The 55,917-nt window shown below is 73.5% G+C and carries 48 protein-coding genes (1 of these 48 only partly in view); 25 read left to right on the top strand and 23 right to left on the bottom strand.

Annotated features, from left to right (window positions below):
- The 3 genes in view from ACH4K1_RS09270 to ACH4K1_RS09260 are tightly spaced (at most 19 nt apart) and all read right to left on the bottom strand, a layout consistent with a single transcriptional unit that may run on beyond the window.
- Positions 1-71 carry the start of a sugar ABC transporter permease gene (locus tag ACH4K1_RS09270; protein ID WP_398088000.1) on the bottom strand. Its footprint begins 808 nt before the window's first position, so the window shows 71 of its 879 coding nt (coding positions 1-71); its start codon is at positions 69-71; its stop codon lies off the left edge, out of view.
- The gene (locus tag ACH4K1_RS09265; protein WP_398087998.1) at positions 68-1,087 is read right to left on the bottom strand and encodes a carbohydrate ABC transporter permease; all 1,020 of its coding nucleotides are present in this window, start codon (positions 1,085-1,087) and stop codon (positions 68-70) included. Before ACH4K1_RS09265 ends, ACH4K1_RS09270 begins: the two co-directional genes overlap by 4 nt.
- A 19-nt stretch (positions 1,088-1,106) precedes the next feature.
- Entirely contained in the window at positions 1,107-2,375 is a 1,269-nt protein-coding gene (locus ACH4K1_RS09260; protein WP_398087996.1) for an extracellular solute-binding protein, read from the bottom strand.
- Between the two features lie 345 nt (positions 2,376-2,720).
- Here ACH4K1_RS09260 and ACH4K1_RS09255 point away from each other — a divergent pair, with 345 nt between their 5' ends.
- Entirely contained in the window at positions 2,721-3,764 is a 1,044-nt protein-coding gene (locus tag ACH4K1_RS09255) for a LacI family DNA-binding transcriptional regulator (RefSeq protein WP_398087994.1), read from the top strand.
- 76 nt (positions 3,765-3,840) lie between these two features.
- Positions 3,841-4,806, top strand: coding sequence for a phosphatase PAP2 family protein (locus ACH4K1_RS09250; RefSeq protein ID WP_398087992.1), 966 nt, complete (start codon positions 3,841-3,843; stop codon positions 4,804-4,806).
- Between the two features lie 183 nt (positions 4,807-4,989).
- On the opposite strand, the gene ACH4K1_RS09245 is transcribed toward ACH4K1_RS09250, so the two are convergent.
- The 3 genes from ACH4K1_RS09245 to ACH4K1_RS09235 all read right to left on the bottom strand — a co-directional run bounded on the left by ACH4K1_RS09245 (position 4,990) and on the right by ACH4K1_RS09235 (position 10,812).
- A complete protein-coding gene (locus ACH4K1_RS09245) occupies positions 4,990-7,983 on the bottom strand; it encodes a bifunctional [glutamine synthetase] adenylyltransferase/[glutamine synthetase]-adenylyl-L-tyrosine phosphorylase (RefSeq protein ID WP_398087990.1) in 2,994 nt (997 codons plus the stop codon).
- A gap of 86 nt (positions 7,984-8,069) precedes the next feature.
- Positions 8,070-8,960: a putative protein N(5)-glutamine methyltransferase gene (locus tag ACH4K1_RS09240; RefSeq protein WP_398087989.1), complete on the bottom strand. Its 891-nt coding sequence runs from the start codon at positions 8,958-8,960 to the stop codon at positions 8,070-8,072.
- A 304-nt stretch (positions 8,961-9,264) separates the two neighbouring features.
- A complete protein-coding gene (locus ACH4K1_RS09235; protein WP_398087987.1) occupies positions 9,265-10,812 on the bottom strand; it encodes an MFS transporter in 1,548 nt (515 codons plus the stop codon).
- A 168-nt stretch (positions 10,813-10,980) separates the two neighbouring features.
- On the opposite strand from ACH4K1_RS09235, the gene ACH4K1_RS09230 reads away from it, so the two are divergent.
- Positions 10,981-11,580: a TetR family transcriptional regulator gene (locus tag ACH4K1_RS09230; protein ID WP_398087985.1), complete on the top strand. Its 600-nt coding sequence runs from the start codon at positions 10,981-10,983 to the stop codon at positions 11,578-11,580.
- Positions 11,581-11,736: 156 nt separating this feature from the next.
- On the opposite strand, the gene ACH4K1_RS09225 is transcribed toward ACH4K1_RS09230, so the two are convergent.
- Entirely contained in the window at positions 11,737-12,501 is a 765-nt protein-coding gene (locus ACH4K1_RS09225) for a GntR family transcriptional regulator (protein ID WP_398087983.1), read from the bottom strand.
- Positions 12,502-12,659: 158 nt separating this feature from the next.
- Between ACH4K1_RS09225 and ACH4K1_RS09220 the strand changes: the two genes are divergently transcribed.
- The 3 genes from ACH4K1_RS09220 (at position 12,660) to ACH4K1_RS09210 (ending at position 14,356) form a co-directional block, all read left to right on the top strand.
- Positions 12,660-12,998, top strand: a complete 339-nt coding sequence (locus tag ACH4K1_RS09220) for a hypothetical protein (protein WP_398088405.1) — start codon at positions 12,660-12,662, stop codon at positions 12,996-12,998.
- A gap of 117 nt (positions 12,999-13,115) precedes the next feature.
- Positions 13,116-13,412 (top strand): hypothetical protein, encoded by a 297-nt coding sequence (locus ACH4K1_RS09215; RefSeq protein ID WP_398087981.1) that lies wholly within the window; start codon positions 13,116-13,118, stop codon positions 13,410-13,412.
- A 179-nt stretch (positions 13,413-13,591) separates the two neighbouring features.
- Entirely contained in the window at positions 13,592-14,356 is a 765-nt protein-coding gene (locus ACH4K1_RS09210) for a hypothetical protein (RefSeq protein ID WP_398087980.1), read from the top strand.
- A 96-nt stretch (positions 14,357-14,452) separates the two neighbouring features.
- On the opposite strand, the gene ACH4K1_RS09205 is transcribed toward ACH4K1_RS09210, so the two are convergent.
- Together ACH4K1_RS09205 and glnA are read right to left on the bottom strand one after the other, a co-directional pair.
- Positions 14,453-15,811, bottom strand: a complete 1,359-nt coding sequence (locus ACH4K1_RS09205; RefSeq protein ID WP_398087978.1) for a PQQ-binding-like beta-propeller repeat protein — start codon at positions 15,809-15,811, stop codon at positions 14,453-14,455.
- Between the two features lie 309 nt (positions 15,812-16,120).
- The gene (gene glnA / locus ACH4K1_RS09200) at positions 16,121-17,482 is read right to left on the bottom strand and encodes a type I glutamate--ammonia ligase (RefSeq protein ID WP_030191465.1); all 1,362 of its coding nucleotides are present in this window, start codon (positions 17,480-17,482) and stop codon (positions 16,121-16,123) included.
- Positions 17,483-17,869: 387 nt separating this feature from the next.
- Here glnA and ACH4K1_RS09195 point away from each other — a divergent pair, with 387 nt between their 5' ends.
- The 4 genes from ACH4K1_RS09195 (at position 17,870) to ACH4K1_RS09180 (ending at position 22,581) form a co-directional block, all read left to right on the top strand.
- The gene (locus tag ACH4K1_RS09195; RefSeq protein WP_398087976.1) at positions 17,870-18,295 is read left to right on the top strand and encodes a CBS domain-containing protein; all 426 of its coding nucleotides are present in this window, start codon (positions 17,870-17,872) and stop codon (positions 18,293-18,295) included.
- Positions 18,296-18,527: 232 nt separating this feature from the next.
- Positions 18,528-19,046: a hypothetical protein gene (locus tag ACH4K1_RS09190; RefSeq protein ID WP_398087975.1), complete on the top strand. Its 519-nt coding sequence runs from the start codon at positions 18,528-18,530 to the stop codon at positions 19,044-19,046.
- Positions 19,047-19,112: 66 nt separating this feature from the next.
- Entirely contained in the window at positions 19,113-20,690 is a 1,578-nt protein-coding gene (locus tag ACH4K1_RS09185; protein WP_398087973.1) for a multicopper oxidase family protein, read from the top strand.
- A gap of 136 nt (positions 20,691-20,826) precedes the next feature.
- The gene (locus tag ACH4K1_RS09180; protein ID WP_398087971.1) at positions 20,827-22,581 is read left to right on the top strand and encodes an NAD+ synthase; all 1,755 of its coding nucleotides are present in this window, start codon (positions 20,827-20,829) and stop codon (positions 22,579-22,581) included.
- A 12-nt stretch (positions 22,582-22,593) separates the two neighbouring features.
- Here ACH4K1_RS09180 and ACH4K1_RS09175 read toward each other — a convergent pair whose 3' ends face one another.
- Together ACH4K1_RS09175 and ACH4K1_RS09170 are read right to left on the bottom strand one after the other, a co-directional pair.
- Positions 22,594-23,820 (bottom strand): MFS transporter, encoded by a 1,227-nt coding sequence (locus tag ACH4K1_RS09175; RefSeq protein ID WP_398087969.1) that lies wholly within the window; start codon positions 23,818-23,820, stop codon positions 22,594-22,596.
- Between the two features lie 170 nt (positions 23,821-23,990).
- Positions 23,991-25,016: an endonuclease/exonuclease/phosphatase family protein gene (locus tag ACH4K1_RS09170; RefSeq protein ID WP_398087968.1), complete on the bottom strand. Its 1,026-nt coding sequence runs from the start codon at positions 25,014-25,016 to the stop codon at positions 23,991-23,993.
- Between the two features lie 370 nt (positions 25,017-25,386).
- Between ACH4K1_RS09170 and panB the strand changes: the two genes are divergently transcribed.
- The 3 genes from panB to ACH4K1_RS09155 all read left to right on the top strand — a co-directional run bounded on the left by panB (position 25,387) and on the right by ACH4K1_RS09155 (position 28,285).
- Entirely contained in the window at positions 25,387-26,274 is an 888-nt protein-coding gene (gene panB, locus ACH4K1_RS09165; protein ID WP_398087966.1) for a 3-methyl-2-oxobutanoate hydroxymethyltransferase, read from the top strand.
- 143 nt (positions 26,275-26,417) lie between these two features.
- On the top strand, positions 26,418-27,431 hold the full coding sequence (locus ACH4K1_RS09160; protein ID WP_398087964.1) for an ATP-binding cassette domain-containing protein: 1,014 nt from the start codon (positions 26,418-26,420) through the stop codon (positions 27,429-27,431).
- Positions 27,428-28,285 (top strand): ABC transporter permease, encoded by an 858-nt coding sequence (locus ACH4K1_RS09155; protein WP_398087963.1) that lies wholly within the window; start codon positions 27,428-27,430, stop codon positions 28,283-28,285. Before ACH4K1_RS09160 ends, ACH4K1_RS09155 begins: the two co-directional genes overlap by 4 nt.
- 45 nt (positions 28,286-28,330) lie before the next feature.
- Here ACH4K1_RS09155 and ACH4K1_RS09150 read toward each other — a convergent pair whose 3' ends face one another.
- The gene (locus tag ACH4K1_RS09150) at positions 28,331-31,717 is read right to left on the bottom strand and encodes an AfsR/SARP family transcriptional regulator (protein ID WP_398087961.1); all 3,387 of its coding nucleotides are present in this window, start codon (positions 31,715-31,717) and stop codon (positions 28,331-28,333) included.
- Positions 31,718-31,882: 165 nt separating this feature from the next.
- Here ACH4K1_RS09150 and ACH4K1_RS09145 point away from each other — a divergent pair, with 165 nt between their 5' ends.
- Positions 31,883-32,689, top strand: a complete 807-nt coding sequence (locus ACH4K1_RS09145) for a site-2 protease family protein (RefSeq protein ID WP_398087960.1) — start codon at positions 31,883-31,885, stop codon at positions 32,687-32,689.
- Positions 32,690-32,796: 107 nt separating this feature from the next.
- Here the strand turns inward: ACH4K1_RS09145 and ACH4K1_RS09140 are convergent, their stop codons facing one another.
- Complete coding sequence (locus ACH4K1_RS09140) at positions 32,797-32,991, bottom strand: hypothetical protein (protein ID WP_398087958.1); 195 nt, start codon at positions 32,989-32,991, stop codon at positions 32,797-32,799.
- A 222-nt stretch (positions 32,992-33,213) separates the two neighbouring features.
- The gene (gene npdG / locus ACH4K1_RS09135) at positions 33,214-33,924 is read right to left on the bottom strand and encodes an NADPH-dependent F420 reductase (RefSeq protein WP_398087957.1); all 711 of its coding nucleotides are present in this window, start codon (positions 33,922-33,924) and stop codon (positions 33,214-33,216) included.
- Between the two features lie 274 nt (positions 33,925-34,198).
- On the opposite strand from npdG, the gene ACH4K1_RS09130 reads away from it, so the two are divergent.
- On the top strand, positions 34,199-35,458 hold the full coding sequence (locus tag ACH4K1_RS09130; RefSeq protein ID WP_398088404.1) for an MFS transporter: 1,260 nt from the start codon (positions 34,199-34,201) through the stop codon (positions 35,456-35,458).
- A 164-nt stretch (positions 35,459-35,622) separates the two neighbouring features.
- Here the strand turns inward: ACH4K1_RS09130 and ACH4K1_RS09125 are convergent, their stop codons facing one another.
- On the bottom strand, positions 35,623-35,859 hold the full coding sequence (locus ACH4K1_RS09125; RefSeq protein WP_398087956.1) for a hypothetical protein: 237 nt from the start codon (positions 35,857-35,859) through the stop codon (positions 35,623-35,625).
- A 58-nt stretch (positions 35,860-35,917) separates the two neighbouring features.
- On the opposite strand from ACH4K1_RS09125, the gene map reads away from it, so the two are divergent.
- A complete protein-coding gene (gene map / locus ACH4K1_RS09120) occupies positions 35,918-36,775 on the top strand; it encodes a type I methionyl aminopeptidase (protein ID WP_228992918.1) in 858 nt (285 codons plus the stop codon).
- 205 nt (positions 36,776-36,980) lie between these two features.
- Positions 36,981-37,646: a heme oxygenase (biliverdin-producing) gene (locus tag ACH4K1_RS09115; protein ID WP_398087953.1), complete on the top strand. Its 666-nt coding sequence runs from the start codon at positions 36,981-36,983 to the stop codon at positions 37,644-37,646.
- 72 nt (positions 37,647-37,718) lie between these two features.
- On the opposite strand, the gene ACH4K1_RS09110 is transcribed toward ACH4K1_RS09115, so the two are convergent.
- Positions 37,719-38,396, bottom strand: a complete 678-nt coding sequence (locus ACH4K1_RS09110) for a PhzF family phenazine biosynthesis protein (protein WP_398087952.1) — start codon at positions 38,394-38,396, stop codon at positions 37,719-37,721.
- Between the two features lie 182 nt (positions 38,397-38,578).
- Between ACH4K1_RS09110 and ACH4K1_RS09105 the strand changes: the two genes are divergently transcribed.
- Positions 38,579-39,601, top strand: coding sequence for a hypothetical protein (locus ACH4K1_RS09105; RefSeq protein WP_398087951.1), 1,023 nt, complete (start codon positions 38,579-38,581; stop codon positions 39,599-39,601).
- Between the two features lie 125 nt (positions 39,602-39,726).
- Here ACH4K1_RS09105 and ACH4K1_RS09100 read toward each other — a convergent pair whose 3' ends face one another.
- Positions 39,727-40,473, bottom strand: a complete 747-nt coding sequence (locus ACH4K1_RS09100) for a bifunctional DNA primase/polymerase (protein WP_398087950.1) — start codon at positions 40,471-40,473, stop codon at positions 39,727-39,729.
- A gap of 165 nt (positions 40,474-40,638) precedes the next feature.
- Positions 40,639-41,322 (bottom strand): TetR/AcrR family transcriptional regulator, encoded by a 684-nt coding sequence (locus ACH4K1_RS09095; protein WP_398087949.1) that lies wholly within the window; start codon positions 41,320-41,322, stop codon positions 40,639-40,641.
- Positions 41,323-41,487: 165 nt separating this feature from the next.
- On the opposite strand from ACH4K1_RS09095, the gene ddaH reads away from it, so the two are divergent.
- Positions 41,488-42,369 (top strand): dimethylargininase, encoded by an 882-nt coding sequence (gene ddaH, locus ACH4K1_RS09090; protein ID WP_398088402.1) that lies wholly within the window; start codon positions 41,488-41,490, stop codon positions 42,367-42,369.
- Positions 42,370-42,473: 104 nt separating this feature from the next.
- Here ddaH and ACH4K1_RS09085 read toward each other — a convergent pair whose 3' ends face one another.
- Positions 42,474-43,478: a small ribosomal subunit Rsm22 family protein gene (locus ACH4K1_RS09085; RefSeq protein ID WP_398087947.1), complete on the bottom strand. Its 1,005-nt coding sequence runs from the start codon at positions 43,476-43,478 to the stop codon at positions 42,474-42,476.
- Positions 43,479-43,708: 230 nt separating this feature from the next.
- Here ACH4K1_RS09085 and ACH4K1_RS09080 point away from each other — a divergent pair, with 230 nt between their 5' ends.
- Positions 43,709-45,031 carry a hypothetical protein gene (locus ACH4K1_RS09080; protein ID WP_398087945.1) on the top strand — a complete coding sequence of 441 codons (1,323 nt, stop codon included), beginning with the start codon at positions 43,709-43,711 and terminating at the stop codon, positions 45,029-45,031.
- A gap of 60 nt (positions 45,032-45,091) precedes the next feature.
- Here ACH4K1_RS09080 and ACH4K1_RS09075 read toward each other — a convergent pair whose 3' ends face one another.
- Entirely contained in the window at positions 45,092-46,522 is a 1,431-nt protein-coding gene (locus ACH4K1_RS09075) for a multidrug effflux MFS transporter (RefSeq protein ID WP_398088401.1), read from the bottom strand.
- Positions 46,523-46,611: 89 nt separating this feature from the next.
- Here ACH4K1_RS09075 and ACH4K1_RS09070 point away from each other — a divergent pair, with 89 nt between their 5' ends.
- Positions 46,612-47,649 carry a Gfo/Idh/MocA family protein gene (locus ACH4K1_RS09070; RefSeq protein ID WP_398087944.1) on the top strand — a complete coding sequence of 346 codons (1,038 nt, stop codon included), beginning with the start codon at positions 46,612-46,614 and terminating at the stop codon, positions 47,647-47,649.
- 10 nt (positions 47,650-47,659) lie between these two features.
- Here the strand turns inward: ACH4K1_RS09070 and ACH4K1_RS09065 are convergent, their stop codons facing one another.
- Positions 47,660-49,327, bottom strand: a complete 1,668-nt coding sequence (locus ACH4K1_RS09065; protein ID WP_398087942.1) for an alkaline phosphatase D family protein — start codon at positions 49,325-49,327, stop codon at positions 47,660-47,662.
- A 144-nt stretch (positions 49,328-49,471) separates the two neighbouring features.
- Here ACH4K1_RS09065 and ACH4K1_RS09060 point away from each other — a divergent pair, with 144 nt between their 5' ends.
- The 3 genes from ACH4K1_RS09060 to ACH4K1_RS09050 all read left to right on the top strand — a co-directional run bounded on the left by ACH4K1_RS09060 (position 49,472) and on the right by ACH4K1_RS09050 (position 51,997).
- Positions 49,472-50,290, top strand: coding sequence for an SDR family oxidoreductase (locus tag ACH4K1_RS09060; protein ID WP_398087941.1), 819 nt, complete (start codon positions 49,472-49,474; stop codon positions 50,288-50,290).
- A 196-nt stretch (positions 50,291-50,486) separates the two neighbouring features.
- Positions 50,487-50,966 (top strand): lamin tail domain-containing protein, encoded by a 480-nt coding sequence (locus ACH4K1_RS09055; RefSeq protein WP_398087939.1) that lies wholly within the window; start codon positions 50,487-50,489, stop codon positions 50,964-50,966.
- Between the two features lie 176 nt (positions 50,967-51,142).
- Entirely contained in the window at positions 51,143-51,997 is an 855-nt protein-coding gene (locus ACH4K1_RS09050) for a PhzF family phenazine biosynthesis protein (protein WP_398087938.1), read from the top strand.
- Between the two features lie 151 nt (positions 51,998-52,148).
- On the opposite strand, the gene ACH4K1_RS09045 is transcribed toward ACH4K1_RS09050, so the two are convergent.
- Positions 52,149-53,201: a hypothetical protein gene (locus tag ACH4K1_RS09045; RefSeq protein ID WP_398087936.1), complete on the bottom strand. Its 1,053-nt coding sequence runs from the start codon at positions 53,199-53,201 to the stop codon at positions 52,149-52,151.
- A 146-nt stretch (positions 53,202-53,347) separates the two neighbouring features.
- Positions 53,348-53,974 carry a TetR/AcrR family transcriptional regulator gene (locus tag ACH4K1_RS09040; protein ID WP_398087934.1) on the bottom strand — a complete coding sequence of 209 codons (627 nt, stop codon included), beginning with the start codon at positions 53,972-53,974 and terminating at the stop codon, positions 53,348-53,350.
- A gap of 107 nt (positions 53,975-54,081) precedes the next feature.
- On the opposite strand from ACH4K1_RS09040, the gene ACH4K1_RS09035 reads away from it, so the two are divergent.
- Positions 54,082-55,581, top strand: a complete 1,500-nt coding sequence (locus ACH4K1_RS09035) for an MFS transporter (protein WP_398087932.1) — start codon at positions 54,082-54,084, stop codon at positions 55,579-55,581.
- Positions 55,582-55,917 lie beyond the last annotated feature (336 nt).

Here is a 55,917-nt window from a genome sequence, read left to right as displayed (position 1 = left end):
GGGGAGCGCTCGCCGCGCAGCCGGACCTTGCGCACGGCGTGCCGGGCGGGGGTGTCGGTCGCGGTGGTCACCAGTTGTCTCCCTGGGAGCGCAGGACTCGCCGGTAGACGACGGCGAAGAGCATCAGGAGCACGAGGATCAGCACGCCCCACGTAGAGGACTGCGCGTAGTCGCGCGGGCTGATCTCGAAGGAGAACTTGTACGCCTGGGTCACCAGGATCTGGGTGGCCTCGCCGGGCCCGCCGCGGGTCAGCAGGAAGATCACCGGGAACATGTTGAAGGTCCAGATGGTGGAGAGCAGGACCACCGTGGTGGAGACCGGGCGCAGGCCGGGCAGCGTGATGTGGCGGAAGCGCTGCCAGGCGGTCGCGCCGTCCATCTCGGCCGCCTCGTACTGCTCGGAGGGGATGGACTGGAGTCCGCCGAGGAGGGCGACCATCATGAACGGGATGCCGAGCCAGACGTTGACGGCGATGACGGCGAACTTGGCCCAGCCGGGGTCGTTCAGCCACGGCACGGCGTCGATGCCGGCGCCGCCGAGGATCTTGTTGAGCAGGCCGCGCTCCTCGTTGTAGAGGAAGCGCCAGGCGAAGACGGAGACGAAGCCGGGGATGGCCCAGGGCAGGATGAGGGCCATGCGGTAGGCGGAGCGTCCGGCGATGCGGCGGTTGAGGATGTTCGCCAGCGCCATGCCGAGGACGAACGTCACGCTCACGCAGGAGACCGTCCACACCAGTGTCCAGCCGAGCGTGCCGAGGAACTGCGAGCCGGTCAGGGCGTCGATGTAGTTGTCGGCGCCGACGAACTCGTAGGTGGCGGGGATCTCGTTGACCCCGATGGAGCGGGCGACGTTGCGCTCGTCGGCGTCGGTCATCGAGAGGTAGACGCCGCGGACCAGCGGATAGCCGATGATCACGCCGATCACGACGACGACCGGGGCGACCATGGCCCAGGCGTACCAGTGGACCGACAGGGCCCGCCTCAGGCGGCCGGGGGGCGGTGGTGGGGTGCCAGTACCGCGGCTCCGGCCGCGGGCGGTGTTCTCGCCCGCGGCCTTCACCACCGACTGGCTGGTGTGGACAGCCATCAGTCGGCCAACCTTCCTGTTACTTCCAGTCCTTCAGGAGCTTGCGGTAGGAGTCGCCGGTGGCCTTGGCGGCCTTCTCCGGCGTGGTCTGTCCGGTGAGGACCTTGGTGTACTCGACGCGCAGCGGCTCGAAGAGGCTGCCGCCCTCGGGGATCCAGGGGCGCTCGACGGCGGTCTCGACGACCGGCTTGAAGAAGCCGACGATCTCGCTGTCGACCGCTTCCTTCTTGGCGTACGCGGAGGTGCGGGTCGGCAGCAGGTTCAGCTCGCCGGCGGCGGTGGCCTGGCTGTCCACGGAGGTCATGTACTCGACGAAGGCGTACGAGGCGTCGAGGTTCTTGGAGCCCGCGTAGACGGCGAGGTTGTGGCCGCCCTGCGGGGCGCCCTGGGCGGCGGAGCCGGCCGGGACCGGGGCGACGCCCAGGTTGTCCTTGTCCGTGAACTCCTTGCCGGTCAGGGTGTCGGCGACGGCCCAGGGGCCGTTGATCATCATCGCGACGTCGCCGTTCTTGAACGACTGCATCATGTTCTCCCAGCCGTCCGAGGCATCCGTCTTCGCGGTGCCGTCGTCGACCAGCTCCTTGACCGCCTTGAACGCCTTGACGCCCTCGGGCTTGTCCACGGTGACGGTCTTGGAGGCGGCGTCGACCATGTCGCCGCCCTCGCCGTACAGGAAGGAGAGGAAGTAGTACGGGTCGTCGCCGCGCAGGTAGAGGCCGGTCTTGCCGGTCTTGTCCTTGATCTTCTTGGCGACGGTCTTGAGGTCGGCCAGGTCGGCGGGCGCGTCGACGCCGGCCTCCTTGAACATCTTCTTGTTGTAGAAGACGCCCATGGAGTCGATGACCTGCGGGACGGCGTAGGTCTTGCCGTCGTACTTCGTCGAGGCGACGGCCTGCTTGAGGAAGTCGTCCTGGTTCTTCAGGGCGGCGGTGCCGTCCAGCGGGGCCAGGTAGCCGAGGTTGGCGAAGTCCGGCGTCCAGGCGACCTCGGAGCGGATCACGTCGGGCGCGCCGTCGCCGGCCTGGGCGGCGTTCTTGAACTTGTTCTGCGCCTCGCCGAAGGGCACGTTGACGTACTTGACGTCGACCTTCGGGTGCTGCTTCTCGAAGCCCTCGGCCAGCTTCTTGAAGACCTTGTCCTCGCTGCCGACGCTGGAGGTGTCCCACCAGGTCACCGTGCCGGAGAGCTCGCCCGAGCCCTTGCTTCCGGACTCGTCGTCGCTGCCGCAGGCGGTCGCCGCGAGCGCCAGGGCCGCGACCAGGGCGGTGGCCGTTATGCCACGTCGCATCTGAACTCCTTCAACTGCCGTACCGCTCCGTCGCGGCGCCGGGTCGACGTGAACGTAACAAGGATGAAAGACGACCGAAAGACTTTGCGGAAGATTTCTGCAAGCACTGGCGATCGTTACATTGGCGTGTCCTCAAGGTTGCCGTCAACCCTCTTGACGACCTCCGCCGAACCCTGGCAAGGGCAGGCGGGAGGGGGTGCGACCGCCGTGCGACCGCCCGGCCGCAGAGCGCGCCCCCCCGCCGCAACTCCTTGCAAGACGTTGCCGAAAAGCCCTCCGCACCCCTCCCCCGGGCCGCTCCGCGGACGGTGGGCAATCCGGGGCGGGCCCGGTACAGTCCCGTCCATGACCGCACGGCTTGCCGATATCGCAACTCAGGCGGGGGTCAGCGAAGCAACGGTCAGCCGGGTCCTGAACGGCAAGCCCGGAGTCGCGGCGACCACCCGCGAATCCGTCCTCGCGGCGCTCGACGTCCTCGGCTACGAACGCCCGGTGCGGCTGCGCAGGCGCAGCGCGGGGCTGGTGGGCCTGATCACGCCGGAGCTGGAGAACCCGATCTTCCCCGCGCTGGCCCAGGTCATCGGCCAGGCGCTGACCCGGCAGGGCTACACCCCGGTGCTGGCGACCCAGACGCCCGGCGGCTCCACCGAGGACGAGCTCACCGAGATGCTGGTGGACCGGGGCGTCTCCGGCATCATCTTCGTCTCCGGCCTGCACGCGGACACCTCCGCCGACATGCAGCGCTACGAGCAACTGCGCGGCCAGGGCGTCCCCTTCGTCCTGGTGAACGGCTTCTCCGCCCAGGTGCGGGCGCCGTTCATCTCCCCGGACGACCGGGCGGCGATGCGCCTGGCGGTGACGCACCTGGTGGCGCTCGGCCACACCCGCATCGGCCTGGCGGTCGGCCCGAAGCGCTTCGTCCCCGTGCTCCGCAAGATCGAGGGCTTCCACGCGACGGTGCGGGAGCAGCTCGGGCTCGCGCCGGACGAGGTGGAGGAGCTGATCCAGCACTCCCTGTACACGCTGGAAGGCGGCCAGGCCGCCGCCTCCGCCCTGCTGGAGCGCGGCTGCACCGCGGTGGTGTGCGCGAGCGACATGATGGCGCTCGGGGCGATCCGGGCGGCCCGCCGGCTGTCGAAGGACGTGCCGCGCGACCTCTCGGTGGTCGGCTACGACGACTCCCCGCTCATAGCGTTCACGGATCCGCCGCTGACGACGATCCGGCAGCCGGTGACGGCGATGGGCCAGGCCGCCGTCCGCACGCTCCTGGAGGAGATCGGCGGAACCCCGGCCCCGCACAGCGAGTTCGTCTTCATGCCCGAGCTGGTGGTCCGCGGTTCGACCGCCTCGGGCCCCGGAGGCGGCCCGGGGTCGCCTCCTCGTCCTTGAGGCGCAGGAAGTGCGGCGAGAACCCGACCGGAGGATGATCGAGGGCGGGGACACCTCTATGGAAGACTCTCTGCCTATGGGTGAAACACAGGTGACAGCGCAGGAAGACCGGTCGGCGGCCGGTTCTTCACCCATCCCGGCCGAGGCGGTCACCGATACCGCCCCCGAGCCCCCCGCCGCTCCCCCGGCTTCCGGAAAGTCCGGCTGGACGGACCGCTTCCGCTCGCTGCGGACGCCCGGCCGACCCCGGCTCTGGTTCGAGATCCTGCTCATCGCGGTCAGTTACTGGCTGTACTCGCTCGTGCGCAACGCGGTCCCGGAACAGAAGGCCCAGGCGCTGCGCAACGCGGACTGGATCTGGTCGGCGGAGAAGTCGCTCGGCCTCGCCTTCGAGGAAACGGTCAACCACGCGGTCGATTCCGTGACGTGGCTGGTCGTGTCGATGAACTACTACTACGCGACGCTGCACTTCGTCGTGACGATCGGCGTCCTCGTCTGGCTGTTCCGCCGCCATCCGGGCCGTTACGCGGCGACGCGGCTGGTCCTCTTCGCGACGACGGCCGTGGCGCTGCTCGGCTACTACCTCTACCCGCTGGCGCCGCCCCGGCTGATGAACGGCGCGAACTTCATCGACACCGTGCTCGTGCACGAGACGTGGGGTTCGATGGCCTCGGGCAACTTCAAGAACATGTCGAACCAGTACGCGGCGATGCCCTCGATGCACATCGGCTGGTCCCTCTGGTGCGGCCTGACGATCTTCGCCCTGGCCTCGGCGCCCTGGGCCCGCATCCTGGGCCTGCTCTACCCGACGCTCACCCTGGTCGTCATCGTGGCCACCGCCAACCACTTCTGGTTGGACGCGGTGGGCGGCATGGTCTGCCTCGCCTTCGGGTACGCGGTCTCCCGCGCCTGGTACGGGGCGCTGCCGCAGCACCTGCCGAGGTGGGTTCCGGACCGCGAGAGCCGCCTGACCGCTCTCCGCGCCACCCGCCTGCCACGCCAGGCCCCGGAACCGGCGGCGACCGCCGCCCCCAAGGCGTAGGGGCCCCGGCCCGGCGGGCCCCCGCGCAGTCCCTCCGGAACCTGGGGGGGCCTGGTGCGGGGCCGCCGGCGTCGGCACGCGGCCGCCCGGGGCCGGGCCCTGTGCGGCCCCCGTGCGGGGGCCGGGTCCTCAGAGCCCCGTGCGGGAGCCGGATCCTCACCGGCCCCCTGCGGGGGCCGGGCCCTAGGCGGCTCCGTAGAACCGCTCCTCCACCACCGCCCGGGCCCGCCGGGTGATCCGCCGGTAGTCGTCCAGCATGTCCCCCACGTGCCCCGGCTCGTACCCCAGGTAGCGCCCCACCGCCGCCAGCTCCCGCGAGTCCGAGGGGAACGTGTCGCCCGGCCGTCCCCGTACCAGCATCAGCGCGTTGCGCACCCGGGACGCCAGCACCCACGCCTCGTCCAGCGTCTGCGCCTCCTCCGCCGGGATCAGCTCCGCGGCGCACGCGGCGGCCAGCGCCTCGCGCGTGCGCGTCGTGCGCAGCCCCGGCTCCGTCCATCCGTGCCGCATCTGCATCAGCTGCACGGTCCATTCGACGTCGCTCAGCCCGCCCCGCCCCAGCTTGGTGTGGAGCGTGGGGTCCGCGCCGCGCGGCATCCGCTCCGATTCCATGCGCGCCTTGAGGCGGCGGATCTCGCGTACGGCGTCCTCGCCGAGCCCCTCCGCCGGGTACCTGAGCGGGTCGATCAACTCGACGAAGGCGCGGCCCACCTCCTCGTCGCCCGCCACCGGCTGGGCCCGCAGCAGGGCCTGGCTCTCCCAGACCAGCGCCCAGCGCCGGTAGTAGGCGTCGTAGGACTTCAGCGTGCGCACCATCGGCCCGGTCCGGCCCTCGGGGCGCAGGTCGGCGTCGATCAGCAGCGGCGGGTCGGCGGTCGGCAGCTGGAGCAGTCGGCGCATCTCGGAGACGACCGCGTTGGCGGCCTTGGCCGCCTCCTCGTCGCTGACGCCCTCGCGCGGCTGGTGGACGAAGAGGACGTCCGCGTCGGAGCCGTAGCTCAGCTCGTGGCCGCCGAAGCGGCCCATGCCGATGACGGCGAACCGGGTCGGCAGGGTGTCGCCCCACCGTTCCCGTACGGCGGCCCGCAGCGCGCCCGCGACGGTGACGGCGTTCAGGTCGGTGACGGCCGAGCCGACGCGGTCGACGAGGGCCCCGTGGTCCTGCTCGGCCGGGCTGTCCTCGGTGCCGTACGAGCCGATGAGGTCGGCGGCCGTCGTACGGAACAGCTCCCGGCGGCGCACCCCGCGCACCACCGCGACCGCCGACTCCGCGTCCCCGGCCCGCCCCACCGCGGCCAGCACCTCCTGTTCCAGGTGGGTCCGGGTGCGGGGCGTGAGCCCTTCCGGGTCGCCGAGGATCGCCACCGCCTCCGGGGCCCGCATGAGCAGGTCCGGGGCGAGGCGGCCGGCGGAGAGGACCCGGGCGAGGTTCTCCGCGGCGGCGCCCTCGTCCCGCAGGAGCCGCAGGTACCACGGCGTCTTGCCGAGCGCGTCGGACACCTTGCGGAAGCCGAGGAGCCCGGCGTCCGGGTCGGCGGAGTCCGCGAACCAGCCGAGCAGCACCGGCAGCAGGGTGCGCTGGATGGCGGCCTTGCGGGTCACCCCGGAGGAGAGGGCCTCCAGGTGCCGCAGGGCGGCGGCGGGGTCGGCGTACCCGAGCGCTTCCAGGCGGATCGCGGCGGCCTTCGCGCTGAGCCGCGACTCCCCGGGGGCGAGCTGGGCGACGGCGTCCAGCAGCGGCCGGTAGAAGATCTTCTCGTGCAGCCGCCGTACGACGGAGGCGTGCCGCTTCCACGCCTTGTTCAGCTCGGCCACCGGATCGGTGCGCATCCCGAGCGACCGGCCGAGCCGCCGCAGGTCCGCCCCGTCGTCGGGGACCAGGTGGGTGCGGCGGAGCCGGTGGAGCTGGATGCGGTGCTCCATGGCGCGCAGGAAGCGGTACGCCTCGTCGAGCTGGGCGGCGTCCGCGCGCCCCACGTACCCGCCCTCGGCGAGCGCCCGCAGCGCCTCCAGGGTGGAGCCGCTGCGCAGGGAGGCGTCGCTGCGGCCGTGCACCAGCTGGAGCAGCTGCACCGCGAACTCGACGTCCCGCAGGCCGCCGGGTCCGAGCTTCAGCTCCCGGTCGACCCGGTCGGCGGGGATGTTGTCGACGACGCGGCGGCGCATCTTCTGCACGTCGGGGACGAAGTTCTCGCGGTCGGCGGCCTGCCAGACCAGCGGGGAGACGGCGTCCACGTACTCCGCGCCCAGCTCGGGGTCGCCGGCCACCGCGCGCGCCTTCAGCAGGGCCTGGAACTCCCAGGTCTTGGCCCAGCGCTGGTAGTAGGCGAGGTGGGAGCTGAGGGTGCGGACCAGCGGCCCGTTGCGGCCCTCGGGGCGGAGGTTGGCGTCGACCTCCCAGATGGTGCCCTCGACGGTGGTCTCGGAGCAGATCCGCATCAGGTGGGCGGCGAGCCGGGTGGCGGCCTGCATGGCCTTGGTCTCGTCGACCCCCTCGCGCGCCTCCGCGACGAAGATGACGTCGACGTCGGAGACGTAGTTCAGCTCGCGCCCGCCGCACTTGCCCATCGCGACGACGGCGAGCCGGCACTGCGCGGCGTCCTCGGGGGCGGCCGTACGGGCGATGGCGAGGGCGGCGCGCAGGGTGGCGGTGGCGAGGTCGGCCAGTTCGGCGGCGGTCTGGGCGAGGCCGGTGGTCCCGCAGACGTCCCGGGCGGCGAGGGTGAGCAGGCACCGGCGGTAGGCGACCCGCAGCGCGTCGGGGTCGGTGGCGTCGGCGAGCCCGTGCTCGAACTCGGCGACGCCCGGGTGCAGGTCGGCCGCCTCGTACGTGACGAGCGTCTGCCAGTCGCGCGGGTGCCGGGCCAGGTGGTCCCCCAGCGCCTCGGAGGCGCCGAGGACCCCGAGGAGCCGGTCGCGCAGGGGTTTGGCGGTGACGAGGGTGTCGAGCAGCATTTGCCGGTCGCCCTCCTCGCCCGCCTCGGCGATCCGGACCAGCCCGCGCAGGGCCAGGTCCGGGTCGGCGGTCGCCCCGAGCGCCTCCAGCAGGACCGGATCGGACCGTACGGAGGCGAGCGCGTCCAGGTCGAGGAGTTGCTCGGCGGCGGAGGGGTCGGTGAATCCGTGCCGCAGCAGCCTGGTGAACGTGCTGCTCCTGCGCCCCGGCGCGGTCGTCATCCCGTGCTCTCCTGCCAGCCGAACCGAACTGCCTAGCGTGGTGTCGCGGCGGCGCGGCCACGTGGCCGCGTCACAGCTCTCCGAGCCTAGTCCTGTGCCGGCGGGTTCGGGGTGGCGGCAGGCCCCGCGGCCGGTGCGGTCCCCGTCGCGCGGGGCGCGGCTGAGCCGTTCCCGGCCGCCGCTCCCCCGGCCCCGGCCCCGGCGGTCCCCACCAGGACGGTGGCGTACAGCTCCTCGGAGACCAGGACCCGGGGGGTGAGGCCGGCGGCGCGCAGGATCTCCACCGCCCTCTCCCGCTGCCGCTCGCTCGCCTCGACGAGCAGGCTGCCGCCGGGGGCGAGCCACTCCGGCGCCCCGGCGGCGACCCGGCGCATGACGTCGAGGCCGTCGCCGCCCCCGTCCAGGGCGACGCGCGGTTCGTGGACGCGGGCCTCGGCGGGCAGCAGGGCGACGTCGTCGGTGGGGACGTAGGGGACGTTGGCGAGGAGTACGTCGACCCGGGCGCGCAGGGCGTCGGGGAGGGGGTCGAAGAGGTCGCCCTCGTACACGTGCCCCAGCTCGCCCACGTTGCGCCGGGCGCACCGTACGGCGGCGGGCTCGACGTCGCACGCGTGCAGTTCGGCGGCGTCCGACGCGGTGGCCAGGGCGGCGCCGAGGACGCCGGAACCGCAGCAGAGGTCGACGACGACGGCCCGCCGGGGGGCGAGGGCGGCGGCCTGCGCCACGAGGAACTCCGTACGGCGGCGGGGCACGAAGACGCCCGCGTCCACGGCGTAGCGGCGGCCGCCGAACTCCGCCCAGCCCAGGAGGTGTTCGAGCGGCAGCCCGGCGGCGCGGCGTTCGACGAGCGAGGAGAGTTCGTCAGGGGTGGCGGCGGCCTCGTGCAGGAGGCGGGCCTCGTCCTCGGCGAAGACGCAGCCGGCGCGGCGGAGGGCGAGGACGGTGGTGGAGAGGAGGTCGGCGGTGTGAACGGTCATACGAGCGGGGCCTTTCGGGGAAACCGATGGGCGCTCGGCGATCGTCCTAGTCCGTCCGGTCGGCTGCTGCCGCCGTTCCCGGCCGTACGACGTGATCGCGCGGGGTGAGCACCCGGTCTGATCCAGCGGTAATGGGTCTCACCTCCTGGTTCGATCGCGTCGGCCCCCGTGGTGCACGGGGGTGGTGCGCGGGCCTGCCCGGGGGCGGCCTGCGCGGGGTCGTAACAGTACAACAGCCCGCCCCCGCACCCGGTCCGGGCACGGGGGCGGGCCGTCGGAGCGCCGGCTTCGCTCCTCGCGCCGCCTACAGGTCGACGCTGTCCCGCAGCTTGGTGGGCGTCAGGAACAGGGAGGCGACGACGCCGACCACCGCGATGCCGGCGGAGATGAGGAAGATGTGGCCGGTGGCGTCCCCGTACGCGGCCCGGACGATCTCCTGGACCTCGGGCGGCATGGCGGCGAGGTTGAGGGTGGAGCCTCCGGAGCCGGTGGCGGAGGGGTCGACGCCGAGCCCGGTCAGCCCGTCGGTGATCTTGACGGAGACCTGGTGGGCGAGGACCGCGCCGAGCACCGAGACGCCCATGGTGCCGCCGAGGGAGCGGAAGAAGGTGATCGCGCCGCTGGCCGCGCCGATCTCGCTGAGCGGGACGGTGTTCTGGAGGACGAGGACGAGGTTCTGCATCGACATGCCGACCCCGACGCCGACGCCGAGCATCCCCAGCGACACCATCACGAGCGAGGTCTCGTGGTCGATGAAGGAGAGCCCGAGGAAACCGGCGGCGAGGACGACCACCCCGGCGACGATGAACGGCTTGACCTTGCCGGTCGTGGAGACGAGGCGTCCGGCGACGGTCGAGGAGACGAGCACGCCCGCCATCAGCGGGATGGTGAGGAGGCCCGCCTCGGTGGGCGAGTAGCCGCGGCCGATCTGGAAGTACTGGCCGAGGAAGACCGCGCCGCCGAACATGGCCATGCCGACCGCGAGGCTGGCGACGATGGCGAGGGCGGGGTCCCGGCGGCGGACGACGTGGAGCGGGACGACGGGCTCCTTGACCCGGCCCTCGACGAGGACGGCCGCGGCGAGGATCAGCACGCTGCCGCCGGCCATGAGGGCGGTCTGCCAGGAGAGCCAGTCGAAGTCGTCGCCGACGAAGGTGACCCAGAGCAGCAGGAGGCTGACCCCGGCCGCGATGAGCGCGGCGCCGAGGTAGTCGACCTTGGCGTCGGACCGGCGGACCTCGGGGAGGTGCAGGGTGCGGCCGAGGATCACGGAGGCGAGCAGGGTGAAGGGCACGGCGACGAAGAAGCACCAGCGCCAGCCGAGCCAGGAGGCGTCGGTGATGAACCCGCCGAGGAGCGGTCCGCCGACGGTGGCGACGGCCATGACCCCGCCGAGGTAGCCGTTGTAGCGCCCGCGCTCCTTCGGGCTGATCATCGCGGCGATGATCACCTGGACCAGCACCTGGAGCGCGCCCATGCCGAGCCCCTGGACGGCGCGGAAGGCGATGAGCTGCTCGGTGGACCGGGCGAACCCGCAGGCGACCGAGGAGACGACGAAGAGACCGATGGCCACCTGAAGCAGCAGTTTCTTGCTGAACAGGTCGGCGAGCTTGCCCCAGATCGGGGTGGAGGCCGTGGAGGCGAGCAGGGTCGCGGTGACGACCCAGGTGTACTGCGACTGCGTGCCGTCGAGCGATCCGATGATCTGCGGGAGCGCGACCGAGACCACGGTGCTGCTGATCATCGCCACGAACAGCACGATGAGCAGCCCGCTCAGGGCGCGCAGGACGTGCCGGTGGTCCATGGGTGCGGCGGGGGCCCCGGCCGGGGCGGCGGTCTCTGCTGCGCTCACGCGCAACCTCCGGAAATGGTCGTACGAGACCCGTACGGGGCCGCCCGCGCCGGACTGCTGCACGGGTACGGGCACGCCTGTACGAGAGGGAGAAGGCTTCACCATACATGCACACTGCGCAATTTTGCCCACTGCGCAACTATTCTGCCCCCGGGGGATAATGCGGGCATGGACAGCAGCGCCGCGGGCCCGGGGCTCCGGGAACGCAAGAAGGAAGCCACTCGGCAGGCCGTGCACGAGGCGACCCTGCGCCTGACGGTGGAACACGGCTTCGACCAGGTGACGGTCGAGGCGGTGGCGGACGCGGCCGGGATCTCCCGCAGAACGTTCTCCAACTACTTCACCAACAAGGAGGACGCCCTCCTCTACGGCGAGGAGCAGCAGATCAGGGCCCTGGTCCGCACGGTGCGCGACCGCCCGGCGGACGAGCCGGCCTGGCCCGCCCTGCGCGCGGCGGTGGCCCAGTTCGCGGACCGGGTGGCGCCTCCGGAGCGCGAGTGGGCGATCCGCACCCGGTTGGCGATGCGTCACCCTTCGCTGCTGGCACGCCAGTTGGCCAACCACGCCGCCCTGGAACGCGACCTGGCGGAAGCGGTGGCCGCCCGTCCCGGCCCCACCTCGGCCCCGGTCCGCCCGATCGTCCTGGCGGCGGGCTTCCTCTCCTCGCTCCGGATCGCGATGCGCATGTGGATCGAGGAGGACCTGGCCCGCGAACCGGCGGCGGTGATCGACGAGATCCTGGACGAGATGGGGCGGGGGTTCGCGTAGGGGGCGGCCCCTCCCGGACCCCGGACCCCGCCGCCCGTGCGAGCCGTCCGGGCCGAAGACCACCCGCCCGGCGCCGGGCCGGCAGCCCCGACCCCGCCACCCGCCCCGGTGCCCGGCGCAGCGGCCCTTTCCTCAGGCCGCGAGGGGGCGGGGGCCTCAGGACTCCGGACGCTTCACGCGGATCTCGTAGGCGATCTCCCACCGGATGTCCGGCACGACGATGTCGGCGGTCTCCACGGGGCGGCCCTCGTCGTCGAAGTACGTGCGCTCGATCGCGATGACCAGGTCGCCCACGGAGATCCCGAGCAGGTTGGCCTGTTCCCTCGTCGCACGGGCCGGGCGGACCAGTTCGATGCCGGTGGCGATGTCCACGCCGATGGACCGCATGCGCTCGACGACGCCGATCTTGCCGCGCGGGCCCATCTCCGGGAGCAGGACCGGCGTGCCGTCCGTGATGGCCATCGGCTCCCAACTCTTGGCCAGTTGCACGGGCATGCCGTCGGCGAGGAATTCGTAGTCCGTCACGACGCAGGGGTCGCCGGGCTCGATCGCCAGCCGTTCGGCGATGTCCTCCGTCGCGGGAACGCGCGCCGCGCTGGTGCACTCCCACTCCGCCTCGTGGTCGAGCTCCTTCATGTTCGAGGCGAAGGGGCCGGCACCGCGCTGCTCGCTGTGGCGCGAGCGGATCATGCGCCGACGCTCGCGGGGCCGCCGGACGTACGTGCCCGAACCGGCGCGGCCTTCCAGGATGCCTTCGACGATCAGGTGCTCCATGGCCCGCTGGGCCACGGACCGGCCGACCCCGAACTCCTCGGCGAACCGCGCCCGGGACGGCAGCTTCTCCCCGACCGCCCATTCACCGGCCCGCACGCGAGCCCGCAGCTCGTCCGCCACCTTCAAGTACGACTTATCACGTGGCATTTGAGCAGCTCCGTGTGTTCGGCGTCGATATGGGCGTCGCTGTTGACAAAGCTAACCCATCAGGTTGAAGCTGAATACTCAGCATTACATGGAGTAACGAGAGGCCCCGGGGGAGAAGTGTGCGCTCTGCACAAGCGCGGGTTGCGGCGCTGACCGGCATGCTCGCCGCCGCCACGGGCACCGAACCGCGTGCGTTCGCCGAGCCGGACGCCTTCCGCGTGGAGGCCGATCTCCCCGCCGAGCTGAGTGAGGCCGCCCACGCGGCCGTGCTAGCCGCCCTGGCCACGGCGGACCGCTACGGGCACAGGCTGACCCGCACCTCCGAATACGTCTGGGCCGAGATCAGCAGAGAGGCGAACGTGAACACGACCGAATCCTCCGACACGGCCTACCGCGCCCTGCTCGGCCACACGACGACCTGCACCGCCTGCCGGACCGGCGTGAACTGCCCCGACGCCACCCGGCTGGTCCGCGCCTGGCGGGACACCCGCAGATGAGCCCCGCCGGCCCCACCGACCGCCTCGACCCCGCCGACCCCATCAGCCCCACCCACGACGGAGGCACCTGATGCGCGACACCCGTCCGGCCTTACCGGCAGCGCCCGGGAGGCCCGCATGATCGCCCTCTCCCCGACCGACGTCCGCACCTGCGAGGCGTGCTGGTCCGCCCCGGTCGCCGTGGCCCGGCACACCCCCGCCGGCCGCGACCTGCTCTGCGAGGACTGCGCCGAGGGCGGCTACCCGCGCCGCGTCGACCTGTTCCCGCCCCTCGGCGTCTACGGCCTGACCACGCGCAGGCTCGCGAACGACGGCAGACACGGCAGCGGCCCCCCGAAAACCCCGCCGGACCCCGGCCCCCCGCTGCCCCACCCGCCCCCGGCCCCGTCCCCACCGGGAACGCCACCGGTGTAGGGCCCCGCTCGTCCTCCGGCGCGCCACTCCTCCCCGCGCCCGTACCGTCCCGCGACGGTACGGGCGCGGAGCGGGTACAGGCCAAGGGACGCCCCCGGCGGCCCGGTCGGCCCTGCCGCGTAAGGTGGCGATCTTCGGCAGGCGGAAGCCCGCTGGAGTACCCCGAGGCTGCGATCACCATGCTTCCCGACACCACCCCCACCCGGCCCCGGCTCGACCGCGCCCTGGACGGGCTGGCCGTCACCTTCCGCGGCATGACCGCGCACCCCGGCGAGGTCCAGTGCGAGTGTCACTGGGGCAGCCCGGAGGAGCTGGCGCTGCTGAAGGCCCCCGGCGTGCCCCTCGCCCCGGATCTCCTCCGCCGCACCTGGGACGCCCCCGACTGGGACGACCACGGAGCGGTGCTGCGACGGATCCTGCCCCAGTTCGCCCGGGCGTTGGTCCGCGGCGAGGTGGAGCCGATGTTCGGCATGTACGAGGTCGGCCGCTCGTTCGCCCGGGGCAACTGGCAGCGGTGGCCCGCGCAACAGAGCGCTGCTGTCCGGGAGTTCCTGCACGCGTGGTGGGCCCAGAACCTCCTGGACCCGGCACCCGCCGTGCCCGCGCACGAACTGCTGTCCCTGTGCGCCGAGGCGGCGGGCACGGCGGTTCCCTGGCTCACCGTATGGGAGTCGGTCGACGACGAGGTGTCCGACCGGCACCTGAGGGAGGCCGCCGCCGCGTGGGAGTACGGGCTGCTGGGCGATCAACTGCCGTGGGACGCCTGGAACGATGAGGACGAGAGCGGGCTGCGCGGCGAACTCTCCACCTGGCTCGTCCGCCACGCCCCGACGCGGCTGCGCACCCGGGACGGCTGCGGGACGCTGCTGCACCGCATCCGCCTGATCGGCCTCAGCGGACCGGATCGCTGGGAGGACCCGCACTGGCCGGGTCACCAGTACTGACCTGGGCGCCGCGGCCCCGGCCCCGGCTCCGGACGGTCGGGGCCGAGGACGCGCGCCTCGGGCGGCGGCCTGTCAGGCGGCAGGAGAAAGCCGTCCTCACCAGCGCTCGAACGCGGTGAAGGCATGGCCCCCGGCCGCGCCGGTGACAATGATCCGACCGTCGTGCTCGAAGAAGTGACCGCTGGGCGCCTCCTCACGGAAATGGCGCTCGTCGAGTTCCTCCCCGTTCCCGGCGTCGTACACGAGCAGCTCGGTGATGGCGCTGGACTGGGTCGACCACTCGCACAGCACGTTGATCCGGTCGCCCCGCACGGTCAGCCCGGCCGCGGGCTCGTCCAACTCCTCGTTCCACACCTCTTCGCCGGTCTTCAGGTCGAAGGCGATCAACCGGTAGTGCCGCCCCTTGTGATACGTCCACGCCAGTGCGTACATCCGCTCACCGACGACCTCCGCCGCGTCGATCTGGCCGTAGTCGCCGCTGAGTTCGACGCCCGGCCGAGGACGTCCGTTCTGGTCGAAGGCGACGAACGCCCCCGTCTCCTCGCCCGAGTTGCCGTTCGAGGACCGCGCGACCCTCAGCACCAAGGGGTCGGCCGACTCGATGACCACGCCGGCGTCCGTGGGCACGGGGCGGCGGGCGTCGATGGGAACGTTCCACCGCAGGGCGCCGGTGGTGCGGTCGAAGGCAGCCGCCGTCAGCTCGACGTCCCCGCCGCCGAGGGAGTCCGGACCGTCCGCGTTCTCCTCGCCGCAGGCCAGCACGGCGTGGACCTGTTCCTTGCCCACGACCGTGTCCCACACCCCGCACGTGCCGGGGACGGCCGCCGTCCAACGGGCCTTGCCCGTGCGGAGGTCGAGGGCGCGCAGGGAACGGTTGGCGCCCGGCGCCCGCGCCTCCTGGTCGGTCCGTTCGTCGTGGATCAACGCCAGACCGCCCCCCGCCTCCAGGAACCCGTCCCCGGGGAACCTGCCGTCCGAGACGGCCCGCGGGGCGCTCCACAGCTCCCGCCCGTCCTTGACGTCGAAGGCGAGGACGGTCCCACAGCCCTTACCCCTGCCCGGCGGAGCGGGCGTGCCGCTCACTCCGGCGGCGGCCCCGCTCTCCGTGCCGTACGCGACCAGGAGGACCCCCTCGTCCGCGCGGGGCGCGCTCCCGCAGATCTGCGAGCGGCCGGGCGGTACGAACTCCCAGCGCTTCTTCCCGTCCTCCCCCTCGGCGATGCCGAAACCGGTCACCGCGTCGAACCGGCTGCGGACGGCGACGTCCCCCACGACCCAACTTCCGTTGGCCTCGTCATCACCGGGCCGGTCCTTCGGGGTGGCCCAGGCCCGCACCATGGAGTCGCCCGGCAGATACCCCTCGAACGACAGGAACCAGGCGGTGATGGACCCGATCACCCCCAGGACGAGTCCGACCCCCGCCAGCGTCCTCACGAGCCCTGCTCTGCCTGACATCACGCACTCCCCCTGCCGTGCACGGCACGCCCCCTGCGAGCGGCGTTCCGAGAACCCGCCCGACATGTTGATCTTCGAACGAGGGTCAGGCTAAGGGCAGAGCCTCCCCATGGTCCATGCCGATCCGGAGCGGGGAGAAGACACGTCGGCGGGGCGGCCCGCGCTCGGTGGACGTCGACGGGGCGCGCAGGGCCTTCCTCGACGCCGACCGGCCCACCGGCGGCCCAGGGCGACGGGAACGGGGGCGGCCCGTCGGCAGTCCGCCGCCGGCCCGCCCCCGTTCCGGAGCCGTCCTGCTTCCGGCCCGCGCTACAGCACCGGCAGCAGGTTCTTCAGCTCGAAGGCCGTGACCTCGCTGCGGTACTCCTCCCACTCCTGCTTCTTGTTGCGGAGGAAGAAGTCGAAGACGTGCTCGCCCAGCGTCTCGGCGACCAGTTCGCTCTTCTCCATCAGGGAGATCGCCTCGCCCAGGTTCTGCGGGAGCGGTTCGATGCCCATCGCGCGGCGTTCGGCGTCGGAGAGGGCCCAGACGTCGTCGTCGGCGCCGGCCGGGAGTTCGTAGCCCTCCTCGATGCCCTTGAGTCCGGCGGCGAGCAGGACCGCGTACGTGAGGTACGGGTTGGCGCCCGAGTCGATCGAGCGGACCTCGACGCGGGCGGAGCCGGTCTTGCCCGGCTTGTACATCGGGACGCGGATGAGGGCGGAGCGGTTGTTGTGGCCCCAGCAGATGTACGAGGGGGCTTCGCCGCCCGCGCCGGCCGCACGGGAGGAGCCGCCCCAGATGCGCTTGTAGGAGTTGACCCACTGGTTGGTGACGGCGGAGATCTCCGCGGCGTGCCGCAGCAGTCCGGCGATGAAGGAGCGGCCGACCTTGGAGAGCTGGTACTCCGCGCCCGACTCGTAGAAGGCGTTGCGGTCGCCCTCGAAGAGGGAGAGGTGGGTGTGCATGCCCGAACCCGGGTACTCCGAGAAGGGCTTGGGCATGAACGTGGCCTGCACGCCCTGTTCCAGCGCCACCTGCTTCATCACCAGGCGGAACGTCATGATGTTGTCCGCCGTGGAGAGCGCGTCCGCGTACCGCAGGTCGATCTCCTGCTGGCCCGGCGCGCCCTCGTGGTGGCTGAACTCGACCGAGATGCCCATCGATTCGAGCATCGTGATCGCCTGGCGGCGGAAGTCCATCCCCACGTTCTGCGGCGTGTGGTCGAAGTAGCCGGAGCTGTCCGCCGGGGTCGGGCGGGTGCCGTCGACCGGCTTGTTCTTCAGCAGGAAGAACTCGATCTCGGGGTGGGTGTAGAAGGTGAAGCCGAGGTCCGAGGTCTTGGCGAGGATGCGCTTCAGCACGTAGCGCGGGTCCGCGAAGGAGGGGGATCCGTCCGGCATCAGGATGTCGCAGAACATCCGCGCGGTGCCCGGGGCTTCCGCGCGCCAGGGCAGGATCTGGAACGTGCCCGGGTCCGGCTTGGCGATCATGTCCGACTCGTAGACCCGCGCGAAGCCCTCGATCGCCGAACCGTCGAAGCCGATGCCCTCGTCGAATGCCTGCTCCAGCTCGGCCGGGGCGACGGCGACGGACTTGAGGAACCCGAGGACGTCGGTGAACCACAGCCTCACGAAGCGGATGTCGCGCTCCTCAAGGGTCCTGAGGACGAATTCCTGCTGCTTGTCCATTGCCACATCCTTGCAGTTCAGACGGTCCGTGCACCACCGCCCGGGGTAGGGGGACACTGCCAGTATCACGACCCGGGATTTCACCCACATTACGCACCCGGTGTGAGAGGGAGCACGCGGCCACCCCCGGCGGTCGGCGGCCGTCGCACCCGGGCCCGGCAGCCGGGTCGCGGCCGGTTTCCGGCCCGTTGACGTACGGGGGTCCGCGGGCCGCTTCCCGGCCTTCACGGCCTCCGCGGGACGGGGTTCCCCGGGGTCACGGTGGGCGGTGGAGGCGTCGTGCACCCGAACGGGCGAGTGCGGTCGCGCCGCCCCGGCGGGCCGGTGACGATGGGTGGCGCTCGGGGCCGTACGGCAGTGCCATCGGCACGCAGGAGGAAATCCCCCATGACGACCGCCAAAGACATCATGCACAGCGGGGCCCGCTGGATCCCGGCCCACGAGACGCTGGACCGTGCGGCGCAGTTGATGCGCGAGCACAACGTGGGCGCGTTGCCCGTCTCGGCCAACGGCGACTCGGACCGGATGGTCGGCATCATCACCGACCGCGACATCGTGGTCGGCTGTGTGGCCAAGGGCCACGACCCGGCCAAGGTCACGGCGGGCGATCTCGCGCAGGGCACGCCCCGTTGGATCGATGCGGGGGCCGGTGTGGAGGCGGTCCTGGAGGAGATGCAGACCCATCGCATCCGCCGCCTGCCCGTCGTCGAGAACAAGAAGCTGGTCGGCATGATCAGCGAGGCCGACCTGGCGCAGCACCTGACCGAGGAGCAGATCGCCGGCTGGGCGGAGAAGGTGTATTCCCGCAGCTGAGACATCGGGGCACGGGTGAACCGGAGCGGGCGGAGCCGGCGGGGCGTCGGCACCCCGGCGGCCGCCCGCTGTTCCGGCCGGCTCCCTGTTCCGCCCGCTGTTCCGCCCGGCCCCCTGCCGGCCGCTGTTCCACCCGTCCCGCCTCCGGCCATGGCCCGGCGGTGCGGAGGGCGGGGGCGGAGCGGTCGGGCCGACGCCTGCCCGTATACCCGGCGGGGGTAGGGTGACCCGTATGGCGGGTGAGCTGCGGAGCAGGGGCGTGACGTACGGGCAGCTGGTGCTGTTCGCCGCGCTGCTGTTCGGCATCGTCACCATGCACACGGTCGGGCATCCGGCCGACCACGGCGGCCCGTCCTCCTCGTCGGCCGCGCTGCCCGGCGGCCACGACGGTCCCGCCTTCCCGGCGGAGGCCGTCGTGGCCGCCGGGCACGCGGCGGCCGGCCACACGACCGCCGGAGCCCGGGAGGCGGTGCCGGCTCCGTCCGGCGTCGACGCGCCGCGCCCGCCGTCCCACGGCTCCCCCGCCTCGGACGCCGGGGCTCCCCCCAGCGGCATGGATCCGCTCTCCGTCTGCCTCGCCGTCCTCGGCGGCTGGGGGCTCGCCCTCCTCGCCGCCCGGCTGCTGCTCGGCCTCCGCGCCGACGGGCGGCCCCCGGGCACACCGGCGGGCGCGGGTCTCCTGCGGGCTCCGCGACCGAATCCGCCACCCCCGATACCGGTCCTCGCCGCCGTCTCGGTGCTGCGCGTGTAGGAGGGGCGTCCCACCTCCGCCCCTTTCCTCTTCCCGAACCACCAGCACGCCAGAGGTGTCTTCAGCATGTCCGCACGACCCACCCGACGCGCCGTCCTCGGCGCAGCCCTCGCCGCCGCCGGAACCGGAGCGCTCGCCGCCTGTTCCGACGGCGGCGGCGATCACGGCGGTACGCACGCGCCCGGAGCGGCGCGGGAATCCGGCCCGTACGTCTCCCCCCACGGCGAGGAGGTCCGGGCGGCCGAGGCGGCGCGGGGCTCCGGCCCCGTGCGCGAGGTCTCCCTCACCGCCGCCCGCACCCGGCTCGACCTCGGCGGCGGACGGACCGTCGCCTCCTGGGCGTACGGGGACCGGCTGCCGGGGCGCGAGGTGCGGGTGACGGCGGGCGACACGCTCGCGCTCACCCTCGCCAACCACCTGCCCGAGCCCACCTCTCTGCACTGGCACGGGCTCGCCCTGCGCAACGACATGGACGGGGTCCCCGGGCTGACCCAGCGGAGCATCGGGCCGGGGGCCGGCTTCGCCTACCGGTTCGCCGTGCCGCACCCGGGGACGTACTGGTTCCACCCGCACTCCGGCGTCCAGCAGGACCGGGGGCTGTACGCGCCGCTGATCGTGGAGGACCCGAAGGAGCCGCTGGCGTACGACAAGGAGTGGGTGGTCGTCCTCGACGACTGGGTCGACGGGGTGGAGGGGTCCACTCCGGACGCCGTCCTGGAGGAGCTGTCCGGCGGCATGGGCGGCGGGATGGACCACGGCGCGCACACCATGTCCGGCGACAGCGGGGCGGAGGAAGCGGACCGGGGCGGGCCCTCGCGGATGATGATGGGGGCCCGCAGCGAGCTGCTCGGGGGCGACGCCGGTGACGTGGCCTACCCGTACTACCTCGTCAACGGGCGGCTGCCGCAGGATCCGGCCGTCTTCTCCGCGCGGCCCGGCGACCGTGTCCGGCTGCGGATCATCAACGCCGGCGGCGACACCGCCTTCCGGGTCGCGCTCGGCGGACACCGGCTGACCGTGACGCACACCGACGGGTTCCCGGTCCGGCACACCACGGGGGACGCGCTGCTGCTGGGGATGGGCGAGCGGTACGACGTCCTCACCACCGCCGGGGACGGGGTCTTCCCGCTGACCGCGCTGGCCGAGGGGAAGAACGCGTCCGCCCTCGCCGTGCTGCGGACCGGGGGCGGGGCCGCGCCCGGTGCCTCCGTACGCCCCGCCGAGCTGGACGGGAAGCTGGTGGAGGCGGGGCGGCTGGCCCCGGACCCGTCGGTGGCGCTGAGCGGCCGGGCGCCGGACCGGACGATCCGGATGCGGCTGACCGGCGGGATGGCCGCCTACGACTGGGCCTTCGACGGGCGGCCGTACGACGCGAAGGAGCGGCGGCCGGTGGAGGCGGGCGAGCGGGTGCGGCTGGTCTTCGACAACGCGACGGCCATGTGGCACCCGCTCCATCTCCACGGGCACACCTTCGCGCTCGGCGGGAACGCCGCCGGGGCCCGCAAGGACACCGCGATCGTGCTGCCGCACCGGTCGCTGACGGTGGAGTTCGACGCCGACAACCCGGGGCTGTGGATGGTCCACTGCCACAACGTCTACCACGCGGAGGCGGGGATGATGACGGTGTTCGGGTACCGGGCCTGACACTTCGGGGCCACCCTCCCGGCGTACCGCGGGTCGAGGAGGGAAAGCTGCCTTGACCTGTGGCTTCGGTGGGCCCGGGCACATTTTGCCCGGGCCGCCGAGGCATTGCGTCAGAAAGACGATTACACTGGCGCCCGTGCCTCAACTACGCCTCGCACTGAATCAGATCGACTCGACCGTCGGCGACCTCACCGGCAACTCGGAGGCGATCGTCCACTGGACCCGGCACGCCGCCGAGCAGGGCGCCCACCTTGTGGCGTTCCCCGAGATGGTGCTGACCGGATACCCCGTCGAGGACCTGGCCCTGCGGTCGTCCTTCGTCGAGGCCTCGCGTCAGGCGCTGCGCGCGCTGGCCGCCCGGCTCGACGCGGAGGGCTTCGGCGAACTGCCGGTCGTCGTCGGCTACCTGGACCGCTCCGAGCACGCCGCGGTGCGCTACGGGCAGCCCGCCGGCTCCCCGCGCAACGCCGCCGCCGTGCTGCACCGCGGCGGGATCGCGCTCGACTTCGCCAAACACCACCTGCCGAACTACGGGGTGTTCGACGAGTTCCGGTACTTCGTGCCGGGCGACTCGATGCCCGTCGTGCGGGTCCGGGGCGTCGACGTGGCCCTCGCGATCTGCGAGGACCTGTGGCAGGACGGCGGGCGCGTCCCGGCGGCCCGCTCCGCCGGCGCCGGGCTGCTGCTCTCCATCAACGCCTCGCCGTACGAGCGGGACAAGGACGACACACGGCTGGAGCTGGTCCGCAAGCGGGCCCGGGAGGCCGGCTGCACCACGGCGTACCTGGCGATGATCGGCGGGCAGGACGAGCTGGTCTTCGACGGCGACTCGATCGTCGTCGACAAGGAGGGCGAGGTCATCGCCCGCGCCCCGCAGTTCTCCGAGGGCAGCGTCATCCTCGACCTGGAGCTGCCCGCCGCGGCCCCCGAACCGCCCTCGGGCGTGGTGGACGACGGGCTGCGCATCGATCACGTGGTGCTCTCCGACCGTCCCGTGGAGCCGTACGAGCCGGAGTTGGCGGGCGGGTACGCGGAACGGCTGGAGGACGAGGAGGAGATCTACTCCGCCCTCGTGGTCGGGCTGCGCGCGTACGCCGCGAAGAACGGTTTCAGCAGTGTGCTGATCGGGCTCTCCGGCGGCATCGACTCCGCGATCTGCGCGGCCATCGCCTGCGATGCGCTCGGCGCGCAGAACGTGTACGGCGTCTCCATGCCGTCGAAGTACTCCTCGGACCACTCCAAGGGCGACGCGGCCGAGCTGGCGCGGCGCACCGGGCTCAACTTCCGTACGGTGTCGATCGCGCCGATGTTCGACGCGTACATGGGGTCGCTGGAGCTCACCGGGCTCGCGGAGGAGAACCTCCAGGCCCGGCTGCGCGGTACGACGCTGATGGCCATCTCCAACCAGGAGGGGCAGATCGTGCTGGCGCCGGGCAACAAGTCCGAGCTGGCGGTCGGTTACTCCACGCTGTACGGGGACGCGGTCGGCGCGTACGGGCCGATCAAGGACGTGTACAAGTCGTCGGTCTTCCGGCTGGCGAAGTGGCGCAACCGGGCGGCCGAGGAGCGGGGCCAGGTCCCGCCGATCCCGGAGGCGTCGATCACCAAGCCGCCGAGCGCGGAGCTGCGGCCGGGGCAGGTCGACACGGACTCGCTGCCGGACTACGAGGTGCTGGACGCGATCCTGGAGCTGTACGTGGACCGGGACCAGGGGATGGACGCCATCGTCGCGGCCGGGTTCGACGCGGAGCTGGTGGCGAAGACGCTGCGGATGGTCGATACGGCGGAGTACAAGCGGCGGCAGTACCCGCCGGGGACGAAGATCTCGCCCAAGGGGTTCGGGAAGGACCGGCGGCTGCCGATCACCAACCGGTGGCGCGAGTCGTCGTAGGCGGGTGGGCGGTCACGGACGGAGAGCGTCGGTGGCCGCCTTCTCCTCGAACGCCGGACGGGCCGGGTGGGCCGCCACCACGCGGGACTTCCGCCCCGGCCCCCGGTCCAGGCGGCCCGCCGTCACCGCGAGCGCCAGGCCGATCACCGCGAGCGCCGCGCCCACCGGGGCCGGGGAGGTCCAGCCCCAGCCGGCCGCGATGGCCGCGCCGCCCAGCCAGGCGCCGCCCGCGTTGGCCAGGTTGAAGGCGGAGTGGTTGGAGGCGGAGGCCAGGGTGGGGGCGTCCTTCGCCTTGTTCATGACCAGCATCTGGAGCGGGGTCGTCGTCATGAACCCCACCGCCCCCAGCAGCACCACCAGCACCAGCGCCGCCCACCGCACGTGCACCACGAACGGGAAGACCGCCAGGACCACCGCGAGGGCGCCCAGCGATCCGTACAGGGTCGGGCGCAGCGCCCGGTCCGTGAGAGGGCCCGCGGCCAGGGCGCCCAGGGTCATGCCGATGCCGAAGAGGGCCAGGACCGGGGTGACGGCGGACTCGCCGAAGCCCATCGCCTTCGTGGTCATGGTCGAGAGGTACGCGTACACCGCGAAGACGCCGGCGAAGCCGAAGACGGCGGTGAGGAGGCCGAGGACCACCTGGCGGTTGCCGAGAGCGCGCACCTCGCGGCGGACGTCCTGGTGCGCCTCGACCGGGATGTGGGGTACCAGGCGGGCGAGGGCCGCCATCGCGGCGAGGCCGATCGCCGCGACCACGAGGAAGGTGGCGCGCCAGCCGAGGTGCTGGCCGAGCAGCGTGGCGGCGGGTACGCCGACGATGTTGGCCACGGTCAGGCCGAGGAACATCGTCGCGACGGCCCGCGCCTGACGGCCCTCGGTGACCAGCCGGGCGGCGACGACCGCGCCGACGCCGAAGAACGCGCCGTGCGGCAGTCCGGCGAGCAGGCGGCCCGCGATCAGCCAGCCGAAGTCCGGGGCGAGCGCGGAGGCCAGGTTGCCGACGGTGAAGACTGCCATCAGGAGCAGCAGCATCTTCTTGCGCGGGATGCGCGAGCCGAGGCCGGTGAGCAGAGGCGCACCGAGGACGACGCCGATCGCGTACGCCGACACGAGGTATCCGGCGGTGGGCACGGACGTGTCCAGGTCGTCCGCCACATTGGGGAGCAGCCCCATCATGACGAACTCCGTCGTGCCTATGCCGAAGGCGCTCACGGCCAGGGCGAGGAGGGCCAGGGGCATGGGGAGGGGGCCTTTCGCGATCACTCGGAACCAGGGGCGGAACGAAGAGCCGCCGCCTCGGAGGGACGCCGGGCGACGGCTGGGTCTTCGTTATGTATTCGACTGGAACAAATTGTCGCAGACGATTTATGCCCTGCGGTGAACGTCTGGTTGCGCGTGTGCGATCGCCGTCACAGCTCCACGCGCGCCGCGATCGGGAGGTGGTCGCTGTCGGTCGCCGCCAGGGTCCAGGACGCCTTCGGCTCGACGCCCTTGACCATGATCTGGTCGATCCGGGCCATCGGGAACGAGGCGGGCCAGCTGAAGCCGAACCCGTCGCCCGCCGCACCCTGGGTGGAGCGCATCTGCGCGGTGACCGCGTTCAGCGACCGGTCGTTCATGGTGCCGTTCAGGTCGCCGAGCAGGACGACGCGCGCCACCCGTTCGCGGGCGATGGCCTCGCCGAGCGCGTCGGCGCTGTCGTCGCGCTGGTTGGCGGTGAACCCGGCGTGCATCTTCACGCGGACGGACGGCAGGTGAGCGACGTACACCGCGACCTCGCCCTCGGGGGTGGCGACCGTGGAGCGCATCGCCCGGGTCCAGCCCATCTTGATGTCGACGGGCCTGGTCTCGGCCAGCGGGTACTTGCTCCACAGGCCCACGGTGCCCTGGACCGCGTGGTACGGGTAGCGGCCGGCCAGCGACTTCTCGTACGTGGCGACCTGCCGGCCCGGGAGTTCCTGGAGGGCCACGACGTCCGCGCCGGAACCGGCGACCTGCTGGGCGGTGCCCGCGGGGTCGGGGTTGTCGGCGTTGACGTTGTGGGTGGCGACGGTGAGGCCGCCGCCGGAGCCGGACTTGTCGGTGATCAGCCCGCCGAACATGTTGAGCCAGACCACGACGGGCAGCAGCAGCGCCACCAGGGCGGTCGCGGAGCGCCGCACCAGGGCCAGGACCAGCAGGACGGGGATGAGGAGCGCGACCCACGGCAGGAACGTCTCGACGAGGCTGCCGAGGTTGCCCAGGCGGTTGGGGATCCGCGCGTGGACGCCCATCAGCAGGGTCAACAGGACCGAGCAGAGGGCGAGCACGATGCCGCGCCGCCAGAGGCCCCGGTCGTTCCTCAGACGCCGCCCCAGGGCCCGGAAGCGGGAATCGCGGGCTCCGGGCTGCTCCGCGCTGCCGTTGTCCGTGTCCGCTCCGTACGCCTGCACCATCGCGCTGTCCTCACTGCCTTGCCCTGCACATCGCCGCGTTCCCGACCCTAGGCGATGAGGGGCCCCTTTCCCGCCGCCGACCCCGCCCGCGGGCCCGTCGGCCGGACGGCCCACCGGCCCGCCCGGCATCCGACGACGCGTACGGAGAGCCCGTACGGAAGGCAGGACGACCGGGACGGGACCGGGGGTTCCGGGCCGCGGCGGGGTGCGCGGCCTTGTGACAGAACGAGCACACTCGGGCGGGGCGCCTCCTCCGGCGGCCCGGCCCCGTGCGCGGGCCCACTTCCCGAGGGGCGGGGCGGGATGCCACCATGGAAAGGATCCGGGGACGCCGTCAGGGCGCCTCGAGATGACGAAGGAGCCACCGGCCATGTCGCTTCAGGCTGCACGGAAACAGCACCAGTCCTCCTCCGCGGGCGCGTCCGCCGACAGCAGCAAGGCGCTGTACGGAGGGAAGTCCACCCGCCGCATCACCGTCCACGACATCGCCGCCGCCACCGAGCGCGGCGAGAAGTGGCCCATGCTCACCGCCTACGACGCGATGACCGCGTCCGTCTTCGACGAGGCCGGCATCCCGGTCATGCTCGTCGGGGACTCGATGGGCAACTGCCACCTCGGCTACGAGACCACCGTGCCGGTCACGATGGACGAGATCGCCATGCTGTCCGCCGCCGTCGTCCGCGGCACCCGGCGCGCCCTGATCGTCGGGGACCTGCCCTTCGGCTCGTACCAGGAGGGCCCCGTCCAGGCGCTGCGCAACGCCACCCGGCTGATCAAGGAGGCGGGCGTCGGGGCGGTCAAGCTGGAGGGCGGCGAGCGGTCCCACGAGCAGATCCGGCTGCTGGTCGAGTCCGGCATCCCGGTCATGGGCCACATCGGCCTCACCCCGCAGTCCGTCAACGCGATGGGCTACCGGGTCCAGGGGCGCGGCGAGGAGGCCGCCCAGCAGCTGCTGCGCGACGCCAAGGCGGTGCAGGACGCGGGCGCGTTCGCCGTCGTGCTGGAGCTGGTCCCCGCCGAGCTGGCCGCCGAGGTCACCCGTACGCTGCACATCCCGACCGTCGGCATCGGCGCGGGGTCTGCGACCGACGCGCAGGTGCTCGTCTACACCGACATGGTCGGGCTGACCGGTGGCAAGGTGCCGCGCTTCACCAAGCAGTACGCGAATCTGCGCCAGGTGCTCGGCGACGCGGCGAAGGAGTTCGCGGAGGAGGTCGTCGGGGGCGCGTTCCCGGCGGCGGAGCACACCTTCCACTGAGCGGCCGGGCCCCGGGCCCTCGCAGCGGCCACCAGCCATTTCCCGCACCACCGACAGCCCGCCGACATCCCCCATCGGCGGGCTGTCGCGCGTGCGGCGCCCGTGTCGGCGGTCTGTCGGCGGGCGCTGGTCTGCTGGTGGCCATGGAACGAATCGACAAGAATCCCGGCAGCGGCCGGAACGCCGTCGAGGTGCGGGGGCTGGTCAAGCACTACGGCGCGACCAAGGCCCTGGACGGCGTGGACCTCGACGTCCGCGAAGGCACCGTCCTCGGTGTGCTCGGCCCCAACGGGGCGGGGAAGACCACCCTCGTACGCTGCCTGGCCACCCTGATCACGCCCGACGCCGGCCGTGCGGTCGTCGCGGGGTACGACGTGGTGAAGCAGCCCCGGCAGCTCCGCCGCACCATCGGCCTCACCGGGCAGTACGCCTCGGTCGACGAGAAGCTCTCCGGCCGGGAGAACCTCTACATGATCGGGCGGCTGCTCGATCTGCCCCGCAAGCGGGCGAGGGCCCGCGCCGACGAGCTGCTGGAGCGGTTCTCGCTCACCGGGGCCGCCAAGCGGGCCTGCATGGAGTACTCCGGCGGGATGCGCCGCCGGCTCGACCTGGCCGCCTCCATGATCGGCAGCCCCTCCGTGCTCTACCTGGACGAACCGACGACGGGGCTCGACCCCCGGACCCGCAACGAGGTGTGGGACGAGGTGCAGCGGATGGTCGCCGAGGGCGCGACCGTCCTGCTGACCACGCAGTACATGGAGGAGGCGGAGCAGCTGGCCGAGGAGCTGACCGTGATCGACCGCGGCAGGATCATCGCCCGGGGCGGGGTCGACGAGCTGAAGGCGAAGGTCGGCGGGCGCACGCTCCAGATCCGGCCGTCGGACCCGGCGGAGCTGGCCGCGATGGCGCAGGCGATCCGGGAGGCCGGGCTCGACGGCGTCGCCGGTGCGCAGGCGGTGCCGGACGAGGGCCTGTTGTACGTGCCGATCCTCAGCGACGGGCAGCTGACCGCCGTCATCGGGCTGCTGGGCGTGCGCGGCTTCTCCCTCGCCCATGTCTCCACCGCCCTGCCCAGCCTCGACGAGGTGTTCCTCGCGATCACCGGCGGCGAGGCCGCCTCCCTCTCCGACCAGGCTCCCCAGGAGGTCGCCGTATGAGCACCACGACCCTGTCCCCCGCACCCGCCGGCTCCGCGGGCGCCACCCCGGCACGGCCGGCGGCCGAGGAGGGCCGGATCGGGCTGCGGTCCCACCTCCGGCACATCGGGGCCCTGGCGCGGCGCAACCTGCTCCAGATCAAGAAGGACCCCGAGTCGATGTTCGACGTCCTTCTGATGCCGATCGTCTTCACGCTGCTGTTCGTGTACGTCTTCGGCGGCTCGGTCGGCGGCAGCCTCGGCGGGGGCCGGCAGGACTACCTGAACTACCTGGTCCCCGGGCTGATGGCGATGATGGGCATGAACATCGCCATGGCCGTGGGCACCGGCGTCAACGACGACTTCCGCAAGGGCGTCATGGACCGGTTCCGGACGATGCCGATCGCCCGCTCCTCGGTGCTCATCGCCAAGATCGTGGTCGAGCTGGGCCGGATGACGGTCGCGCTCGCCATCCTGCTCGCGATGGGCTTCGCCCTCGGCATGACCCTGGGCACGTCGGTGCTCGGCCTCCTGGGGGCCGTGGCCCTGTCGGCGGTGTTCGGCGCCGCCGTCATGTGGATCTTCATCGTGCTGGGGCTGGCCATGAAGACGGCCCAGGCGGTCCAGGGGATGGGGATGCTGGTGCTGATGCCGCTGCAGTTCGGGTCCTCCATCTTCGCCCCGCCGACGACCATGCCGGGCTGGCTGCGGACGTTCACGGACTACAACCCGCTGTCCAACCTCGCGGACGCGGTACGCGGCCTGATGATGGGCGGTCCGGTCGCGGACGCGGTCTGGATGACGCTCGCCTGGGCCGCCGCCATCACCGCGGTGATGGCCCCGCTGGCGGTGTCCAGGTTCCGCAGGAAGGCGTGAACGCGGGGGCGTCGCGTCACCGCGGACGCGACGCCGGCCGCCCCGTCACTCCGGCGGGTGCGCCCGCCGGTACGTCTCCGCCAGGGCGGTGGCCTCGTCGAGGGTGAGGCCGCCGCCCTGTCCGTACGCCGCCTCGTACGCCGCGTCGTCGCCGAGCCGGTCCCGGGCGGCCCGCTCGGTGAGCTCCAGGTTGCGGCGCTCCATCACCGTCGGCACGTGCCCCTTCGGCAGGAGCGTCTCCTGGAACCCGAGCAGCCGGGCGGCGTCCCGCGCCGCGTCGGCGCCGCCGAACCCGGCGAGCGCCTGGGCGGCGGCCGTCAGATGGGCCGACGGCATCTGCGGGGCCACCATCATCGACAGCGGCTCCCGCGCGCTCTCCAGCGCGGTCAGCGCGTTGGAGAGCGCGGAGGCGTGGTCGCCGTCGAGGTTGTCCAGCCAGGCCAGCACGCCGTGGACGAAACCGCCGAAGACGGCGACATCGCGGTCCTTGAAGTCCTCCCGGACCAGATGCGCCTGCTGCCGGGCCTCGCCCACCCGGCCCTGGAGCCCGAGGACGAACGCCAGATGCATACGGGCCATCGGCGTCGCCTCATGGCCCGACAGCCGGCCGTTGGTGACGTCACGCAGGATGGCCTCGGCCTCCGGGAGCCGTTCGAGCTCGATGAGGGCTCCGGCGTACCGGGCCCGCAGCAGCGCCGCCTGGCTCTGGGCGCCGATCTTCCGCGCGTACTCCACGGCCTCCCGGTAGTCGTCCAGGGCCGCCGGGAAGTCGCCGGCCTGCTCGTTGGCCTCGCCCCGGGCGGAAAGGGCTTCGGCGGCGCCCCAGTCGTCGCCGAGCCGCGTGTAGATCTCCAGGCTCTCGTCGGCGTCGGCGCGCGCGTCCGCCACCCGCTCGGGGCTGTTGGACCGGATGTTGGCGCGGGTGTGGAGCGCGGAGCCCAGCTCCCACTCGCCGCCGTGCACCCGCGAGGCCCGGACCGTCTCGTCGAGCACCGCGTTCAGCCGGTCCTGGTCGCCGGTGAGCATGATCGCGAACAGCCACAGCGTTCCGGGCAGTCGGCAGGTCTGCGGCATGCCGGGCCGGTAGGTGTCCGCGACGATCCTCAGCCGCTCCTTGCCCTCGGGAGTCGACCAGGTGCTGATCGCGTGGTCCGCCCCGGCCAGTTGGAGGAGGGCCGCCCCGCGCCGCGCCTCCGCGAGCTGTTCGTCGTCCATCGGCGGCGGCCGGTCGATGGGCCGCTCCAGGAGCGCCGGGGCCCGGCCGCCGGGCGCGGCGAAGGGGTCGGGGCCGAGCGCCGTCACGGACGCGCTCCACTGACCGGCGTCCGAGCGCAGGTCCCGCAGCATCCAGTACCAGGCCAGCGACAGCACGATGCACAGCGCCTCGTGCTCGTCCCGGGCGGCGACGGCGTGGCGGAGCGCGGTGCGCAGGTTCTCGTACTCGCGCTGGAGGACCGCGATCGCGTCGCGCTGCCCGGCGCCGCGCACCTTGGGTCCGGTGCGGCGGGCCAGCTCCCGGTAGTGGACCAGGTGACGGTGTTCGACGGCGCCGCGCTCGGCGGCGTCCGCCAGGCGCTCGGCCGCGTACTCGCCGACCGTCTCCAGCAGCCGGTAGCGCATCTCGCCGTCCCCGCCGGGCGCGGCGACCACGAGCGACTTGTCGACGAGGGAGCCGAGCAGGGCCGCGACGTCGAGGGAGTCCACGGTGACGCCGTCGGCCGGTTCGGGCAGGGCGCAGACCTCCTCGGCGGCGGCCAGCGAGCAGCCCCCGGCGAAGACGGAGAGGCGGCGCAGCACGGCGCGTTCGGCGGCGTCCAGCAGCTCCCAGGACCAGTCGACCACCGCGCGCAGGGTCTGCTGGCGGGGCAGCACGGTACGGCTGCCGCTGGTGAGGAGGCGGAAGCGGTCGTCGAGCCGGTCGGCGATCTGACGCGGGGTGAGCATCCGCAGCCGGGCGGCGGCCAGTTCGATGGCGAGCGGCAGCCCGTCCAGTCGGCGGCAGATCTCGGCGCAGGCGGCGGCGGTCGCCCCGTCCGCGTCGGTACGGAAGCCGGGCCGGGCCGCCGCCCCCCGCTCGGCGAGCAGCCGCAGCGCCATCGGGTCGGGCAGCGGGTCGACGGGGCGCACCGACTCCCCCGGTACGCCCAGCGGTTCACGGCTGGTCGCGAGGATCGTCAGCTGCGGGCAGTGGGCGAGGAGGTGGTCGGCCAGGGCGGCGGCCGCGCCGATGACGTGCTCGCAGTTGTCCAGCAGGAGCAGCATCCGGCGCGGCGCGCAGTGCTCGGTGAGGCGTACGAGGGGGTCGGCGGCGGCCCGGTCGGTGGCCCGCAGCTCCTCGGCCCCGGCGCCGCGCAGCACGGTCTCGCGGGCGCCGAGCGCGGTCAGGACCGCCTCGGGCACGGTGTCCGGGTCGTCGACGGGGGCCAGCTCGGCCAGCCAGACGCCCTCGGGCCACGCCTCGGAAGCGGCCTCGGCGGCCTCCTGGGACAGCCGGGTCTTGCCCGCGCCGCCGGGGCCGAGCAGCGTGACGAGCCGGGAGCGGCCGAGGTCCTCGCGCAGGGCGGCGATGTCGGTGTCCCGCCCGACGAAACTGGTGAGCCGGGCCCGGAGGTTGCCCGGGACGGGCCTGGGGGGCGCCGGGGCCTGGCGGGACGACGCCCCCCGGTGGAGCGGCGGTTCCCGGCGAGGGGACGGTTCCGGGCCGGACGGCGGCTCCTGGTGGAGCAGTTCGGCGTGCAGGGCGCGCAGGGCCGGGCCGGGCGCGGTGCCGAGCCGGTCGTCGAGCAGGGTGCGCACCTCCTCGTACGCGGCCAGCGCCTCGGCGGGGCGTCCGGTGTCCCGCAGGGCCCTGATGCGCAGCGCCTGCAACGGTTCGTCGAGCGGACGGGCGTCGCAGAGCACGGCCAGCTCCGGCAGCGCCTCCCCCGGCCTGCCGAGGGCCAGGAGGGCCCCGAGCGAGGCCCGCCGGGCGTCGAGCCTGCGGGCCTCCCAGCGGGACGCGGCCGCCGCCCGGTCGGGAAGATCGGCGAGGGCGGGCCCGTTCCACAGGGCGAGCGCCTCCCCCAGGGCGGCGAGGGCGTTCTCCGCGTCGCCGTCCTCCAGGGCCCGGCTCCCCTCCCCCGCCAGCCGCTCGAACCGGTACAGGTCCACGGCGTCCGGCGCGGCGGCGAGCCGGTAGCCGCCCTCCGCGGACTCGACGGCGCCGTGGCCCAGCGCGCGCCGCAGCCGTCCCACGAGGGCCTGGAGCGCACCGGCGGCGTCGGCGGGAGGGTCGCCGTCCCACACCTCGTCGACGAGGGCCCCTGCTGAAACGGTCCGCCCGGGGCGCAGCGCGAGGACGGTGAGGAGGGCGCGCAGCCGCGCCCCGCCGAGGGCGACGGCCGTGCCGTCGTCGCGGAGTGCCCGGGTGGTGCCGAGAACGCAGTAGTGCACGGGCCCATTGTCCGTGACGGCCGGCGGACCGGCGGTGGCCGGGGGGAACTCCACAAGCGGTCGCCGACGTTCCGGCTGTGCCGGACCGTACGATCGCCCGAGCCCGTACCGCCCCACCCCGTCACCCGCCCCGCCCCCCTACCGTCCCCCAGGAGTCGAACGCCGATGACCCAAACAGCCACCCGGAGCGACCGGAGGATCAGCCCGGTCTTCCTCGGCATCGCCGCCGTCACCGCGGTCGCGGGCTGGGCGGTGTGGACGGGTTTCGCGGACTCCACCGGCTTCGCGGTCTTCCTGTTCGTCACCGGGGCCTGGATCGTCTCGCTCTGCCTGCACGAGTACGCGCACGCCCGGACCGCGCTGCACAGCGGGGACCTCACGGTCGGGGCGAAGGGCTACCTGACGCTCGACCCGCTGAAGTACACGCACGCCCTGCTCAGCATCGTGCTGCCGGTGATCTTCGTGATCATGGGCGGGATCGGGCTGCCCGGCGGCGCGGTGTACATCGAGCGGGGCCGTATCCGGGGCCGGTGGAAGCACAGCCTGATCTCGGCGGCGGGCCCGCTGACCAACGTCGTGTTCGCGGTGGTGTGCACGGCCCCGTTCTGGCTGGGCGCGCTCGACGGGGTGCCGCGCGCCTTCTCGTACGCGCTGGCGTTCCTGGCGATGCTCCAGGTGACGGCGGCGATCCTGAACTTCCTGCCGATCCCTGGCCTTGACGGGTACGGGGTGATCGAGCCCTGGCTCTCGTACCGGATCCGCCGCCGGGTGGAGCCGTTCGCCCCGTTCGGGCTGATCGCGGTGTTCGCGCTCCTGTGGGTTGCCGAGGTGAACACCGCGTTCTTCGACGCGGTCCACGCCCTGCTGCGGGGGTTGGGCGTCGAGGAGTTCCAGCGGTACTGCGGCTACGACCTGTACCGCTTCTGGCGGGGCTTCTTCGACGAGCAGGACCCGGGCTGCGCGGTGGGCTGACCCGTGCGGCCGGGCGCGTTCCGGAACGGCGGCGGCAGCCAGGGCGGAAAGGCCCCGCCGGAACCGGGGCCGCCCGGGATCCTGAAGGCCAGGAGGGGGCCGGAGGGTCAGGCCGCGTCCGGGGCGGTGGCGGCGTCGGTGGTCAGCCGGTGCCTGCGGACGTAGAACCAGGTCATGTTCGACGAGAGCCCCGCGATGAGCACCCAGACGATCCCGAGCAGGCTGCCCTGGGCGAAGGAGACCACGGCCGCCACGACGGCGAGGACGCAGACGACGAGGGCGTAGAGGGCGATGCGGGGCATGGGGGTCGACTCCTGTCGGAACGGGTCGCGCTCCCTGGGGGGAACGGTCGCGGTCCCCTCCAGTGTCCCCCATGCCCCGATGTGCCCCGCCCCGGGGAGCATCCGGACCCTCCCGCGCGGCGCGCGACCGGCCGCCGGACGACGGCGGCGCGGGCCCCGGACGACGACGGCGCGGACGTCAGGCGTCGGTGGCGCGGACGCCGGACGACGACGGCGCGGGCGTCAGACGTCGGTGGCGCGCAGCCCGGCATGGGCCTTGTAGCGGCGGTTGACCGAGATCAGGTTGGCGACCAGCGACTCGACCTGGTGGGCGTTGCGGAGCCGGCCCGCGAAGACGCCCCGCATCCCGGGGATGCGGCTCGCCAGCGCCTGCACGAGGTCGGTGTCGGCCCGCGCCTCGCCCAGGACCAGCACGTCGGTGTCGATCTCCTCGATGGCCTCGTCCTGGAGCAGCACGGCCGAGAGGTGGTGGAAGGCGGCGGTGACCCGGGAGTCCGGAAGGAGGGCGGCGGCCTGCTCGGCGGCGCTGCCCTCCTCCGGCTTGAGGGCGTAGGCGCCCTTCTTGTCGAAGCCGAGCGGGTTGACGCAGTCGATGACGAGCTTGCCCGCCAGCTCCTCGCGCAGGGAGTCCAGCGTCGCCGCGTGGCCCTCCCACGGCACGGCGACGATCACGATGTCGCTGCGCCGGGCGCACGCGGCGTTGTCCGCGCCCTCGATGCCGAAGCCCAGCTCGGCGGCGGCCTGCTCGGCGCGGGCCGCGTCCCGGGAGCCGAGCGTCACCTTCTGCCCGGCGCGGGCGAGCCGGTAGGCGAGGCCGCGCCCCTGCGGTCCGGTCCCGCCGAGCACGCCGACGCTCAGGCCGGAGACGTCGGGCAGGTCCCAGGGGTCCTTGGCGGGGGGCTTGGGCGCGTTGCCGTTGTCCTGTGTAGTCATGGCCCGACCCTACTGCCAGGTAGCGCCCGGGACGCCGCCCCCGGCCCCGGGCGCCGCTCCCCGTGCGGTCGCCCGTTCGCATGAGGGAGCCGGAAGGGGGCCGGGGCGGGACGGCACTGCCGGACGCGCCGGACCGGCCGGTCGGGCCCGCGGGGGATACCCGGTTGCCCGGGGCGCCCCGTTGTACGGATGATGACCCCTCGTGACCACAGCACCTCCGCCGCCCGGCCCCTCCTCGCCCCCGCCCGCCCCCGCCCCGCCGCGGCCGGGCAGGATCCGCGCCCTGCTCCCGGACCTCGCGCCGTGGCGTTCCTCGGCGGACTTCCGGCTGCTGTGGGTCCAGGGCCTCATCACGTACTTCGGCAGCTTCATGGCGCTCATCGCGCTGCCGCTCCAGATCAAGGACCTCACCGGCTCCCCGCTCGCGGTCGGGGCGATGGGCGCGGTGGAGCTGATCCCGCTGGTGGTGTTCGGGCTGTACGGGGGCGCGCTCGCGGACTCGGCCGACCGCCGCCGGGTCATCCTGCTCACCGAGGCGGGGCTCGGGGTGCTCGCCGCGATCCTGCTGGTGAACTCGTTGCTGCCCGAGCCGCTGCTGTGGCCGCTGTACGTGGTGGCCGGCGGGGTGTCCGCGCTGGCCGGGCTCCAGCGGCCCGCGCTGGACTCCCTGATGGCCCGGATCGTGCCGCACGCCCAGCAGACGGCGGCGGCCGCGCTGAACTCGCTGCGCTGGCAGATCGGGGCCATCGCGGGCCCGGCGCTGGCCGGGCTGGTGGTGGCGTACGCGGGTCACGGCACGGCGTACGGGGTGACGGTGTGCACGTTCGCCGTCTCCGTCGTGCTCTGCCTGCGGCTCTCCCCCGCCCCGCCGGCCGGCGGGGCGCAGAAGCCGTCGCTGCGCGGGATCGTGGAGGGGGCGCGGTACGCCTGGAGCCGCCCGGTGCTGCTGGGGACGTACGCGATCGACCTGGCCGCGATGTTCTTCGCCTTCCCCAACACGATCTTCCCCTTCCTGGCGGACGACCTGGACGCGGAGTGGTCGCTGGGCCTGATGTACGCGGCGGGGTCGGTCGGCTCGCTGGCGCTGGGGCTGACCAGCGGCTGGACGAGCCGGGTGCGGCGGCACGGGCTGTTCGTGGTGTTCGGCGCGGCGGCGTGGGGGCTGGCGATCGCCGCGGCGGGCTGGTTCTCCAGCGTGTGGGTGGTGCTGCTCTGCCTGGCGGTGGCGGGTGCGGGCGACATGTTGAGCGGGCTGGGCCGCTCCACCATCTGGAACCAGACGATCCCGGAGGAGCTGCGGGGCCGCCTGGCGGGCATCGAGGTGCTGTCGTACAGCGTCGGGCCGCAGCTGGGCCAGGTGCGGGCCGGGGCGATGGCCGGCTGGACGGGAACCCGGTCGGCGATCTGGACGGGCGGGGTGGCGTGCGTGGCGTCGGTGGCGCTGCTGACGGCGGCGCTGCCGAAGCTGGTGCGGTACGACTCCGAGACGGACGAGGACGCCGTGCGCAGGCGGGCGGCCCGGCCCGAGGCGTGACCGCACGGGTCGGGCGGCCCGGGGCCGCGGCGCCCCGCGCGGGGCCCGCACCCCGCCGGGCGGGCGCCGGACGCGCCGGTCCTCCCCCGCCCGGGCCCCGCGGGGAGAGGGGCCGCACAGGCCCCGCGGGAGAGGGGCCGCACGGGCCCCGCGGGGAGGGGGCCTCAGCCGTCGGACGGCCGGGAGGGCCCCTTGTCGTCGTCGTGCCACTTGGGGTCGGTGTCCCACTCCAGGTTCCGGTCGCGCGCCGTCTCCATCGCGTGCTGGGCCGCCGCGCGGGAGGGGTAGGGGCCGAATCGGTTCTGCGCCGGGCATTCCGGGCCTTCCTCGACCTTCTTGTGCTCCAGGCAGTAGTACCACTCGCCCGGTTTGCCCACCGTGCGCTTCTTGAACAAGGCCATCGACGGCTCCTTTCCTTATCGCCATGGTGCCCCGAGGCCGCTGGTTAGACTCGCTGACATGTCTGGCCAGTCGCTTCTCGTACCAGGGGAGATCACTCCCGTCCGTTCCGTACCCGGAAAAATCCGGCGCCCCGAGTACGTGGGGAAGCCGGCTCCGACGCCGTACACCGGCCCGGAGGTCCAGGACGCCGAAACCGTGGAGCGGATGCGCGTCGCGGGCCGTATCGCCGCGCAGGCGATGGAGGAGGCCGCCAAGCACATCGCCCCGGGCGTCACCACGGACGAGCTCGACCGGGTCGCCCATGAATTCATGCTCGACCACCACGCGTACCCCTCCACCCTCGGCTACCGGGGCTTCCCGAAGTCGCTGTGCACCTCGGTCAACGAGGTCATCTGCCACGGCATCCCCGACTCCACCGTGCTGCGCGACGGCGACATCGTGAACCTGGACGTCACCGCGTACATCGACGGGGTGCACGGCGACAACAACGCCACCTACCTCTGCGGCGACGTGGACGAGGAGTCCCGGCTCCTGGTCGAGCGCACCCGGGAGTCGCTGAACCGGGCCATCAAGGCGGTCAGGCCGGGGCGGCAGATCAACGTGATCGGCCGGGTCATCGAGTCGTACGCGAAACGGTTCGGCTACGGGGTGGTCCGCGACTTCACCGGCCACGGCATCAACACCTCGTTCCACTCCGGCCTGATCATCCCGCACTACGACAGCCCGCACGCCACCACCGTGATGCAGCCCGGCATGACGTTCACCATCGAGCCGATGCTGACGCTGGGCACCCACGAGTACGAGATGTGGGAGGACGGCTGGACCGTGGTGACGAAGGACCGGAAGCGGACGGCCCAGTTCGAGCACACGCTGGTGGTCACGGAGACCGGGGCGGAGATCCTCACCCTCCCGTAGACCGCCCCGCACCCACAGAACGGCGCCCTCCGCGCCCTCCGCGCCCAGGTTTACCGACAAGCGGTCGGCAACCGGTTGACTTAGGTAAACCTAAGAAGGAGGATCGGCGTACCGGCACGCGCCGCCGCACCGCCGCGGTGGTCGCCTGCCGGCATCTCCGTCCCTTTCCGGACGTCCCGTCCCCCTCGGTCCCCGGAGGCCCGCCTTGGACGCAACCGCCACCGCCACCCCCTTCTCGACGCTGATCCGCACCGCGTCGCACGAGCAGCACACCGAGGCCGAGACCTCGACCTTCATGAGCGACCTGCTCGGCGGGCGGCTGGGGGTGGACGCGTACACGCGCTACACCGAGCAGCTGTGGTTCGTGTACCGGGCGCTGGAGGAGGGCGCGGAGGCCCTGCGCGGGGATCCGGTCGCCGGCCCGTTCATACGGGCCGAGCTGATGCGCTCCGCCGAACTGGAGCGCGACCTCGCGCATCTGCGCGGAGCCGCCTGGCGCGAGGGCCTCGAACCGCTGCCCGCCACCGCGGCGTACGCGGCCCGGGTCGCGGAGTGCGCGCGCACCTGGCCCGCCGGTTACGTCGCCCACCACTACACGCGCTACCTGGGCGACCTGTCGGGCGGTCAGATCATCCGCGACAAGGCGGAGAAGACCTGGGGGTTCGAGCGCAAGGGCGACGGCGTCCGGTTCTACGTCTTCGAGCGGATCGCCAACCCGGCGGCCTTCAAGCGGGGTTACCGGGAGCTGCTGGACGCGGTGGACGCGGACGACCTGGAGAAGCAGCGGATCGTCGAGGAGTGCAGGCGGGCCTTCGCGCTGAACACCGCGGTCTTCCACGCGTTGGGCGCGGCCTTCCCGCTCGGCGCGTGACCGGCTGACGGACGCGAGGCGGCTCCGCCGGGGCCTTCCGGTGGGGCCGCCCGCCTTCCGGCCGACCGGGGTTCAGCCCCGGACCGCCATCAGGACGCGGCCCCCGACCTCCACCGCGCCGTCCGGCGCTGGCGCGGTGAGGATCTGGGAGCCGCGGCCCTGCGTGATGTTCAGGGCCCGGCCGAGGCGGGCGCTGAGCAGGAGGGCCGCCGCGCCCGTCGCCTCGTCCTCGACGGTCCCGGACCCCTCCCCGCGCCTCGGGAAGGCCCGTGCACGCACCCGGCCGGCCGCCTCGTCCTCCCAGGCCCAGGCGTAGAGCCACCCCTCGCCGGGCGGCGGCCCCGGCAGCGCCTCCACCTCGGCGGCGCTCGCGTACCGCTGGAGTGTGCGGGGAGGGGCCCACTCGGGGCGGGCCGTGATCCAGGTGAACTCGCCGTCCTGGCGCGCGAACACGTCCCCGACCGCCAGCTCCAGGACCTCCAGGTCGAGCAGCCAGGCCGCCCCCACCAGCGGATGCCCGGCGAACGGCAGCCGCAGCCCCGGGGCGTGGATGTCCACCCGTCCGCGTTCCGGGTCGTCGACGAACACGGTCTCGCTGAAGCCGAGTCGCCGGGCCAACCGCTGCCGGGACGCCTCGTCGGGGTGGCCGCGCCCGTCGCGTACGACGCCCAGGGCGTTGCCGTGCCGGCCGTCGGGTCCGCAGAACACCCGCAGGACGTCGATGCCCGGGGGTACGTCGTAGTCGTTCACGGGGGCATTCAAGCACTGCCGGGCGGGGGGCGCTGCGGCTGTCGGGTCCGGTCCGGCCCCGGCCCGCGGGGCGGGCCGCGGCGGGGACGGCGTATCCGGTCCCCGCCCGCCCGCCGTTCGCCGCCCGGTAGGGTTTCGACGGTCAGTGCGGGCGACGGATGCAGAAGGCGCAGAAGCAACGGATGACGAGACACCCTGGGCTGGGCCGGCTGGCGGCGGGGATCGCGACGGCGACGGTGCTGTGCGTGACGGCGAGCGGCTGTGTGACGGTGCACGGGGAGCTGGAAGTGCTGCCCGGCGCGAAGAAGTCCGAGGCGGCGCGGGCCCTCAAGGACTTCACCGACGCCTACAACGCGGCGGACCAGGCGTTCGATCCGGCGCTGGACGCGGACCGGGTGACGGGTTCGCTCGGCGCGATCAACCAGGCCGGGCTGAAGGCGCGGCGGACGTACAACCCCGACGGCAACAAGCGGCATCGGCCCCTGGTGCTGGACGACGCGACCTACGTCGTCCCCAAGAAGGCGGGCTGGCCGCGCTGGTTCCTCGCCGACACCGACTCCAACCGGGACGAGGAAGGCGGGAAGCTGGACACCCGCTGGCTGCTGGTGTTCGTACGGTCGGGCCCCGACGCGCTGTGGAAGGCGGCGTACCTCGCGGTCCTCCCGCCGTCGCAGGTACCGGAGTTCGCCCTGGACGAGGACGGCCTCGCCTCGCCGGTGGAACCGCGGGACGACACGCTGGCGGTGGCGCCCGCGGAGCTGAGCTCCTCGTACACCGGTTTCCTGCAGAACGGCTCTCCCGACGTGTTCGCCCCCTCCGCGTCGACCACGGGGTGGCGCGAGACGCGACGTACCACCAGAAGGCCGGGGTTCACCTACCAGTACGTCGACCAGCCGTTGACAAACGCGGCGTTCGCACCGCTCGGGCTGCGCACCGAGGACGGCGGGGCGCTGGTCTTCTTCAGCAGCAGGCACTTCGAACGGCAGACGGCGGCGAAGGGTCTGCGCCCGGAGGTGAACGCGGACACGAAGGCGCTGCTCAGCGGCGAGGTGAACAGCAGCCTGACCAAGGAGCGGATCTCCGGCCAGGTGGTGCACGTGCCGCCGCGCGCCGAGGGGGCCGGTTCCGGCTCGGACGCGGGCGGCGGCGGCAAGGTGAGGATGCTGAACCGGCTGCCGGGTCTGGTCGCGGCGAAGGGCGAGTAGGAGCGCGCCGGGCCGGGTGCGGGACCGCGGCTCACACGTCGGCGGCCTGCCGACCCGCCCCGCCCCGCACAGCTCACCCGGCGGAGCCTCCCGGCCCACCGCCGCACGGCTCACGTGTCAACGGCCTACCGGCTCAGCGGCCAGGCCACCGCGTCGTGGTCCAGGTCGCTCTGCTCGGCGCTGTCCGCGTACCGCGCGCAGGCGTCGGTGAGCGTCTCCAGGAGGGTCAGCGGGTCGGGCAGCTCGTGCTCCGGGCCGCGGACCCAGCGCACGTCCAGCTCCCCGGGGAGCCGGGCCGGGGGCAGCAGGACGTAGCTCCCCCGGCAGTGCCAGCGCAGGCCCGGGTGGGCGTCCATGGTCTCGGGATGGCAGTCCAGCTCACAGGGCCACCACTCGTCCTCGTCCTCGGGGGTGCCGCGCGTGGCGGTGAAGAAGAGCATCCGGTCCTCGCCGGACTGGGCGACCGGGCCGACGTCGACGCCCGCCTCGAGAAGTCGCTCCAGGGCCTCCCGGCCGGCGGTGAGCGGGACGTCCAGCACGTCGTGGACCATGCCGGTCGCGGTGATGAAGTTGGCCAGCGGCTGGCCGGCGGCCCAGCGCTCGATCTGGGCGCGGTCGGTGGTCGACTGCGTCTGCCAGGCGAAGGAGACGGGATGGCGGGCGGGGGTGGGACAGCCGATGCGCTCGCACGAACATCGGTAGCCGAGGGGGTGGGCGGCGGGGGCGATGGGCATGCCCGCGTCGGCGACCGCCAGGAGCAGCGCCACTCTGGCCGTCTCGTCGGCCTCGGCCCCCGATGGTTTGGGACGTCGCCGCAGCCACTGGGAGATCCTGCTCTCTGTGCCGCGGAAACGGCCGGAATCGGCGCCCATCTATCCCCTCACCTCAGCAGTTCACCTCAGCGTTGCCTCTCCATGGTCGCACCATCCTGCGGTTCGGGTGGCCAGAGTTCACCAGCGGGGCCGTGTACCACTGCGCCGAGTGAGCACCATCACGCCCGATGTCGCCACATACCGGATAAGCCGATTGTTCGGCCGTCAGGGGCGGGGGGCGAGCCCGCCGACCGCGCAGTCGACGACCGCGTCGGCGTACGCGTGGGTGAGCGGCAGGGTCCGGAGCAGCCAGCGGTGCATCAGCGGGCCGACGAGCAGTTCCAGGGCGATCCGGGGATCGACGTCGGCGCGTACGTGCCCGGCCTCCTGGGCGGCCCGCAGCCGTGTGACGTACAACGCGAGCTGCGGGTCGAGCAGCTTGCGGACGAACTCGTCGCCGACCTTCGCGTCCACGATCCCCTCGGCGGTCAGCGCGCGGGTGACGGCGTCCAGCACCGGGTCGTTCAGCTCGTCCACGGTGGCCCGCAGGACGGCCTTGAGGTCGGCGGCCAGGTCACCGGTGTCGGGGAGGCCCGGGGCGCCCTCGCCCGGCCGGGCGGCGCCGTCGGACCGGGCGGCGCCGGAGGGCTCCTCGCCGGCGCCGGACCCCGCCCCGGCCTCCTCGGCGGTGCGGCCCGCCAGGTCCAGGAAGGCGTCCATCAGCACGGCGGCCTTGGAGGGCCACCAGCGGTAGATGGTCTGCTTGCCGACCCCCGCGCGGGCGGCGATACCCTCGATCGTCGTACGCCGGTACCCCACCTCCGCGACGAGGGCGAGGGCGGCGTCGTGAATCGCACGGCGGGAACGGTCGCTGCGGCGGCTGGAGTCGGGCGCCTTGGTGGGGGGCATGCCCCCCAGCCTACGCCCGACAAGCCGATACGTATCGTCTTGCCGAAGGGGGGTCGCGGCGACCTCCGTCCTCCGCGCGCCGCGGCGGATCATCGCACGGAGCTCACCACCGGTAAACCACCTGATCGGTTCACTGCGGATCCGCGGCGCAGGGCCCACCATGGGCTGACGCACAGGCCGTGCGCATCCCACCGTTCCGCGGCCACCGCCGCCGATCGCGAGGAGCCCGAGTTGAACCGTGACGCCACCCCTCGTCGCTACCTGATGTGCGCCCCGGCGCACTTCCGGGTCACCTACTCCATCAACCCGTGGATGGACCCGTCCAAACCCGTCGACCTGCCGCTGGCCCAGACCCAGTGGGAGGACCTGCGCGACCGCTACCGCGCCCTCGGCCACACCGTCGACCTGCTCGACCCCCGCCCCGACCTGCCCGACATGGTCTTCGCCGCCAACGGGGCCACGGTGATCGGCGGCCGGGTGCTCGGAGCGCTGTTCGCGTACCGGGAGCGGTACGCCGAGGCCGGGGCGCACCGGGACTGGTTCCGGGAGCACGGCTTCACCGAGATCCATGAACCGGAGCACGTCAACGAGGGGGAGGGCGACTTCGCCGTCACCGCCTCGTACCTGCTGGCCGGGCGCGGCTTCCGGTCCAGTCCGCTCTCGCACGCGGAGGCCCAGGAGTTCTTCGGGCTGCCGGTCGTCGGGCTCGACCTGGTGGACCCGCGCTACTACCACCTGGACACCGCGCTGTGCGTGCTGGACGCGGCGGCCGACGAGATCATGTACTACCCGGACGCCTTCTCCCCCGGCAGCCGGGCGGTGCTGCGGCGGCTGTTCCCGGACGCGCTGCTCGCCCGCGAGGCGGACGCGGCGGCGTTCGGCCTCAACTCGGTCAGCGACGGTCGGCACGTGCTGCTGCCGCAGGGGGCGACGGGGCTGCTGGACCCGCTGCGGGACCGGGGTTTCGAGCCGATCCCGATGGACCTGGGCGAACTGCTCAAGGGCGGCGGCAGCGTGAAGTGCTGTACGCAGGAGCTGCGGGTCTGACCGGGTGCCGGGGCGCTCCGGCGGTCCGCCCTCGCCGCCCGGCAGGCGGCAGGCGGCAGGCGGCAGGCGGCAGGCGGCAGGCGGCAGGCGGCAGGCGGCAGGCGCTAGGATCCGCCGTCGCCGTCCGCCGGCGGCCAGGGGTCGCCCCAGGCGGCGTCCCTGGCCGCCCGGTACAGCGCGCCGTGGCGCTTGGTGACCGTGGCGCGGGCCAGCCCCTCCTCCCGGGTGCACAGTTCCAGCAGCACCTGGCCCTTGCGGATCTGCGGCCTGCGGATGGTCCGGGCGGTCGCGGGGGCGGTGGGGAAGCGGGTGGCGACGACGTAGCTGAACTTCTCGTCCTCGTGGCTGAGCGAGCCGCCCTTGACCTGCCGGTGCAGCGAGGAGCGGCTGACCCGGGCCGAGAAGTGGCACCAGTCGGCCCCGGGGGCGATAGGGCAGGCGCCGCTGTGCGGGCAGGGGGCCGCGATCCGCAGCCCTGCGGCGATCAGCCGGTCGCGGGCCTCGATGATCCGGGCGTACCCGTCGGGGGTGCCCGGTTCCACGACCACCACGGCCTGCCCGGCCGCCGCCGCCGCGTCGACCAGTCCGGCCCGGGCGGCGGCGGTCAGCTCCTTGAGGACGTAGCTGACGGTGACCAGGTCCACCGGCTCCAGCTCCAGCGCCGCGCCGATCCGGGCCCGCTCCCAGCGGGCGTCGCGGAGACCGGGGGCCCCGGACGCCTCGGCCAGTTCGCGGCCGAGGGCGAGGGCCGGTTCCGCCCAGTCCAGGACGGTGGTGGCCGGCCCCTCCCAGGCCCCGGCCACCGCCCAGCTCGCCGCCCCCGTGCCGCCGCCGACGTCGGTGTGGGTGGCGGGCGTCCAGTCGGGCGCGGCCCCGACGAGGGCGTCCAGGGCGGACCGTACGGCTTCGAAGGTGGCGGGCATCCGGTACGCGGCGTACGCGACGACGTCGGAGCGGTCCCGGAGGATCGGGGCGTCCGTCGGGGTCTCCCCGCGGTAGCTGGCGATCAGCCGGTCGACGGCCTGCGCGGCCTGCTTGGGCGGCAGGCCGTCGAGCAGACCGGCCAGCGCCGCGCGCAGGGAGTGGGCGGTGGGGAGGGTGGCGTTCACCGCCGAATTGTAGGCGGCCGGGGCCCGTGGGCGGCATTCCGCTGCGCGGGCTCCGGGCGGGCCCACCGGTGCGCGCGGCGGCGGCGCGGTCCCGGTGCGGGCGCCCGCACCCCGTCCCCACGTAACCGGTGGGGAACGGTGTTCCGGTGAACTCCACGCCTTCACGGGCCTGTTGCTACGCTGGCCCGCGCGTGGACGGCACCAGGTCACCAGGGTCCGGCAGGGGAGCCATGAGGCAGAAGATCGTGCGGCTGACGCTGGTCGGCGGGGTGGTCTTCCTCGCCCTGCTCCTGCTGCTGGCCACCTGCGGCGGCGACCCCGGGGGCGAGGGGAAGAACGGCGCGGCGACCGGGACGGCTGAGCCCGTGGAACCGCCGGGCGCCGGGCCGGTGACCCGGCTGACCGTGCCGCCGCAGTACGCGACGGACCGGGGCTGGGAGATCATCGGCGCCTCCCCCGACGTGGCGGTCTCCCACACCGCGGGGCTGCTGGCCTATCTGGAGCGCTCGAAGGACGGCCGCTACCGGCTGCGCACCGTCGACACCGCCACCGGCGAGCTGGGGTGGCGGGGCAGGGCGTGGACCCAGCCGGACCCCTCGCACTACCCCAAACTGGCCGCGGTGGCCAAGGGCGACCGGCAGTACTTCGTCACCTGGTCGTACGGGAAGGTCGGCGACGGCCTGTCGCCGTCGAGCACCTTCATCGCGCTCGACCTGTACGACGTGACGAACGGGAACCGGCAGCGCGTCGAGGTGCCGTGGTCCGGCGCCCCGGACGTCCACACGACCGGCCCGGACATCGTGATCAGCGACGGGAAGGCGAACAGCACCCTGGTGGACCCGGTCACGGGCGAGGTGTCCGAACTGCCCGCCGACAAGCTGAAGTACCCCAAGGGCTGTACGGCCTGCAAGCAGCTCACCGAGGTGCACGGGCAGACCCCCGACGGGCTGCTGCTGGGCGGGGCCCGGGAGTTCTGGGTGAGCGACGGCTGGTTCAGCCGGAACGTGGCGCCGAAGGGGGCCGACCGGGGCAGCGGTGTGGTGACGTCGGCGACCCCGGGTCAGGTGCTGGCGAAGTGGGCGCCCGCGAAGAGGACCAAGCGGGCGGCGACCCACGAGCTGTGGGCGGTGCACGACGCGGCCAGCGGCGAGGTGCTCACCTCGGTGGAGTGCCACAAGCCGGCCATAAAGCCGGGACGCTATCCGCAGGCCGTCCTCTCCCCCTCGGGCGCCTACCTGATCGCCGGGAACCTGGCCTTCGACCTGGAGGCGAAGCAGGGCCGCTGCTTCGAGGACGAGGAGGGCGCCGCGCACCTGACGCTGGCTACGGTGACGGACGACGGCCTCGCGTACGGCGCCGAGAACGCGCGCGACGCCTCGGAGGCGCTGGCGGGCGGCGGCATCCCGGTCGTGATGGACTTCGCCACCTGGAGCACCGAGCGGCTGTCGCGCAACGCGCGGCTGCCGGGCACGGAGACGACCGGGGTCGGGGTGTTCCGCTGGACCGACCGGCAGGACCGCGCGCATCTGATCGGCTACCCGCGCGCGGGCTGACCTCCGGCGGCCGGGCCCCGTCGGCTCCCCCCCGGGGGGCGGGCCGCCGCGGGCCGCGTCTCAGAGGGCGTCGGCCTCCCGGCCCGCGCGCTGCCAGGGGCGGCACAGGAGCAGGAAGCAGCCCACCGCAGCCAGCGCGCAGACCACCTGGACCACGGCCATCGGGACGGCCGTGTCCTCCCCCGCGATCCCGACCAGCGGGGAGGCGACGGCCCCGATGAGGAACGAGGACGTGCCGAGCAGCGCGGAGGCGGAGCCCGCCGCGTGCTTGGTCCGCATCAGCGCCTGGGCGTTGGTGTTCGGCATCGCGAGGCCCATCGCCGACATCAGCACGAAGAGGCCGGCCGCGACCGGGACGAGACCGACCTCGCCGAAGACGCCGAGGGTCATGAGCAGCAGGGCGACGGCGGCCAGCACGATCACGGCGAGGCCGAAGCCGAGCACCTTGTCGAGGCTGATCCGGCCGACGAGGAGCTTGCCGTTGACCTGCCCGACGACGATCAGGCCGATCGAGTTGAGCCCGAAGAGCAGGCTGAACGTCTGCGGCGAGGCCCCGTAGATCTCCTGCACGACGAACGGGGAGGCGGAGATGTACGCGAACAGGACGGCGAAAGCGAGTCCGCCCGCCACCATGTAGCCGGTGAAGACCCGGTCGGAGAGCAGCCCGCGCATGGTGCGCAGGGCGTCGGCGACCCCGCCGGTGTGGCGGTCGGCGGGCGGCAGCGTCTCGTGCAGCCACTTCCACACGACGAGGGTGAGCACGATGCCGACGACGGTCAGCACGACGAAGATGCCCCGCCAGTCGGTGATCCGCAGGACCTGTCCGCCGATCAGCGGCGCGACGATCGGGGCGACGCCCGAGATCAGCATGAGGGTGGAGAAGAACCGGGCCATCTCCACGCCCTCGTACAGGTCGCGCACCACGGCCCGTGCGATCACGATGCCGGCCGCGCCCGCGAGCCCCTGGAGGAGGCGGAAGCCGATGAGGAGTCCGGCGGTGGGGGCCAGGGCGCAGATCGCGGTGGCGAGGACGTAGACGACCATGCCGAGCAGCAGGGGGGTGCGACGGCCCCAGCGGTCGCTCATCGGTCCGACGACGAGCTGGCCGAGCGCCATACCGGCCAGGCACGCGGTCAGCGTGAGCTGGACGGTGGCGGCGGGGGCGCTCAGGGAGTCGGTGACCGCCGGGAGCGCCGGGAGGTACATGTCCATCGAGAGCGGCGGCAGGGCGGTGAGGCCGCCGAGGACCAGGGTGACCAGGAGCCCGGTGCGGCGGGCGGCCTTCGCCGCCCCGCCTCCGGGGCCTGCCGCGCCGGGAAGGTCAGCCGGTTCGGGCAGCCCGGCCGGGGCGGTGACCTGCGGGGCCGCCGGGTCGACGGAGAGCGCGCCCGCGTCGCCGTGCGGGACGACCGGTGCGTCGTCGGTCCCGGGACCGTTCCCGGAAGGGGGTATGTGCGCTCGCTGGGCCCGGCTGCCGCCGCTCTCCGGCATTCTCATCTCCACATCGTTGAATCCGCATCTATGCTCTCAGCTCGGCCGGAGTGGTCGATACCTTTTCGGGGCGGGCTGGGGTGGCGGACATGGCTGGAGCGGCGGGCACGGACACGGGCACGGGCACGGGCACGGGTGGGACGGTGCGCTGGGGCGTGCTGGCGACCGGCGGCATAGCCGCGACGTTCACGGCGGACGTCCAGCGGCTGCCGGACGCCGAGGTGGTGGCGGTGGCGTCGCGCACGGAGGCGTCGGCGCGGGCCTTCGCGGAGCGGCACGGGATCGGGCGGGCGTACGGGAGCTGGGCGGAGCTGGTCGCGGACGAGGCGGTGGACGTCGTGTACGTGGCCACCCCGCACTCGGCGCACCACGCGGCGGTCTCGCTCGCGCTGCGGGCCGGGAAGCACGTGCTGTGCGAGAAGGCGTTCACGCTCAACAGCCGGGAGGCGGAGGAGCTGGTGGCGCTGGCCCGCGAGCGGGGCCTGTTCCTGATGGAGGCCATGTGGACCTATCTCAACCCGGTGGTGCGCCGGGTGGCGGAGCTGGTCCGGGACGGGGCGATCGGCGAGGTCCGGACCGTGCAGGCGGACTTCGGTTTCGCGGGCGACTTCGCCCCCGGCCACCGGCTGCGCGATCCGGACCTGGGCGGCGGGGCGCTGCTGGACCTCGGGGTGTACCCGGTGTCGTTCGCCCATCTGCTGCTGGGCGAGCCGGACCGGGTGGCGGCCCACGCGCTGCTGTCGCCGGAGGGGGTGGACCTGAACACGGGGATGCTGCTCGGCTGGGACTCCGGGGCGACGGCGCTGCTGTCCTGTTCGATCGTCGGCCACCATCCGACGGCGGCCACCGTGATCGGGACGGCCGGGCGGATCGACCTGCCGCGCGACTTCTTCCACCCGGACCACGCCGTGTTGCGGCGGGCGGGTGCGGAGCCGGAGACGATCACCTCCGGGCCGGGCCCGCGGGGGCTGTCGGGCATGCAGTACGAGGCGGCCGAGGTGGCGCGCGCGGTGCGGGCGGGCGAGCCGGAGTCCCCGCTCGTGCCGCTGGAGGGGTCGCTGGCGGTGATGCGGACGCTCGACGCGGTACGGGACCGCATCGGCGTCCGCTATCCGGCGGACCGCTGAACCCGCTCGGTCACGCGGGGGTGAGCCCCGGGTTCCCGGCCTCGGTGGTGAACGAGGCGGCGGTGGTGACGGGTGCGCCGGGGGTGGTGACGGCCGCGACCGTGCGGAAGTCGGCGCGGGCCTCCTTCTCCCCGAGGGTGATCAGCGCGTAGCCGCGCCGCCCGTTGTAGTGCTTGAGGTGCGGGTTGGCGCGGGTCTGGTTCTCCCAGTTGGCGGGGCGGTCCGCGCCGTCCTTGCCGCTGGCGATCGAGGTGGTGACGATCTCGGTGCCGACCGTGCGCGACGCGGGGTCGTCGAAGTCCTTCTTGAGGTCGAAGGCGTAGGAGACGTGGACGTCGCCGGTGAGGACCATGAGGTTCTCCACCCCGGCGGCCTCGGCCCCGGCGAGCACCCGCTGCCGGGAGGCGGGGTAGCCGTCCCAGGAGTCCATGGAGAGCTTGAAGGCGTCGGTGGGCACGTCGCGCCGCCGGGCGAAGGCGACCTGCTGCGGGACGACGTTCCAGGTGGCGTCCGATTCCCGCCAGCCGTCGATCAGCCAGCGCTCCTGGGCGGCCCCGGTCATGGTGCGCGCGGGGTCCTCGGACTCGGGGCCGGGGGTGCGCCAGCCGTCGCCGTACGCCTGGTCGCTGCGGTACTGGCGGGTGTCGAGGATGTCGAACTGGGCGAGCCGGCCGAACGTCAGGCGGCGGTAGAGCCGCATGTCGGGGCCGGTGGGGCGCTGCGGGGTGCGCAGGGGCTGGTTCTCCCAGTACGCGCGGTACGCGGCGGCCCGGCGGAGCAGGAACTCCTCGGGCGGTACGTCGTTCTCGGGGGTGTCGCCCGCGTAGTTGTTCTCGGTCTCGTGGTCGTCCCAGGTGACGACGAAGGGGTGGGCGGCGTGCGCGGCGATCAGGTCCGGGTCGGTCTTGTAGAGGGCGTACCGCAGCCGGTAGTCCTCCACCGTGACGGTCTCGCGGTTGAAGTGCGCGGGGAGCCGGCGGTCGGTGTAGTTGCGGGCCCCGCCGGTGGCGTTGACGGCGTACTCGTAGAGGTAGTCGCCGAGGTGGAAGACGGCGTCGACGTCCTCGGTGGCGAGGTGGCGGTAGGCGGTGAAGTAGCCGTCGTGGTACGCCTGGCAGGAGACGGCGGCCAGGGCGAGGGAGCCGGGGCGGGCTCCGGCGGCCGGGGCGGTGCGGGTGCGGCCGGCCGGGCTGGTCCAGTCGCCGGTGCGGAAGCGGTAGTAGTAGATCCGGCCGGAGTCGAGGCCCTTGACCTCCGCGCGGACGCTGTGGGCGAACTCGGGGTGGGCGGTGGCCGTCCCGCGTTGTTCGATCCGGCGGAAGCGCTCGTCGCGGGCCACCTCCCACCGCACCTCGACCCGGCTGGGCGGCAGCCCGCCGCCCGGCTCCAAGGGGCGGGGGGCGAGCCGGGTCCAGATCAGGACCGACGACGGGTGCGGGTCGCCGGAGGCGACGCCGAGGGTGAACGGGTCCTCGGCGATGCGGCGGGCGTCGAGTTCGGCGGCGCTCGCGGTGCCCGCGGCGGGCAGGTTCACCGCGAAGGCGAGCGCGGCGGCGGCCCCGGTGGTGGTCAGGAAGTGTCTGCGTCCCACCCCGGGTTCGAGCAGCCGTGCGGCGGCGCGGAGTTCGGTGGCCCGTCTGTCCTGATCGGGCGTCATGATGGTCTGTGCTGCTGGCATGTGCCCCTCCTCAGACCGGATGCTGTCGGCATCCATGGCAGTCGCACGTGACGACGCACCGTTGTCGCGTGCACAACATCCGCATGGCGGGTCGATGAGCACCGCGTGCGCCGCCCACCGGCCTGTCCCGTACGCTGCCGGGCCATGAACGAGGAGCAGACCGAGCAGACCGAGCAGACCGAACGGACGGAGCGGACGGAGCGGACCGGCGGACCGGGCCGGAAGGTCGCTGTCGTCACGGGGGCGGGGTCGGGGATCGGCCGGGCCGTCGCGCTCGCCCTGGCGGGCGCGGGCTGGTCGCTCGCGCTCGCGGGCCGGCGGGCCGAGCCGCTGGCGGAGACGGCGGCCGGCGCCGGGGACGCCGAGACGCTGTGCGTCACCGCGGACGTGGCGGAGGCCGCCCGGGTGGACGCGCTCTTCGCCGCCGTACGGGAGCGGTTCGGGCGGGTGGACCTGCTGTTCAACAACGCGGGCACGTTCGGCCCCGGCGGTGTGCCGCTGGAGGAGCTCGCCGTGGCGGACTGGCGGGCGGTGGTGGACGTGAACCTGACGGGGGCGTTCCTGTGCGCGCAGGCGGCGTACCGGCTGATGAAGGAGCAGGACCCGCAGGGCGGCCGGATCATCAACAACGGATCGGTCTCCGCCCACGCGCCCCGGCCGCACTCGATCGCGTACACCGCGACCAAGCACGCGATCACGGGGCTGACCAAGTCGCTGTCGCTGGACGGCCGCCCGTACCGGATCGCCTGCGGCCAGATCGACGTGGGCAACGCGGCGACGGAGATGACCGAGCGGATGCGGAGCGGGATCCTCCAGGCCAACGGGGAGCTGATGGCGGAACCGGTGATGGCGGCGGCGGACGTGGCGCGGACGGTGGTGCACATGGCGGAGCTCCCGTTGGAGGCGAACGTCCAGTTCGCCACGGTGATGGCGACGAACATGCCGTACGTCGGACGCGGCTGAGTCCGGACGCGCCGGGCTCGGCCGCGGCCGTCTCCGGCGCGATCACTTTCGATTGAAAGGTGCGTGAAGGTGCGCGAACTGGTCGCCCAGTGGCCGGTTTTGCGGATTTCTCCACTCTCGGCCGAGCAAGCGCGCGCTGACCGTATGATCGCATCCTGTTTACGCCTTCACCGGAACGACACAGAAGGAACACCGCATGCGCATACGTACGGCCGCGCCGCTCGCCCTGGCCGCCGCCACCGCCCTGACCGGCTCGCTCCTCGCCACGGCGGCTCCGGCCACGGCCGCCGCCCACCAGGGAGGGCTGCACTTCGGCGCCGTCCAGTACGACGGGCCCGGCAAGGACGACCGGTCGAAGAAGTCCCTGAACGCCGAGTGGGTGAACATCCACAACAACGGCAAGAAGAAGGTCCAGCTCAAGGGCTACAAGGTGAAGGACAACACGGGCTACACCTACACCTTCGGCAGCTACACCATCGGCGCGGGCAAGACGGTCAAGCTGCGCACCGGCAAGGGCAAGAACGTCTCGGGCACCGTGCACTGGAACCGGGGCTCGTACGTCTGGAACAACACCGGCGACAAGGCCCGGCTGATCAAGCCGAACGGGAAGCTCCAGGACTCCTGCTCCTGGGGGAAGTCCACCAAGGCCAACAAGGGTGCCAAGAACTGCCACTGACGCGGTGTCGGGCACATGACGCGCCGGACGGGTCGTAGGCCGGGGGCCGAGGCGGGGGCGGGGCCCGTGCCGGGCCGCCGGTGGTGCCGCGGGGTGCGTGCCGGGGGTGGAATGCGTGCCGGGAGCGGGGCGGGCGGCCGGGAATGGCGGGCGGGGCGGGGCGGTTGGAGAGCTGCATGACATCTGATCCCGGGCCCGAGGTCCTGCGTTACACCGCCTTCTCCGCCGACCCCGCGGGCGGGAACCCCGCCGGCGTCGTCCTGGACGCCGCCGGGCTGGACGAGGAGCGGATGCTCGCCGTCGCGGCGGAGCTGGGCTACAGCGAGTCGGCGTTCCTGACGGAGCGGGTCGGCGGGGGCGCGTACCCGATCCGCTACTTCAGCCCGAAGGCCGAGGTCCCCTTCTGCGGCCACGCCACGGTGGCCGCGGCGCTGGCCCTCGCGGAGCGGGACGGTCCGGGGGAGCTGGAGTTCGCCACGGCGGCGGGGCCGGTGCCGGTCACCGTCGTCCGGGAGGAAGGCCGGCTCCGCGCCACCCTCACCAGTGTGGCCCCGCACGTCGAGGAGGTCGCCGAGGCCGACCTGGCGGAGGCGCTGGCCGCCCTGGACTGGCCGGCCGCCGACCTCGACCCGGCCCTGCCGCCCAGGATCGCCTACGCGGGGGCCCGGCACCTGGTGCTGGCCGCCGCCACGCGGGAGCGGCTGGCCGACCTGGAGTACGACTTCGCTCGTCTCGAAGCGCTGATGCACCGACTGGAGCTGACCACCCTGCAACTGGTGTGGCGCGAGGGCCCCGAGGTCTTCCACGTCCGCGACCCGTTCCCGGTGGGCGGGGTCGTCGAGGACCCGGCGACGGGCGCGGCGGCCGCCGCGTTCGGCGCGTACGCCCGGGAGCTGGGGCTCGTGGCGGAGGCGTCGGTGCTGACGCTGCACCAGGGAGCGGACATGGGCCGCCCCGGCACGCTCACCGTGGAACTGCGGGCGGACGACCCCCGCGTCCGGGTCAGCGGCACGGGCGCCCGGATCGGCTGAGGTACCCGGGCGGCCGGGGCGGACCGCCGGAAACGGCCGGGGCGCGGTTCGGGGACGCGCGACGTCACCCGGCCCGCGCGCCCGGTGTCGTCGTCGCGCTGCCCCTCCGCACGCTCCGGCCCCCGGGCCGGGCCGCCCGCCGGGGGCCGGGTCAGCCGGTGGCGCCCTCGGCCCCGACGGGCTCCCTGGCCGAGGAGGCGGCCGGGGAGACACAGGCGTACCAGCGCTCCGTCTCCTCCGGGTCGAGGGTGCGTTCCAGCAGGACGTCGCCGCGCATACCGGGGAAGAACCGGCCCGCGGGCCAGGACCGTCGGCAGGACGGCTCGTCCAGGACCAGCAGCCGGACGCCGTCGACCACCGGGATGCCGGCGGGCGCGCCCTCGTTCCCGATCGGCTCACCGGTCGGGGCCGTCAGGTCGAAGGAGCCCTCGGCCGCCGCCTGTCCGGGGGTCTCCCGGCAGACGGCCGCCTCCTGGGGCGCGGGGGCGCGGCCCTCCACATGGCCGCCGCCGATGAGCGCGTCGGCGAGCAGGGTGTGCAGCTGGAAGTTGTCCCCGACGCCGGACAGCCGCAGCAGGTAGCCGGTGCCGCTCGCCCGGTGGAGGACGACGAGCGGTTCGTCGTCCAGCACCATGAGGGCGTAGGCGAGGGAGGTGAACTCCTGGCCGGACGCCTCCGCCGCGGTGGCGAGCAGCCGCAGCAGCCCCCTCCGGTCGGCGACCCCGTCGCGTACCGCGCGGTCGTTCAGCAGGGCGACGGCCGCCGACTCCCACGAGCGGAGCGTCCACCACCCGAGCGCCGGATCGAGCCCCGTCCGCTCGACGACTTCCGCGTCCGGGCCCCCGTCGTCCGGCACGGGGAAGGTTCCGCCACCGGTCGCGGCCCACGCCCCCGCGAAGGCGGCGGCCTGCTCCAGGGCCCACCGCAGACCGGCCAGGACGCCCGGGGCGCAGCGCCCGGGGTCGGCACCGCGCTCGACGCACGCCCCGACGAGGACGGCGACGACGGCACGGGGGCCGGGAGGCGCCTGCTCCAGCACGGCGGCGAGCCGCGGCCCGCCGTCCAGCAGCTCCGGCTCCCGGGCCTGGCCGAAGGTCTCCTGCAACCGGCCGAACGCCTTGCGGAACCGCTTGGCGTCCTGCGCCGTCACCGCGGACTCGAAGTCGGCGACGGCACCCCCGAACCCGGCTTTACCGAATATCATTCCAGCACTTTATCGACGCCCCACCGGGGACCATGAAGCCGGTCGCCGCCCCGGCTCCGTCGCCCCCTCGCCGCACGGAGTCCCCGGCGTGGCAGGGATGCCTCGGCGGCGTGGAGGGCCCGGCGGCTCAGGGAGACCCCGGCCCCTCACCGCACGAACACTCCCGCCCGCGCCGCGGCGACCGCGGCGGCGGCGGCGCGGTCGGCCGCCGCCTCGTCCAGCGGGGCGCCACTGGCGAGCAGCCGGTAGTAGAGGGGCGCCGACACCGCCGCGACGACCTCGCCCGGGTCCGTGCCCGCCGGCAGCTCCCCGCGCTCGACCGCCGCCTCCACGCAGCCCGACCACTCGCCGATCCGCACCGCGTAGAAGCGGTGCAGCGCCTCGGCGGTCCGCCGGTCGCAGGTGGCGGCGGCGATCACGGCCGCGAAGAGGGCCCCCTGCCGGGCGTCGGTGAGCGTGCTCACCACGAGGCGGGCATTGGCCCGGAGGTCCTCGGCGATCGACCCGGTGTCGGCGCGCGGCGCCGACTGCTCCGCCATGTCCGAGAGCAGGTCGGCCACCAGCCCGGCGGGATGGGACCAGCGCCGGTAGACGGTCGTCTTGCCGACCTCGGCCCGCCGGGCGACGTCGGCCAGGTCGAGTCCGTCGAATCCGTGCTCGGCCAGCGCGTCCCCGGCCGCGCGCAGCACCGCCTCCCGCACGCGGGCGGTACGGCCGCCGGGGCGCACCGTCCCGGGCTCCAGGCCGTCCGCGTCCGAACCTTCAGAAGTCATAACGGGTCTCCAGTTCCATTAACTCCACTACCCCTGTTACGGTGACACCACCTTAACGGAACCACGGAACCGTTAACGAGTCCCCTGCCCAGGAAGGCGTCCTCGCCATGCCCGCATCCCGTACCGCTCCCGGCACCGCCGCCGACACCGGCCCCGCTCCCACCGGACGGGCGGCGGCCGGTCCGCGCCCCGCCCCCGCCTCCCGCATGACCGGCCGCCAGAAGCTCGTGCTGGCCCTGCTGCTCGGCTCCCAGTTCATGATCGCGGTGGACTTCTCGATCCTGAACGTGGCGCTGCCCGTCGTCGGGGAAGGGCTCGGTTTCTCCCTCGCCCACCTGCAGTGGATCGCCACGTCCTTCGCGCTCGCCGCGGCCGGATTCACCCTCCTCTTCGGACGTGTCGCCGATCTCGTCGGCCGCAAGAACCTGTTCATCGGGGGCATGGCCGTCCTCGGCCTCTCCTCCGCGCTCGGCGGCCTCGCCACCACCCCCGAGGTCCTGCTCACCGCCCGCGTGCTCCAGGGCCTGGCCACCGCGGCCGTCACCCCCGCCGGGCTCGCGCTGCTGACGACCGCGTTCAGGGAGGGGCCGCTGCGGGAACGCGCGCTCGGGCTCAACGGGGCCCTGATGTCGGCCGGCTTCACCGCCGGGGCGATCCTCGGCGGCCTCCTGACGGACCTGCTCTCCTGGCGCTGGGCCTTCCTCGTCAACGTACCGGTCGCGGCCCTGGTGGTGGTCCTCGCTCCGTCCGCGATCACCGACTCCCGGCCGGACCGGCGGCCCCGGCTGGACGTGCCCGGCGCGGTCACCGTCACCGGCGGGCTGCTGCTGCTCGTCCTCGGACTCAGCCGGGCCGCCGAGACGGGCTGGACCGCCCCCGCCACCCTCGGCGCCCTCGCCGCCGGGGCCGTGCTGCTGGCCGCGTTCGTCTCCATCGAGCGGCGCGCCGCCGCCCCGCTCGTCCCGGTCCACATCCTCAAGCGGCGGAGTGTGGTCTGGGGCAACGCCGCCGGGCTGGTCGCCTTCGTCACCGAGACCTCGCTGGTGTTCCTGCTCACCCTGTACCTCCAGGAGGTCCTCGGCTACTCCGCGCTGGCCACCGGTCTCGCCTTCGGCGTCCTGGGCGTCGGCACGGTCGTCGGCGGGGTGCTCGGCGGCCGGGCGGTGGGCCGGTTCGGCAACCGCCGCGCCATCGTGCTGGGCGGGTCCGTCCAGGCCGGCGCCACCCTCGCGCTGGTGGCCCTCGGCACGTCCGGCGCGTGGATCTGGCTGCTGCTGGCCGCCACCTTCGTCGGCGGGGTGGGCAACATGCTGATGATCGTCGGCTTCATGGTCACGGCCACCTCGGGCCTGGCGGACGAGGAACAGGGGCGGGCCACCGGGTTGGCGACCATGACCCAGCAGGTCGGCATCGCCCTCGGCATCCCGGTGATGAGCGCGGTCGTCACCGCCCGGACGGGGGGTGCGACCGGCCCGGAGACGGTGCTCTCCGGCGTCTCCACCGCCGTCCTCGTGAACTCCGCCCTGGTCCTGGCGGGCGCCCTGCTCGTCGGCCGCTTCCTGGCGAAGGAGGACCGGGCGGGGACGAAGAAGGAGAAGGGCGACTGAGCGGAGGAGGAAGGGCTGGAGCGGACGAGGAAGGGGCGGACGAAGAAGAGAGGCGGCCGAGGAAGGCCCGACGAGACGGAAAAGGCCGGACGGGCCGGGAAAGGCCGAGCGGGTGAAGAAGGACCGCGCAGCCCGGGGCCGGGCGTCGGGGCGGGCGGAACAGGACCGGCGGCGGGAGAATACGCCCATGGCGCCCGCTCCCGAACCCGCCCCCGAATCCGGTGTCGGCGCCGGGGGCGGGGGCGCCCCCCGCCCCCGCCCCCCCCCCCCGCCCGCCCCCCCCCAAGGCCCCCCGCGCGAAATGATTCTAGGCCACCCTGGGATGAACCACCACAC

Origin of the sequence: Streptomyces sp. NPDC017448, assembly GCF_044330565.1 — a bacterium.
Taxonomy (GTDB): domain Bacteria; phylum Actinomycetota; class Actinomycetes; order Streptomycetales; family Streptomycetaceae; genus Streptomyces.
This window is presented reverse-complemented; position numbering and strand designations above follow the sequence as displayed.

Excerpts from the sequence above, each read along its gene's own strand:
- ACH4K1_RS09245 (WP_398087990.1), bottom strand. The coding sequence starts at position 7,983 with ATGACGACCGCGCCGGGGCGCAGGAGCAGCACGTTCACCAGGCTGCTG.
- ACH4K1_RS09185 (WP_398087973.1), top strand. The coding sequence starts at position 19,113 with ATGTCCGCACGACCCACCCGACGCGCCGTCCTCGGCGCAGCCCTCGCC.
- ACH4K1_RS09195 (WP_398087976.1), top strand. The coding sequence starts at position 17,870 with ATGACGACCGCCAAAGACATCATGCACAGCGGGGCCCGCTGGATCCCG.
- ACH4K1_RS09125 (WP_398087956.1), bottom strand. The coding sequence starts at position 35,859 with ATGGCCTTGTTCAAGAAGCGCACGGTGGGCAAACCGGGCGAGTGGTAC.
- ACH4K1_RS09100 (WP_398087950.1), bottom strand. The coding sequence starts at position 40,473 with ATGGGCGCCGATTCCGGCCGTTTCCGCGGCACAGAGAGCAGGATCTCC.
- ACH4K1_RS09070 (WP_398087944.1), top strand. The coding sequence starts at position 46,612 with ATGGCTGGAGCGGCGGGCACGGACACGGGCACGGGCACGGGCACGGGT.
- ACH4K1_RS09190 (WP_398087975.1), top strand. The coding sequence starts at position 18,528 with ATGGCGGGTGAGCTGCGGAGCAGGGGCGTGACGTACGGGCAGCTGGTG.
- ACH4K1_RS09260 (WP_398087996.1), bottom strand. The coding sequence starts at position 2,375 with ATGCGACGTGGCATAACGGCCACCGCCCTGGTCGCGGCCCTGGCGCTC.
- ACH4K1_RS09205 (WP_398087978.1), bottom strand. The coding sequence starts at position 15,811 with ATGTCAGGCAGAGCAGGGCTCGTGAGGACGCTGGCGGGGGTCGGACTC.
- ACH4K1_RS09170 (WP_398087968.1), bottom strand. The coding sequence starts at position 25,016 with ATGGTGCAGGCGTACGGAGCGGACACGGACAACGGCAGCGCGGAGCAG.
- ACH4K1_RS09075 (WP_398088401.1), bottom strand. The coding sequence starts at position 46,522 with ATGCCGGAGAGCGGCGGCAGCCGGGCCCAGCGAGCGCACATACCCCCT.
- ACH4K1_RS09095 (WP_398087949.1), bottom strand. The coding sequence starts at position 41,322 with ATGCCCCCCACCAAGGCGCCCGACTCCAGCCGCCGCAGCGACCGTTCC.
- ACH4K1_RS09160 (WP_398087964.1), top strand. The coding sequence starts at position 26,418 with ATGGAACGAATCGACAAGAATCCCGGCAGCGGCCGGAACGCCGTCGAG.
- ACH4K1_RS09080 (WP_398087945.1), top strand. The coding sequence starts at position 43,709 with ATGAGGCAGAAGATCGTGCGGCTGACGCTGGTCGGCGGGGTGGTCTTC.
- ACH4K1_RS09105 (WP_398087951.1), top strand. The coding sequence starts at position 38,579 with ATGACGAGACACCCTGGGCTGGGCCGGCTGGCGGCGGGGATCGCGACG.
- ACH4K1_RS09045 (WP_398087936.1), bottom strand. The coding sequence starts at position 53,201 with ATGATATTCGGTAAAGCCGGGTTCGGGGGTGCCGTCGCCGACTTCGAG.
- ACH4K1_RS09065 (WP_398087942.1), bottom strand. The coding sequence starts at position 49,327 with ATGCCAGCAGCACAGACCATCATGACGCCCGATCAGGACAGACGGGCC.
- ACH4K1_RS09050 (WP_398087938.1), top strand. The coding sequence starts at position 51,143 with ATGACATCTGATCCCGGGCCCGAGGTCCTGCGTTACACCGCCTTCTCC.
- ACH4K1_RS09140 (WP_398087958.1), bottom strand. The coding sequence starts at position 32,991 with ATGCCCCGCATCGCCCTCTACGCCCTCGTCGTCTGCGTCCTCGCCGTC.
- npdG (WP_398087957.1), bottom strand. The coding sequence starts at position 33,924 with ATGACTACACAGGACAACGGCAACGCGCCCAAGCCCCCCGCCAAGGAC.
- panB (WP_398087966.1), top strand. The coding sequence starts at position 25,387 with ATGTCGCTTCAGGCTGCACGGAAACAGCACCAGTCCTCCTCCGCGGGC.
- map (WP_228992918.1), top strand. The coding sequence starts at position 35,918 with ATGTCTGGCCAGTCGCTTCTCGTACCAGGGGAGATCACTCCCGTCCGT.
- ACH4K1_RS09220 (WP_398088405.1), top strand. The coding sequence starts at position 12,660 with ATGCTCGCCGCCGCCACGGGCACCGAACCGCGTGCGTTCGCCGAGCCG.
- ACH4K1_RS09225 (WP_398087983.1), bottom strand. The coding sequence starts at position 12,501 with ATGCCACGTGATAAGTCGTACTTGAAGGTGGCGGACGAGCTGCGGGCT.
- ACH4K1_RS09175 (WP_398087969.1), bottom strand. The coding sequence starts at position 23,820 with ATGCCCCTGGCCCTCCTCGCCCTGGCCGTGAGCGCCTTCGGCATAGGC.
- ACH4K1_RS09210 (WP_398087980.1), top strand. The coding sequence starts at position 13,592 with ATGCTTCCCGACACCACCCCCACCCGGCCCCGGCTCGACCGCGCCCTG.
- ACH4K1_RS09240 (WP_398087989.1), bottom strand. The coding sequence starts at position 8,960 with ATGACCGTTCACACCGCCGACCTCCTCTCCACCACCGTCCTCGCCCTC.
- ACH4K1_RS09145 (WP_398087960.1), top strand. The coding sequence starts at position 31,883 with ATGACCCAAACAGCCACCCGGAGCGACCGGAGGATCAGCCCGGTCTTC.
- ACH4K1_RS09230 (WP_398087985.1), top strand. The coding sequence starts at position 10,981 with ATGGACAGCAGCGCCGCGGGCCCGGGGCTCCGGGAACGCAAGAAGGAA.
- ACH4K1_RS09060 (WP_398087941.1), top strand. The coding sequence starts at position 49,472 with ATGAACGAGGAGCAGACCGAGCAGACCGAGCAGACCGAACGGACGGAG.
- ACH4K1_RS09055 (WP_398087939.1), top strand. The coding sequence starts at position 50,487 with ATGCGCATACGTACGGCCGCGCCGCTCGCCCTGGCCGCCGCCACCGCC.
- ACH4K1_RS09035 (WP_398087932.1), top strand. The coding sequence starts at position 54,082 with ATGCCCGCATCCCGTACCGCTCCCGGCACCGCCGCCGACACCGGCCCC.
- ACH4K1_RS09265 (WP_398087998.1), bottom strand. The coding sequence starts at position 1,087 with ATGGCTGTCCACACCAGCCAGTCGGTGGTGAAGGCCGCGGGCGAGAAC.
- ACH4K1_RS09155 (WP_398087963.1), top strand. The coding sequence starts at position 27,428 with ATGAGCACCACGACCCTGTCCCCCGCACCCGCCGGCTCCGCGGGCGCC.
- ACH4K1_RS09215 (WP_398087981.1), top strand. The coding sequence starts at position 13,116 with ATGATCGCCCTCTCCCCGACCGACGTCCGCACCTGCGAGGCGTGCTGG.
- ACH4K1_RS09040 (WP_398087934.1), bottom strand. The coding sequence starts at position 53,974 with ATGACTTCTGAAGGTTCGGACGCGGACGGCCTGGAGCCCGGGACGGTG.
- glnA (WP_030191465.1), bottom strand. The coding sequence starts at position 17,482 with ATGGACAAGCAGCAGGAATTCGTCCTCAGGACCCTTGAGGAGCGCGAC.
- ACH4K1_RS09255 (WP_398087994.1), top strand. The coding sequence starts at position 2,721 with ATGACCGCACGGCTTGCCGATATCGCAACTCAGGCGGGGGTCAGCGAA.
- ACH4K1_RS09250 (WP_398087992.1), top strand. The coding sequence starts at position 3,841 with ATGGGTGAAACACAGGTGACAGCGCAGGAAGACCGGTCGGCGGCCGGT.